Origin of the sequence: Enterobacter sp. BIDMC92, from assembly GCF_001030225.1 — a bacterium.
Classification (GTDB): Bacteria; Pseudomonadota; Gammaproteobacteria; order Enterobacterales; family Enterobacteriaceae; genus Enterobacter; species Enterobacter sichuanensis.
This window is the reverse complement of the sequence record NZ_KQ087598.1, coordinates 2626756-2684426: the sequence shown is the minus strand read 5'-3', so window position 1 is coordinate 2684426 and position 57671 is coordinate 2626756. Positions and strand designations below refer to the sequence as shown.

The 57671-nt window shown below is 54.5% G+C and carries 53 protein-coding genes (2 of these 53 only partly in view); 36 read left to right on the top strand and 17 right to left on the bottom strand.

Annotated elements, in window-relative coordinates; translation table 11 throughout:
* The 3 genes from lapB to yciH all read left to right on the top strand — a co-directional run.
* A protein-coding gene (gene lapB / locus SP99_RS12580; protein ID WP_025756588.1) for a lipopolysaccharide assembly protein LapB crosses the window boundary here: on the top strand, positions 1-572 show its final stretch. It extends 598 nt beyond the left edge of the window; the window shows 572 of its 1170 coding nt (coding positions 599-1170); its start codon lies beyond the left edge, outside the window; its stop codon occupies positions 570-572.
* 186 nt (positions 573-758) lie between these two features.
* Positions 759-1499 (top strand): orotidine-5'-phosphate decarboxylase, encoded by a 741-nt coding sequence (pyrF, locus tag SP99_RS12575; protein ID WP_047959818.1) that lies wholly within the window; start codon positions 759-761, stop codon positions 1497-1499.
* Entirely contained in the window at positions 1496-1822 is a 327-nt protein-coding gene (yciH, locus tag SP99_RS12570; protein ID WP_047958821.1) for a stress response translation initiation inhibitor YciH, read from the top strand. Before pyrF ends, yciH begins: the two co-directional genes overlap by 4 nt.
* Before the next feature lie 105 nt (positions 1823-1927).
* Here the strand turns inward: yciH and osmB are convergent, their stop codons facing one another.
* The 3 genes from osmB to SP99_RS12555 all read right to left on the bottom strand — a co-directional run bounded on the left by osmB (position 1928) and on the right by SP99_RS12555 (position 3388).
* Positions 1928-2146: an osmotically-inducible lipoprotein OsmB gene (gene osmB / locus SP99_RS12565; RefSeq protein WP_008501216.1), complete on the bottom strand. Its 219-nt coding sequence runs from the start codon at positions 2144-2146 to the stop codon at positions 1928-1930.
* A gap of 263 nt (positions 2147-2409) precedes the next feature.
* A complete protein-coding gene (yciT, locus tag SP99_RS12560) occupies positions 2410-3162 on the bottom strand; it encodes a DNA-binding transcriptional regulator YciT (RefSeq protein ID WP_047958820.1) in 753 nt (250 codons plus the stop codon).
* Between the two features lie 43 nt (positions 3163-3205).
* Complete coding sequence (locus SP99_RS12555; protein ID WP_047958819.1) at positions 3206-3388, bottom strand: YciZ family protein; 183 nt, start codon at positions 3386-3388, stop codon at positions 3206-3208.
* A 193-nt stretch (positions 3389-3581) separates the two neighbouring features.
* On the opposite strand from SP99_RS12555, the gene SP99_RS12550 reads away from it, so the two are divergent.
* Complete coding sequence (locus SP99_RS12550) at positions 3582-4451, top strand: crotonase/enoyl-CoA hydratase family protein (RefSeq protein ID WP_025756593.1); 870 nt, start codon at positions 3582-3584, stop codon at positions 4449-4451.
* Here the strand turns inward: SP99_RS12550 and pdeR are convergent.
* From pdeR to pspF, 10 genes are all read right to left on the bottom strand, one after another.
* Positions 4448-6439 carry a cyclic di-GMP phosphodiesterase gene (pdeR, locus tag SP99_RS12545; RefSeq protein ID WP_025756594.1) on the bottom strand — a complete coding sequence of 664 codons (1992 nt, stop codon included), beginning with the start codon at positions 6437-6439 and terminating at the stop codon, positions 4448-4450. The genes SP99_RS12550 and pdeR overlap by 4 nt on opposite strands.
* 323 nt (positions 6440-6762) lie before the next feature.
* Positions 6763-8697: an exoribonuclease II gene (locus SP99_RS12540; RefSeq protein WP_047958818.1), complete on the bottom strand. Its 1935-nt coding sequence runs from the start codon at positions 8695-8697 to the stop codon at positions 6763-6765.
* An 88-nt stretch (positions 8698-8785) separates the two neighbouring features.
* The gene (locus tag SP99_RS12535) at positions 8786-9772 is read right to left on the bottom strand and encodes a CMD domain-containing protein (protein WP_047958817.1); all 987 of its coding nucleotides are present in this window, start codon (positions 9770-9772) and stop codon (positions 8786-8788) included.
* Between the two features lie 154 nt (positions 9773-9926).
* The gene (gene fabI / locus SP99_RS12530; RefSeq protein WP_003856831.1) at positions 9927-10715 is read right to left on the bottom strand and encodes an enoyl-ACP reductase FabI; all 789 of its coding nucleotides are present in this window, start codon (positions 10713-10715) and stop codon (positions 9927-9929) included.
* A 124-nt stretch (positions 10716-10839) separates the two neighbouring features.
* Entirely contained in the window at positions 10840-11646 is an 807-nt protein-coding gene (gene sapF, locus SP99_RS12525) for a peptide ABC transporter ATP-binding protein SapF (protein ID WP_025756604.1), read from the bottom strand.
* Between the two features lies 1 nt (position 11647).
* A complete protein-coding gene (sapD, locus tag SP99_RS12520; RefSeq protein ID WP_047958816.1) occupies positions 11648-12640 on the bottom strand; it encodes a putrescine export ABC transporter ATP-binding protein SapD in 993 nt (330 codons plus the stop codon).
* Positions 12640-13530, bottom strand: coding sequence for a putrescine export ABC transporter permease SapC (sapC, locus tag SP99_RS12515; protein ID WP_047958815.1), 891 nt, complete (start codon positions 13528-13530; stop codon positions 12640-12642). Before sapC ends, sapD begins: the two co-directional genes overlap by 1 nt.
* Complete coding sequence (sapB, locus tag SP99_RS12510) at positions 13517-14482, bottom strand: putrescine export ABC transporter permease SapB (protein ID WP_047958814.1); 966 nt, start codon at positions 14480-14482, stop codon at positions 13517-13519. Before sapB ends, sapC begins: the two co-directional genes overlap by 14 nt.
* Complete coding sequence (gene sapA / locus SP99_RS12505) at positions 14479-16119, bottom strand: ABC transporter substrate-binding protein SapA (RefSeq protein ID WP_047958813.1); 1641 nt, start codon at positions 16117-16119, stop codon at positions 14479-14481. Before sapA ends, sapB begins: the two co-directional genes overlap by 4 nt.
* 88 nt (positions 16120-16207) lie before the next feature.
* Positions 16208-17185, bottom strand: a complete 978-nt coding sequence (gene pspF / locus SP99_RS12500) for a phage shock protein operon transcriptional activator (protein ID WP_047958812.1) — start codon at positions 17183-17185, stop codon at positions 16208-16210.
* Positions 17186-17351: 166 nt separating this feature from the next.
* Between pspF and pspA the strand changes: the two genes are divergently transcribed.
* From pspA to SP99_RS12425, 15 genes are all read left to right on the top strand, one after another.
* Positions 17352-18020: a phage shock protein PspA gene (gene pspA / locus SP99_RS12495; RefSeq protein ID WP_025756610.1), complete on the top strand. Its 669-nt coding sequence runs from the start codon at positions 17352-17354 to the stop codon at positions 18018-18020.
* Between the two features lie 49 nt (positions 18021-18069).
* Positions 18070-18294: an envelope stress response membrane protein PspB gene (gene pspB / locus SP99_RS12490; protein WP_025756611.1), complete on the top strand. Its 225-nt coding sequence runs from the start codon at positions 18070-18072 to the stop codon at positions 18292-18294.
* A complete protein-coding gene (gene pspC, locus SP99_RS12485; RefSeq protein WP_047958811.1) occupies positions 18294-18653 on the top strand; it encodes an envelope stress response membrane protein PspC in 360 nt (119 codons plus the stop codon). The genes pspB and pspC overlap by 1 nt, the downstream gene beginning before the upstream one ends.
* A gap of 12 nt (positions 18654-18665) precedes the next feature.
* Positions 18666-18890, top strand: a complete 225-nt coding sequence (pspD, locus tag SP99_RS12480) for a phage shock protein PspD (protein ID WP_047958810.1) — start codon at positions 18666-18668, stop codon at positions 18888-18890.
* Between the two features lie 195 nt (positions 18891-19085).
* Positions 19086-20783, top strand: coding sequence for a sugar phosphorylase (locus SP99_RS12475; RefSeq protein WP_047958809.1), 1698 nt, complete (start codon positions 19086-19088; stop codon positions 20781-20783).
* 15 nt (positions 20784-20798) lie between these two features.
* Positions 20799-22088 (top strand): ABC transporter substrate-binding protein, encoded by a 1290-nt coding sequence (locus SP99_RS12470; protein ID WP_047958808.1) that lies wholly within the window; start codon positions 20799-20801, stop codon positions 22086-22088.
* A gap of 25 nt (positions 22089-22113) precedes the next feature.
* Positions 22114-22995, top strand: a complete 882-nt coding sequence (locus tag SP99_RS12465; protein ID WP_047958807.1) for a carbohydrate ABC transporter permease — start codon at positions 22114-22116, stop codon at positions 22993-22995.
* A complete protein-coding gene (locus tag SP99_RS12460; RefSeq protein WP_045285087.1) occupies positions 22982-23824 on the top strand; it encodes a carbohydrate ABC transporter permease in 843 nt (280 codons plus the stop codon). Before SP99_RS12465 ends, SP99_RS12460 begins: the two co-directional genes overlap by 14 nt.
* A 31-nt stretch (positions 23825-23855) precedes the next feature.
* Entirely contained in the window at positions 23856-24908 is a 1053-nt protein-coding gene (locus SP99_RS12455; protein WP_047958806.1) for a D-guloside 3-dehydrogenase, read from the top strand.
* 16 nt (positions 24909-24924) lie between these two features.
* On the top strand, positions 24925-25713 hold the full coding sequence (locus tag SP99_RS12450; RefSeq protein ID WP_047958805.1) for a 3-dehydro-D-guloside 4-epimerase: 789 nt from the start codon (positions 24925-24927) through the stop codon (positions 25711-25713).
* Positions 25714-25793: 80 nt separating this feature from the next.
* On the top strand, positions 25794-26783 hold the full coding sequence (locus SP99_RS12445; RefSeq protein WP_231584235.1) for a D-glucoside 3-dehydrogenase: 990 nt from the start codon (positions 25794-25796) through the stop codon (positions 26781-26783).
* Positions 26777-29056, top strand: a complete 2280-nt coding sequence (locus tag SP99_RS12440) for a glycoside hydrolase family 65 protein (protein WP_047958804.1) — start codon at positions 26777-26779, stop codon at positions 29054-29056. Before SP99_RS12445 ends, SP99_RS12440 begins: the two co-directional genes overlap by 7 nt.
* Entirely contained in the window at positions 29046-29711 is a 666-nt protein-coding gene (pgmB, locus tag SP99_RS12435) for a beta-phosphoglucomutase (RefSeq protein ID WP_047958803.1), read from the top strand. The genes SP99_RS12440 and pgmB overlap by 11 nt, the downstream gene beginning before the upstream one ends.
* A gap of 13 nt (positions 29712-29724) precedes the next feature.
* Positions 29725-30807, top strand: coding sequence for an ABC transporter ATP-binding protein (locus SP99_RS12430; RefSeq protein ID WP_047958802.1), 1083 nt, complete (start codon positions 29725-29727; stop codon positions 30805-30807).
* A gap of 64 nt (positions 30808-30871) precedes the next feature.
* Positions 30872-31786, top strand: a complete 915-nt coding sequence (locus SP99_RS12425) for an OmpG family monomeric porin (protein WP_047958801.1) — start codon at positions 30872-30874, stop codon at positions 31784-31786.
* A gap of 34 nt (positions 31787-31820) precedes the next feature.
* Here the strand turns inward: SP99_RS12425 and SP99_RS12420 are convergent, their stop codons facing one another.
* Positions 31821-32831 (bottom strand): LacI family DNA-binding transcriptional regulator, encoded by a 1011-nt coding sequence (locus SP99_RS12420; RefSeq protein WP_047958800.1) that lies wholly within the window; start codon positions 32829-32831, stop codon positions 31821-31823.
* Between the two features lie 155 nt (positions 32832-32986).
* Here SP99_RS12420 and SP99_RS12415 point away from each other — a divergent pair, with 155 nt between their 5' ends.
* The 5 genes from SP99_RS12415 (at position 32987) to SP99_RS24640 (ending at position 39788) form a co-directional block, all read left to right on the top strand.
* The gene (locus SP99_RS12415; RefSeq protein ID WP_047958799.1) at positions 32987-34384 is read left to right on the top strand and encodes a YcjX family GTP-binding protein; all 1398 of its coding nucleotides are present in this window, start codon (positions 32987-32989) and stop codon (positions 34382-34384) included.
* Positions 34381-35433 (top strand): YcjF family protein, encoded by a 1053-nt coding sequence (locus SP99_RS12410; protein ID WP_047958798.1) that lies wholly within the window; start codon positions 34381-34383, stop codon positions 35431-35433. The genes SP99_RS12415 and SP99_RS12410 overlap by 4 nt, the downstream gene beginning before the upstream one ends.
* A gap of 112 nt (positions 35434-35545) precedes the next feature.
* Entirely contained in the window at positions 35546-37087 is a 1542-nt protein-coding gene (tyrR, locus tag SP99_RS12405) for a transcriptional regulator TyrR (protein WP_047958797.1), read from the top strand.
* Between the two features lie 216 nt (positions 37088-37303).
* Positions 37304-39481, top strand: a complete 2178-nt coding sequence (locus SP99_RS12400) for a glycosyl hydrolase family 18 protein (RefSeq protein WP_082137905.1) — start codon at positions 37304-37306, stop codon at positions 39479-39481.
* A gap of 4 nt (positions 39482-39485) precedes the next feature.
* Positions 39486-39788 carry a hypothetical protein gene (locus SP99_RS24640; RefSeq protein ID WP_156167799.1) on the top strand — a complete coding sequence of 101 codons (303 nt, stop codon included), beginning with the start codon at positions 39486-39488 and terminating at the stop codon, positions 39786-39788.
* A 72-nt stretch (positions 39789-39860) separates the two neighbouring features.
* On the opposite strand, the gene SP99_RS12395 is transcribed toward SP99_RS24640, so the two are convergent.
* Positions 39861-41069, bottom strand: coding sequence for an aldose 1-epimerase family protein (locus SP99_RS12395; RefSeq protein WP_047958796.1), 1209 nt, complete (start codon positions 41067-41069; stop codon positions 39861-39863).
* Between the two features lie 274 nt (positions 41070-41343).
* The gene (gene tpx / locus SP99_RS12390) at positions 41344-41850 is read right to left on the bottom strand and encodes a thiol peroxidase (RefSeq protein ID WP_047958795.1); all 507 of its coding nucleotides are present in this window, start codon (positions 41848-41850) and stop codon (positions 41344-41346) included.
* 106 nt (positions 41851-41956) lie between these two features.
* Here tpx and ycjG point away from each other — a divergent pair, with 106 nt between their 5' ends.
* A complete protein-coding gene (gene ycjG / locus SP99_RS12385; protein WP_047958794.1) occupies positions 41957-42922 on the top strand; it encodes an L-Ala-D/L-Glu epimerase in 966 nt (321 codons plus the stop codon).
* Here ycjG and mpaA read toward each other — a convergent pair.
* Positions 42913-43626, bottom strand: coding sequence for a murein tripeptide amidase MpaA (gene mpaA / locus SP99_RS12380; protein ID WP_025756632.1), 714 nt, complete (start codon positions 43624-43626; stop codon positions 42913-42915). The two genes, ycjG and mpaA, sit on opposite strands and share 10 nt — an antisense overlap.
* A 185-nt stretch (positions 43627-43811) precedes the next feature.
* Here mpaA and SP99_RS12375 point away from each other — a divergent pair, with 185 nt between their 5' ends.
* The 11 genes from SP99_RS12375 to SP99_RS12330 form a co-directional block, all read left to right on the top strand.
* The gene (locus SP99_RS12375; protein WP_047958793.1) at positions 43812-45428 is read left to right on the top strand and encodes a peptide ABC transporter substrate-binding protein; all 1617 of its coding nucleotides are present in this window, start codon (positions 43812-43814) and stop codon (positions 45426-45428) included.
* A 547-nt stretch (positions 45429-45975) separates the two neighbouring features.
* Positions 45976-46473: a type VI secretion system contractile sheath small subunit gene (gene tssB / locus SP99_RS12370; protein WP_047958792.1), complete on the top strand. Its 498-nt coding sequence runs from the start codon at positions 45976-45978 to the stop codon at positions 46471-46473.
* Between the two features lie 36 nt (positions 46474-46509).
* Positions 46510-48060, top strand: coding sequence for a type VI secretion system contractile sheath large subunit (gene tssC / locus SP99_RS12365; RefSeq protein ID WP_047958791.1), 1551 nt, complete (start codon positions 46510-46512; stop codon positions 48058-48060).
* A gap of 10 nt (positions 48061-48070) precedes the next feature.
* Positions 48071-49408: a type VI secretion system baseplate subunit TssK gene (gene tssK, locus SP99_RS12360; protein ID WP_047958790.1), complete on the top strand. Its 1338-nt coding sequence runs from the start codon at positions 48071-48073 to the stop codon at positions 49406-49408.
* On the top strand, positions 49405-50058 hold the full coding sequence (gene tssL, locus SP99_RS12355; protein ID WP_047958789.1) for a type VI secretion system protein TssL, short form: 654 nt from the start codon (positions 49405-49407) through the stop codon (positions 50056-50058). Before tssK ends, tssL begins: the two co-directional genes overlap by 4 nt.
* Positions 50059-50061: 3 nt before the next feature.
* Positions 50062-51777, top strand: coding sequence for an OmpA family protein (locus tag SP99_RS12350; protein ID WP_176472216.1), 1716 nt, complete (start codon positions 50062-50064; stop codon positions 51775-51777).
* Positions 51778-51782: 5 nt separating this feature from the next.
* Complete coding sequence (gene hcp / locus SP99_RS12345) at positions 51783-52274, top strand: type VI secretion system effector Hcp (RefSeq protein ID WP_023325816.1); 492 nt, start codon at positions 51783-51785, stop codon at positions 52272-52274.
* 159 nt (positions 52275-52433) lie between these two features.
* Positions 52434-55067 carry a type VI secretion system ATPase TssH gene (gene tssH / locus SP99_RS12340; protein ID WP_047958788.1) on the top strand — a complete coding sequence of 878 codons (2634 nt, stop codon included), beginning with the start codon at positions 52434-52436 and terminating at the stop codon, positions 55065-55067.
* Positions 55060-55614 carry a hypothetical protein gene (locus tag SP99_RS12335; RefSeq protein ID WP_047958787.1) on the top strand — a complete coding sequence of 185 codons (555 nt, stop codon included), beginning with the start codon at positions 55060-55062 and terminating at the stop codon, positions 55612-55614. The genes tssH and SP99_RS12335 overlap by 8 nt, the downstream gene beginning before the upstream one ends.
* The gene (locus tag SP99_RS23765; RefSeq protein WP_231584234.1) at positions 55608-56075 is read left to right on the top strand and encodes a putative T6SS immunity periplasmic lipoprotein; all 468 of its coding nucleotides are present in this window, start codon (positions 55608-55610) and stop codon (positions 56073-56075) included. Before SP99_RS12335 ends, SP99_RS23765 begins: the two co-directional genes overlap by 7 nt.
* Before the next feature lie 267 nt (positions 56076-56342).
* On the top strand, positions 56343-57671 hold the 5' portion of the coding sequence (locus SP99_RS12330; RefSeq protein ID WP_047958786.1) for a type VI secretion system Vgr family protein. Its footprint extends 1212 nt past the window's final position; only the first 1329 of its 2541 coding nucleotides appear in the window; its start codon is at positions 56343-56345; its stop codon lies off the right edge, out of view.

Genomic DNA, 57671 nt, shown 5'->3' with positions numbered 1-57671 from the left:
TGGCGTTGCTGAAGAAAGGGGCCGCCGCAGACCGCAACAGCGCGCGCATCTCCATCATGATGGGGCGTGTCTTTATGGCGAAAGGTGACTACGCCAAAGCCGTTGAAAGCCTGCTGCGGGTGATCGACCAGGACAAAGAGCTGGTCAGTGAAACGCTGGAGATGCTGCAAACCTGTTACCAACAGTTGGGCAAGCAGGAGGAGTGGGTGGCCTTCCTGCGTCGCTGTGTGGAAGAGAATACCGGCGCGACCGCGGAACTGATGCTTTCCGACGTGGTTGAGCAGTATGAGGGGAGTGATACCGCCCAGGTCTATATTACCCGACAGCTGCAGCGTCATCCGACCATGCGGGTTTTCCACAAGCTGATGGATTACCACCTGAACGATGCTGAAGAAGGGCGCGCGAAAGAGAGCCTGATGGTCCTGCGCGACATGGTCGGCGAGCAGGTGCGCAGTAAGCCGCGCTATCGTTGCCAGAAATGTGGTTTCACCGCCTATACGCTCTACTGGCATTGTCCATCATGCCGTGCCTGGTCCACCATTAAGCCTATACGTGGTCTCGACGGACAGTAATTTTTTAAAACGCCTTATTTTAGTTACAACATACTAATGGCTTTAAAACCGCTTCTGGCGCCGTGCGGTTTGTCGGCTTAGCAGAGGGCGCAAATGGATCCTGTCAATTTGCAGCGCCGGCAGGTAGAATGCTCGCCGTTTATCTGTTCCGCGCCGCTGCGCGCCCATAGACGAAAAGGGCTGGTCATGACGTCTGTTACATCCTCCACTTCCCGCGTAATTACCGATTCTCCTGTTGTTGTTGCGCTTGACTACAATAAGCGTGATGCCGCACTGGCGTTTGTCGACGGTATTGACCCTCGCGATTGCCGCCTGAAAGTTGGCAAAGAGATGTTCACGCTGTTTGGACCGCAAATTGTTCGCGATTTGCAACAGCGCGGCTTTGACGTTTTCCTTGACCTCAAATTCCACGATATCCCGAATACCACGGCGCATGCTGTTGCCGCTGCCGCAGAGCTCGGCGTCTGGATGGTCAACGTTCATGCGTCGGGTGGGGCAAGAATGATGACGGCCGCCCGTGAAGCGCTCGTGCCGTTCGGCCAGGATGCACCGTTACTGATTGCGGTGACTGTGCTGACCAGTATGGACGAAAGTGATTTACGCGATCTCGGTGTGACATTGTCACCTGCGGAACAGGCCGAGCGTCTCGCGCGGTTGACGCAACAGTGTGGCCTTGACGGCGTCGTCTGCTCGGCGCAGGAAGCTGTACGTTTCAAGTCTGCACTGGGTCAGGATTTCAAACTCGTCACCCCAGGGATCCGTCCCGCAGGCAGCGACGTTGGCGATCAGCGCCGCATTATGACCCCTGAGCAGGCGCTGGCAGCAGGCGTAGACTACATGGTCATCGGACGTCCGGTTACGCAGTCTGCAAATCCGGCTGAGGCGCTGAAGGCCATCAACGCATCGTTGAAGAAGGGGGCACAATGACCGATTCCAACAGTCGTCTGGTCTACTCAACCGAGAGCGGACGCATAGATGAACCGAAAACGAAAGTGGAGCGTCCGAAGGGGGACGGCATCGTTCGTATCCAACGTCAAACCAGCGGGCGAAAAGGTAAAGGGGTCTGCCTTATCACGGGTATTGACCTGGATGATGCTGCACTGACAACGCTGGCGGCCGAATTGAAAAAGAAATGTGGCTGCGGTGGTGCAGTGAAAGACGGCATTATTGAAATCCAGGGCGATAAGCGCGATCTAATAAAGTCTCTGCTCGAAGCCAAAGGCATGAAAGTCAAACTGGCGGGTGGTTAAAATAAATAAGCCGCGGCAATTGCCGCGGCTCGTTTTATATACGTGCGTAAGTCAGACCTGAAATGCGTTCAAATATCGCAATATCGGGGAAGGCTTATAGAGTAATTATTTGCCAACCTGGTGACCGATAATACCACCGACAGCAGCGCCACCTAATGTACCCAGCGTACTACCATCTGTTAAGACTGCACCACCGAGAGCACCAGCACCGGCACCAATCGCGGTGTTACGGTCACGTTTAGACCAGTTAGAGCATGCGCTCAGGGACATTGCTACAGTGATTGCCAGAACAGCGGCGGCTAATTTTTTGCTGGTTAAGGTCATAATACTTTCTCCTGAATTATCGATTCACGGAAAGATGTACACGTTAAGTATAGACGAATCGAATACTTAAAACCGTTCTCCGTGAAAGCTGGTCGCGCAGGTGTTACGTCATCACGCAGGTGATAGTCACTTCCTGTTATATCGCTAACAGTAATTTTACGACTTTACGCCGGGTTAAACAGGTAAAAACTCTTAAAGCAGGGTTAAGAATCTTCTCAGAGAAAGAACAACATGCGCGCCCGAAATTCGGGCGCGGAGGGAAATCAGGCTGTGGTTTTAATAATATTGACAATGAGACCGTCATCTTCCATTTTATTGCGGTGCGCTTCGCTCAAACGGTCGTCAGTAATAACGCGGCTAAAGCGGGAAACGGGCCCCATGGTGTAAGGGTGAACGGCGCCAAATTTTGAGCTATCCGTGAGCACAATGGCTTCACACTCTTTTTCCAGTACCGCGTTCACGACGTCAGAGCGCATCATATCCCGGCCGGTAAACCCCGTTTCCGGTTGCCAGCCATCAATGCCGATAAAGGCTTTACTGAAATGGACCTGCTGAACGTACTGACGGGTCAGCGGGCCGACCATGCTTTCACTTTTTTTCTGGTAAATACCGCCCAGCAGAATAACCTCGCAGCGCGTCTCTTTAAGCAAATGCGCGATATAGCTACTGACAGTGATAATGGTCACGTCTTTCTGCTCGGCAAGCGTGCGCGCCAGAAGGGCATTACTGCTGCCGTTTTCAATAAAGACAGTCTCGCCATTGTTCACTAACGATGCGGCAAATTCCGCCAGCTCACGTTTCAGCGCGTAGTTATTCATCATACGCGTCTCAACGTCATCGCTGTCCAGCGGGACAGCATACCCGTGCGCGCGACGCAGGTAGCTCTGTTTTTCCAGCAGATTAAGATCCTGACGGATGGTGACTTCAGAAACGCCAGTGGTTTTGGCGAGATCGACTACGCTGACGCGCCCCTGGTCAATGACCATCTGCAAAATGAGTTGTTGTCGGGAATTCATAGCATCCATTTAATAAAGCGAAACGAAGTCGGAAACGGTGGGATTAAACTTCCCACGGCGCTTTGGGCTGGCTGTTTTCGGGCGCAACGTCAGAGCCATTCTGAGCAAGAAGTTCAGACTTCAGGATCTCCAGATTACGAATAGCAGAGTGATAATCGCCCGCCACCAGGATATCCAGCACGGTATCAATACGTTGTGCTACAGCTTGTGCATCAATAGTAGACATAATCTCACCCCAGGCGCGAAAAGTTAATATTTTCAATGATGCAGAAATTAGGATCAAAAGAGAAGGGAAAAAATGCAATAACGAAATCACATAAACGGAAGTGATAAGTTTATTTCCCCTCATAAAGCAGGCCGGGTGAGTGGATTAGTCTAAAACTGCGCGCAAGGCGCTTTTTTATAAGAGGTATTAGACTATGACAGTTATCAATCAGCCAACCTGCACACTGTTCACCGATACTGAACGGTTCACCCAGTTGTCAGGCTATTACGAGGCGGAACGACGCACAGTCTGGATGATGCTGCGAGCCCAGCCACGTCCTTGCTTCAACCATGCGTTAATCGAGGAGATCATGAATTTTTCATGGCTGGTTCGCCAGTCCGGCTTTACGGTTGATTTTTGGGTTACCGGTTCGCTGGTGCCTGAAATGTATAACGTGGGCGGCGATTTACAATTCTTCGTCGAATGCCTGCAGAACGGGCGTCGTGAAGCGTTACGGGCGTATGCCCGCGCCTGCGTTGATTGCGTCCACGCCGCGTCACGGGGGTTTGATACAGGAGCCATCAGCCTGGCAATGGTCGAAGGCAGTGCTCTGGGTGGTGGCTTTGAGGCCGCGCTGGCGCACCATTTTGTCCTGGCACAGCGCGATGCCCGTTTAGGTTTCCCTGAAATCGCCTTTAATTTGTTCCCGGGGATGGGCGGATACTCCCTGGTGGCACGCCGGTCAGGCATGAAGCTGGCGGAGGAACTCATCTACAAAGGAGAGTCTCATACGGCGGAATGGTACGAACAGCACGGGCTGGTGGATGTGCTGTTTGAACCCGGACAAAGCTATGTCTCTGCCAGAACCTTCATCGATACGCTGGCACCAAAACTGAATGGCGTAAGGGCGATGTTGCGCGCTCGTGCGCGTGTTCTGCAGTTGCCTCGCAGTGAACTGATGGATATCACGGAAGACTGGGTTGACGCGGCGTTCTGTCTGGAGCCCAAAGATATCGCCTACATGGAGCGTCTGGTGATGCTGCAAAACCGCCATCACGCGGCGGGTTTGCGTAAAGCCAGTTAACGTTGTTTACGCGCTTGATATCGTTTTAGCCATCGCTCGAATGCGGCAGCGGGCATCGGCTTAGCAAACAGAAAACCCTGCCGTTCGTTGACGCCGTTCTTGGTCAGAAAGGCGTCTTCTTTCGCATTTTCCACCCCTTCGGCAATCACCTGCAGGTTCAACGCCTGCGCCACCGCGACGATGGCGCGCACCAGAGACTGGGAGATTGACTGCTTATGAATGTCTCTGACAAAAGACTGATCGAGTTTTATGGCGTCAATGGGGAAGCGGGCCAGTTGAGAAAGCGACGAGTAGCCGGTACCAAAATCGTCGAGGTGAATTTGTGCCCCGAGTCGGCTGAACTGCTGGATCACCGAAAGCGCCAGCTCTTCGTTCTCAATCAGACAGCTTTCTGTCAATTCAACGTCGACAGGACAGTATTCAAAGTTCAAATCCTTCAGCGCCTGTTTCAGGTCACTAAAAATTGTCTGGTCGGCAAGTTGGCGCGCAGAGACGTTCACGGCCACGCGCAGGTTTATCCCCTTATCGCGCCATTTCGCCACCTGGCGAACCACATCCAGCATGACCCAACGGCCCAGCGGCACGATCAGGCCCGACTCCTCGGCATAAGAGATAAACTCCAGCGGAGGGATCAGACCGCGCTCCGGCGATTGCCAGCGGACCAGCGCTTCCAGACTTCTGATCTCTCCGCGCCAGGTTATTTTAGGCTGGTAGTGGATCAGCAGTTGATCGTTATCCAGCGCTTTACGCAGGTTGGTATCCAGCCAGAGATACTCGAACACGCGCTGGTTCATCTCGGGAGAGAAGACGCAGAACTTGCCGCGGCCGTTCTCTTTCGCGGTATACATGGCGGTATCGGCGTTACGAATGACGCTTTCCCGGTCGTTACCGTGCTGCGGGGCGAGGGCAATCCCCAACGAGCAGCCGGTGTAAACCTCAATCAGACCGATTCTGAACGGCTGGCGCAGGCGAGTCAAAATACGGGACGCCATCGCCTCCAGAGACCCCTGAGAGGTATGGGTGGCCATGACGATAAACTCATCACCGCCAAGCCGGGCCAGCACCTGGCCCTCATCCAGGCAACTCAAAATGGCGAGCGCGACAGCCTGTAACAGCTGATCGCCAAACATATGCCCGTAGGCGTCGTTGACCTTTTTAAAGTTATCCAGATCGAGATACACCACGCCAACCTGCGTATCGCCGCGGGTGGCGATGGCGTCAGAAATCAGTTCGTGAATGGCATTGCGGTTTGGTAAACCGGTGATGGTATCGGTATTGGCCAGCACGCGCAGCCGCTCCTGCGCGCGGCGTTCCTCGGTAATGTCGGTACCGGAACAGATGAGAAAAATTTCATTTTTACCGCTGCCGCTATGAACAAATTTGTTTCTGAACAGAAACAACCGTTGCCCCTTACGCGTTTTGATCCAGCGTTCCACTTCGTAGGAGCTGCCGTTGCGAAAGAAACCGGTAATATTCCGCTTTGAGGCTGCCGCTTCGCTGCGGCTCATAAACAGCTTAAACACGTTCTGGCCAATTACTTCGTGTTCTTTGAGACCGGTGTACTCTTCGCTCAGCCGGTTAAAACGCTGAATATTGCCGTTTTGATCGAGAATAACGATGACGGAGTTGGCCTCTGAAACAACTTGTTCCGCAAAAGAGAGTCCCTGAGCCAGATCGCGGGCCACGGAAGGGGTATCGTTCCAGGCCGACGCGGTGCCTGCCCACTCGTTGCGGGTGATTTTGCGCCCCACAAGATGGACCGGCACCTCTTCCCCGTACAGGGAGAGCGACATGGAAATACTGGAGGTAATCACGGTTAACTGACGGATGAGATCGGCCTGCTCGTCGTCCAGCGCCACCACCTGCGTAACGTCGGCATTTTCGCTGGTGGCCAGGTGCAGAGCATTGCTGTCAGCTGACAGGCGCCACCAGGGGCTGTGCGTCCCCATGTAACGAAACAGCAAATTCTGCTCCAGTTCGTCCATCATGTTTTCTCCCGCAGCTGTTCATTAGCGCACAAATTATTCATTTGCAGTCGACTTTTCCGTTGTGAAACAGCGGCAAAACCGAAGTGAACTTATTGTTTTTCCCTGTTTTCTTATAATAAAACGAGTCAGGTAGAAAAAAATACCGAGCGTATAAAAATTCAGGTAACCGAATATAACAACCCCCTTTTACTGTAGATAATTATGGCGATTTTGGGCGAAGGGAGAGGGGAATTTGTGAGAAAACGTGATGATTTTGTGGCGAGGGTAAAAAGAGAGATTGTCGGCCATTCCTGAGAGGAAATGACCGACAATTGAACAGCTTATCAGGCGACAGGGCGTGCGATAATACTGCGGGTTTCCATGCGGACTTCGGCGATAGTTACGTCGATCACGTCGGTGACTTTGTAAACCGTTTCACCTTTAATTTGCACCGTTCCGTTTTCCTGGCTGCAGACCATTTCGTCACGGACAGCGTGCAGGAACGGAGCAGGAATAAAGGCCACCGCGCCGTTATCGACCAGACGTACGCGCATACCCCCGCGGCTGATATCAATGATCTCTGCCGCAAAACGGGTATCCGTGCCGGCTTTATCCTGCAGGAAGCGCGCGTACAGCCAGTCTCCCACGTCACGCTCCGCCATGCGGTTCAGGCGGCGACGTTCGGCCATCTGCAGCGTGGTCTCCTCCTGAGGACGGGCAATCGTTTCGCCTTTGATGATGGCTTTCAGCAGACGGTGGTTCACCATATCGCCGTATTTACGGATGGGCGATGTCCAGGTGGCGTACGCTTCCAGGCCGAGGCCAAAGTGCGGGCCTGGCTCGGTGCTGATTTCTGCGAAGGACTGGAAGCGACGAATACGGCTGTCCAGGAAACCGGATGGCTGTGCATCCAGCTCACGACGAAGCTTGCAGAACCCCGGCAGCGTAAGTACTTCTTCCGGATCCACATGCACATCGTGATTTTTCAGCAGGGCCGCTAGCGCTTCGGTATTCGCCGGGTCAAACCCGGTATGGACGTTGTAAATACCAAAGCCCAGTTTGTCGCGCAGCACGCGTGCGGCGCAAATGTTAGCGGCAATCATCGCTTCTTCTACGATACGGTTGGCAATGCGACGCGGCTCAGCCACGATATCCAGCACTTCACCTTTTTCACCCAGCACAAAGCGATAATCCGGGCGATCTTTGAACACCAGCGCATGGGTTTGACGCCACTCGCCGCGGTTCAGGCAGATACGATGCAGCAGACGGATTTGCTCGGCAATCGCGTCGGATTCCGGTTTCCAGGTGCCCGTATTTTCAAGCCAGTCGGAGACGTTATCGTAGACCAGCTTGGCTTTCGATTCGATGGTGGCGGCAAAGAACTCAATATCGTCTTCAATGGTACCATCCGCTGCGATGGTCATGCGGCAGGCAAGGACCGGACGTACTTCATCCGGACGCAGCGAGCAGAGATCGTCTGACAATTCGCGCGGCAGCATCGGAATATTGAAGCCTGGCAGGTAGTTGGTGAAGGCACGGATCTTCGCCGCGTCATCCAGCTTGCTGCCTTCGGCAATCCAGGCTGTCGGATCGGCAATGGCAACCGTCAAATGCAGTTTGCCGTCATCGCTCTCTTCAGCGTAGAGCGCGTCATCCATATCTTCTGTGCTGGCGCTGTCGATGGTGACAAACGTCAGGGCGGTGAGATCGTGACGCGTCAAACCTTCGTCCTGCATCTCGGTCGCCACGCCATTTGGCGCTTCTTTTTCAAGATTGTGGCGCGCGAGGGTGACCCACCATGGCACGAAATGGTCAGCGCCAAAGGTGATGAACTGGGTTAACTCGGCATAGAAACCGCGATCGCCTTTCAGCGGATGACGGCGCATTTCGGCCACGGCCCAGTCACCGTCTTTAAAATCATGCTCAACACCACGGGCAGCACGGCACGGAATGGCATCTTTCAGCAGGGGATGATCCGGTACGACAGAGAGACGATCGTCTTTTCTCTGCACCTTGCCCACAAAACGGGTCAGGAACGGTTCAATCAGTTCTTCCGGCTCGGCGGACTCACGTTCCTTCTCGGTATGAATGACGGCCATGACGCGATCGCCATGCATCACTTTCTTCATCTGCGGAGGCGGAATGAAGTAGCTTTTCTGCGCGTCAACTTCAAGGAAGCCAAAGCCCTTTTCCGTGGCTTTTACGACCCCTTCTGCACGCGGCGTCTGGGAATGCAGTTGCTGTTTAAGCTGCGCTAGCAGCGGGTTGTCCTGAAACATAATGTTCTATTTTCGTAGCCATTGAGCGGCTGACAGTTTTACGCGATTCTCACTGTCTCAGCAAGCGGTCTTTGGGTAATTAGTATGGTTATTCCTCTTTACCCAACGCGACTTTCAGACGCGTAAGCCAGCCCTCAAACGCACTTTGAGTCAGCAGCGCGATGGCGTGTTCGGCTGAAAGTCCTTGATCCGTGAGCGGGGTAAACTGTGCGGCACTGAAGCGGTCCGGTGAACGTGTCAGCAACTCAACCGCAGCGGAGAGCGCAGGAGAGGTCAGAGCAATCGTTTCCCGGCTGTGTATCATGATTTCTCCCGTCAGGTCGAGCAGCGACGGCTCATGACAAAGGACCGGAGTCAGCGCTTCAAGCGCGGGCTCTGCCTGCCAGCGGGACAACGACTCAAGCTGATGCGCACTCGCATAGCGCAGTTCGACGACCGGTAACAGCGGCACCCACGCGCTGTGGATCGCGGGCAGGGTGTGCGGCTGAATATGATGACCCGGCAACCAGCGAACAGGGTGTCCCAACAGCGCCTGAAACACCGCGACTACGCGCGCCTGAAAACCGATAAAGCCGATAATCTGGTTAATCACCACGATGTCATATATTGACAGGCCCACCTCATCCAGCTGGTTTTGCGCTTTATCATCAATGACATCAGGGGAGCTGGCGAGCTGGCGGGCATACTGCGTGATTTGCGCCAGGCGTCGGTTGCTTTCGCGAGAGGAGTCCGGGCCGGGAAGCGGGGCGAGGAGGGCGGCGTAGTGGTTACAAAGCCGCTGGACGCCACAGGCCTGTGCGACCGTCAGCGCGGTGCTGAGCCTGTCGTAGGCGCTGAGCGTGTGCAGGCGGTTCACGGGAATCGAGAGCGGAAACAGCAGATGACATAAGGCTCTGGCAGGGGTAAGCCAGCCAGAACAGGCGGCGACAATCTCATCAGGCAAGGCTAAATCGAGCAAAAAACGATCGTCGACGTTAGCGGCTTCGGGCACCAGGGGCAGAACATCCGTCTGCGCGTGGTTTGACTGGGTTTCGTGGTACCAGTGGCCTTTGCCGGAAAAACGGCGTTGTTCCATGTGCGTTCCTTGATCTCAAAATGGCGATCAATATCCTGGCGTAAGGCTGATAAAGGGAAAAATATTGTTAGGTGATAACAAATAGCAGAACGGAATAACGAAGGGGTGACGCGGGGAGAAATACTCTCTTCCCGGGCGGGAAGAGAGTCACAGCTTATTTAATTTCCAGCTCGTTCATTGCAGCGATGTTGAAGCCGCCGTCAACGTGAACCACTTCGCCGGAGATACCCGCGGAAAGGTCAGAGCACAGGAATGCTGCAGAGTTACCCACATCTTCAATGGTAACAGTACGACGAATTGGGGTAACCGCTTCGCAGTGTGCCAGCATTTTACGGAAATCTTTGATGCCGGACGCTGCCAGGGTGCGGATTGGACCTGCAGAGATGGCGTTAACGCGCACGCCTTCAGGGCCCATTGCGTTCGCCATGTAGCGTACGTTGGCTTCCAGCGACGCTTTAGCCAGACCCATTACGTTGTAGTTAGGGATAGCGCGTTCTGCGCCCAGGTAAGACAAGGTCAGCAGGGCTGCGCCCGGGTTCAGCATCGCGCGGCAGGATTTTGCCATCGCCACGAAGCTGTAGGAGCTGATGTCGTGTGCGATTTTGAAGCCATCGCGGGTTACCGCATTCACGTAGTCACCGTCCAGCTGGTCGCCAGGAGCGAAGCCGATGGAGTGAACGAAACCGTCGAATTTCGGCCATGCTTTTGCCAGTTCAGCAAACATGCCGTCGATGCTTTCGTCTTGTGCAACGTCACATTCCAGCACAATGCTGGAACCCAGCTGCGCGGCAAACTCTTCAACACGGCCTTTCAGCTTGTCGTTCTGGTAGGTGAACGCCAGCTCAGCGCCTTCGCGATGCATTGCCTGTGCGATGCCGTATGCGATGGACAGTTTGCTGGCAACGCCAGTTACCAGAATGCGCTTACCGGAAAGAAAACCCATAGCTTTAATCCTTATATTCATTGTTGTGCCGATTGTCATCATATCGGGACAATCGTCGTTAAAACGCGGCGATAATATCACGTGTCGCGTGCTTAGTTAATCCGACCACTCTTTCAATGCGCGCTTATCGGTCTTTTCGCCACGCATCAGCCGTCAATGCTTCACCGAAATGACCGGCAATCAGTCGTTTTGTCAGCTCATGAAGCGGGGAGGCCATCACATCCGCCGTGCTGCCGCGCTCGACCACTTCCCCCTGGTGCATGACCAACACCTGATCGCTGATGTGTTTCATCATCCCCAGATGCTGGGTCACGTAGATATAAGAGATACCCTGTTTTTCCTGCAATTCCAGCATCAGGTTAATCAACTGCGAGCGCATCGACATATCCAGCGAGGCAAGCGCCTCGTCGGCAATAATCACTTTCGGTCGCAAAATCAGCGCACGCGCCAGACCCAGACGCTGTTTCTGGCCGGGAGCCAGCATATGAGGGTAGTAACTTTCGTGATCCGGTAACAGCCCAACCATACGCAGGGTTTCAACGATGCGCTTGCGGCGCGCCTCCGGCTCAAGGTCAGTGTTCAGACGCAGCGGAAAATCGAGGATCTGCGAAATGCGCTGGCGTGGATTGAGCGAGGTCGACGGATCCTGGAAAATCATGCGGATGCGCTGGCTGCGGAAAGAGTAATCGCCGAACGCCAGCGGATGATCGTCAATCAGCACTTCACCGTCGGTCGGTTCGACCATTCCCGCCAGCATTTTTGCCAGCGTGGATTTGCCGGAACCGTTCTCACCGATGATCGCCAGGGTCTGTTTTTCACGCAGGGTAAAGCTCAGGGGTTTTACCGCTTCGACCGTCTGACGATGAAACAGCCCCGTACGATAGCGAAAGGTCTTACTCAGGTTGCGGACTTCCAGCAAGGTTTCGACCATTTCACTCTCTCTCCATGTTCAGCGGGAAATGACAGGCATAAAGATGGTTTTTAGCCCCCGTCAGACGCGGCGTTTCAATGCACTTGCGCTGCGCGTAGGGACATCGCGGCCCCAGACGGCAGCCTATCGGCAAGGATTCCAGCAGCGGAATCGCCCCTGGCAGGGTATTCAGGCGGCTCTTGTGCGGCATGGCACTGCCAAAATCCGGAATCGCGCGGATAAGCGCCTGCGTATACGGATGATGCGGCGCGGTGATCAGGTCTTCACTTGGCGCAGTTTCGACCGTTTGCCCGCAGTACATCACATCAATTTTATCCGCCCATTTGCTGAGCATTTGCAGGTCATGGCTGATCAGCAAAATGGTGGTGTTGTTATTCTGGTTGAGGCGCGACAGCAGGCGGAAGATTTGCGCCTGCGTGGTGGGCTCCATCGCGTTGGTGGGTTCATCCGCAATCAACAGGCGCGGCTGATTGGCCAGCGCGATGGCAATCATCACTTTCTGGCATTCACCGTCGGTCAGTTCATAGGGGAAACTGCGCATTGCGTCTTTATGATCTTTGATCCCGACGCGGTGCAGCAGCTCAATGGCGCGGCGTTTTCGCCAGCCGAAACGCTGCCACCAGCGGCCTTTATAGGTCCAGCCGGGAATGTTCTGCATCAGCTGTTTGCCCACGCGTTCGGACGGGTCGAGACAGGACTGCGGCTCCTGGAAAATCATCGAGACGTTATGCCCGACCAGCTTACGCCGCTCGCGCGGGGAGAGACGCAGCAGGTCGATATCATCAAAGCGCATACGGTCTGCGGTCACGCGCCAGTTATCTTTTGCCACGCCGCAAATGGCTTTGGCAATCAGGCTTTTCCCCGAGCCGGATTCACCCACCAGCCCGCGAATCTCACCCTCAGCAAGGGTAATACTGATACGATCGACGGCTTTAACCCAGCCTTCACCGGTTTTGAATTCGATGGTGAGGTTGCGAATATCAAGAAGCGGCATTATTGCACCCCCGCGTTAATTGCACGGCGAATACCGTCGCCCAGCAGGTTGATCAGCAACACGCTCACCATAATGGCCGCACCCGGCAGCATCACCGTCCACGGCGCAACGTAGATTAATTCCAGCGCGTCCCCGAGCATCGCGCCCCATTCAGGAGACGGCAACTGCGCGCCGAGGTCGAGGAAGCCAAGCGCAGCGATGTCCAGAATCGCCATCGACAGGGCGCGGGTGATTTCGGTGACCAGCCCGGCGGCAATGTTAGGCAAAACGGCAAACCACAGAATATTGAAGGTCGTTGCGCCGTCCAGCCGGGCTGCGACGACATACTCTTTTTCCAGCTCATCATGCACCATGCTGTAAACTGAACGCACGATGCGGGGCAGAATAGCCAGCCAGACGGCGAACATGGCATGCGACAGGTGCGGACCGGCAAAGGCAACCACAATGATCGCCAGCAGCAGAGAGGGAATCGAGAGCAGCGTATCGAGAATGTGGTTAAGCACCGCCGAACGCAGACCATGGGTAGAGCCCGCAAAAATACCCAGCGCCAGCCCACAGATCGTTGCCGCAAATGTCACCACAAACGCCCCGCCCACGGTAGGCGCAGCACCGCTCAGCAGGCGGCTGAGCACGTCACGTCCGAGATCGTCCGTTCCCAGGAAGAAGGAGACTTCACCGTAGCGCGACCAGGAAGGCGGCAGCAGCTGATAGCCCAGGAACTGCTGATCAATACCATAAGGCGCAAACCACGAACCAAAAATGCAAAGCACCACCAGACCGGCGCAGCCATAAAGGCCGATCATCGCCGTGGTGTCGCCGTAGAATTTACGCCACACGGTACGCAGCACACCGGGTGTGCGCTTTTCACTGTATACGCTATCGTAAGGCATACCATTCCTTATGCTTCAATGGGTTGGCCATAGCACCCAGAATATCGGACAACACGTTCACAATGATCACCAGCGAACCAATCACCATCACTCCAGCCGAAATCGCCGCGTAGTCCTGCTGGCGGATAGCGTTAATCAGCCACCGTCCCAGCCCGGGCCAGCTAAAGACCATCTCGGTGATCATGGCCAGCGTGAGCATGGTGGAAAACTGTAATCCCAGACGTGGGATTACCGGCGGCAGGGCGTTATGCAGGACGTTGCGACGCAGGATGGTCAGGCGCGACAACCCGCGCGTCGCGGCGGCTTTAACATAGTTCTGGTCAAACACCTCAATGGTACTCAGACGCATCAGACGGATCACTTCGGTCGTCGGTGCCACCGCCAGGGTCAGCACCGGCAATACCATATGGCGCAGGGCGCTCACGATCATCTCATCGCGCCACACGGAATCGGAGAGCCATGCGTCAACGATCGCAAAGCCCGTCACCGTTTTCACCGTGTAAAGCAGGTCAAAACGGCCTGAGACCGGCAACCAGCCCATTGTCAGCGAGAAGAAAAGCGTCAGCAGCAGCGCCAGCCAAAAGACCGGGATGGAGAAGCCGAGCAGGGCCAGCGCACTGATCAACTTATCCTGCCATTTGTTGCGATAAATGCCGGCCAACATCCCCACGGGAATGCCAACCATCAGGGCAAAGCCGAAGGCCAGAATGCACAGTTCCATCGTGGCCGGGAAGACCTCTTTTAACTGCTCGGAAATCAGCTGTCCGTTAATGCTGGACACGCCAAAATCCCAGTGCAGCAGCCCGTTAAACCAGAAGAGCCAGGCATCCCACAGGGAAGAGCCCTGGAGCGGGGCATGCGGCGTAAAATAGCTCAGGCTGAAGCCGACAAAGTTCAGGAAAAAGAGCGTCACCAGCAGCAACAGGAGCCGACGTAAGGTAAAAATAATCATGGTTTTTTCACCTCTTGTTCTTTTTCACGCGACACACCGGCGAACGAGGCGTTGCCGAAAGGACTCAGCACCAGGCCTTTAATATCATAACGATAGGCCTGCAGACGCAGGGAGGAGGCCAGCGGCAACACCGGCAGCTCCTGCGCGAGGATCTTCTGCGCTTCATCATAGGCGTCGATGCGGGAAGCCAGCTGTTGGGAAGCCAGCGCTTTTTGCAGCACGGCGTCAAACTCCCGGTGACACCAGTGGGCGTAGTTGGTCTGCGAGTTTATCGCCGCGCAGCTTAGCAACGGACGGAAGAAGCTGTCCGGATCGTTACTGTCGGTGGCCCAGCCGGTCAGGGTTAAATCATGATTCATGTCCATCAGGCGCGCCTCCTGGAAACGGCCCTCTACCGGTAAGATGATCACCTTCACGCCGACCTGCGCCATATCCGCCTGCAGCAGCTCGGCGGTCTTGAGCGGGCTCGGGTTCCACGCCTGGGAACTGGTAGGCACCCAAAGTTGCAGCGTGAGGTTTTCCGCGCCCAGAGCCTTCAACTGTTCGCGCGCTTTTGCCGGATTGTATTCCGTAATTTTAGCCTCACCGTCGTAGGCCCACGAGGCGCGCGGTAAAATTGAGGCGGCGGTTTCAGCTGTGCCGTAGTAGATCGACTGCATCAGGCGCTGGTTGTTGATCGCCAGCGCCAGCGCATGACGAACGGCAGGGTTATTCAACGGCGGCTTATCGGTGTTGAAGGCCAGATAAGCGATGTTCATGCCGGGACGTAACGTCAGACGCAGGCGCGGGTCGTCGCGCAAAATGGTGAGCTGGCTGGCAGCAGGCCAGGCGAGCACATCACACTCACCGGTGAGCAGTTTTGACAGACGCCCCGTCCCGCCGGAACCCAGATCGACCACCACCTGCGGCATCAGCGGCGTGCCGCGCCAGAAATGTTCGTGGCGCTGCAGACGAATATATTGCCCGGCGCGGTATTCGGCCAGCTGGAATGGACCGGTGCCGACTGGCTGACGATCGAGCAGCTCCTGACGATCTTTTTTCGTCAGCTTCGCCGCGTATTCGGCCGACATAACGGACGCATAGTGAGTCGCCAGATGCCAGAGGAAGGAGGCATCCGGTCGGGTCAGCGTAAATTCAACCGTCCGGTTATCCAGCTTGCGCACGCTCTTAACGGTGTCGGCAAACTGCAGGCTGTCGAAATAGGGGAAGTTGCTGCCGTTGACGTTATGCCACGGGTGATTGCGGTTGAAGATACGCTGGAACGTAAAGACCACATCGTCCGCGTTCAGCTTGCGCGTGGGGGTAAACCACGGCGTGCGCTGAAACGCCACATCATCACGAAGATGAAAACGGTAGGTTGCGCCGTTATCCAATACTTCCCAGCTCTCCGCCAGCTCGGGGACCAGACGGTAGGTGTAAGGATCGACATCAAGCAGCCGATCGTAAAGCTGGGCGGCGAGGGTATCCACAATCAGGCCGCTGCCCGCTTTTTGCGGGTTGAAGGTGTCCACCTGGCCGCTGACGCAATAGACGAAGCCGCTGTCTCGAATGTCAGGCTGCGGCGTTTGCCCGGGCGCAGCAAAGGCCAGGCTGCTGAACAGACCGAGTGCAAAAAAGGACGATAAAACCAGACGCATAATTTTTAAGGTTTTTAGGTTCGATCTGCAAAGTGTATCGCACTTACGCCTGCTTCGTAAAAATGTCTGCGGGTAAGTGCTGATATTGTCAGCGCATTTGATGCTTTTTGAGCAATGCCCTTAACTGATGGTAGGTCAGACCCAGCAGTTCAGCTGCCCGTTTCTGGTTATATTTTGCTGCCTTCAGGCTTTGTTCCAGCAGCTGTTGCTCCTGGTCGTGCTGGAACTGACGTAAATCCAGGGGAAGGGTGGGCGCATCGGCCGACAACGACGGAGCGGATATCGGGGGGGCGCTACGCTGAAAAGGATCGATAATAATGTTGTCCAGCTCCGTCTCGCTGCTGGCGTGGCGATAGACGGAACGCTCGACGACGTTTTTCAGCTCGCGGATATTTCCCGGCCAGTGATAAGCAAGCAGCGTCTCCCGGGCATAGTCGCTAAAGCCGGGGAAGAGCGGCAGACCCAGTTCACGGCACATCTGGATAGCAAACTGTTCTGCCAGCAGCATGATGTCGCTTCGCCGCTCGCGCAACGGGGGAAGCTGAACGACGTCAAAAGCCAGCCGGTCAAGCAGATCGGCACGGAATTTTTCCTCCGCGACCCTTTCCGGCAGGTTGGCGTTGGTGGCGCAGACCAGGCGCACATTGACCTGCAGCGGCTGGCTGCCGCCGACACGCTCCAGCTCGCCGTACTCAATCACGCGCAGCAGTTTTTCCTGCACCAGCATCGGCGCGGTGGCCAGTTCGTCGAGAAACAGCGTGCCGCCGTCGGCGCGCTCAAAGCGTCCGGGATGGCGCTTCTGGGCGCCGGTAAACGCGCCCGCTTCATGGCCGAAGAGCTCGCTGTCGAGCAAATTTTCATTGAGCGCCGCGCAGTTAAGGGAAATGAAGGGGCCATCCCAGCGCCCGGACAAATAATGCAGACGATTGGCTATCAGCTCCTTTCCGGTTCCGCGTTCACCGATGATGAGCACCGGTTTATTGAGCGGCGCAAGGCGGGAGACCTGTTCCAGCACTTCCAGAAAACTGTTGGCTTCACCGAGTAGATTGTCTTTGTATCCAGGCATGATGAAATTAACCACTCCTTAGCGATATTCACCAGGTAAGCATAGTTGCGCGTTGCCTGAAAAGCAATCAGGCTCATGAAAATCAATAAGATAAAAAACTGGCACGGGTTTTGTATTATCTGTACAGCAGGGCATCGCCCGATAACAGAACTAAGAGGATTCGATTATGGGTATTTTTTCTCGTTTTGCCGACATCGTGAACGCCAACATCAACTCGCTGCTTGAGAAAGCGGAAGATCCGCAGAAACTGGTACGCCTGATGATTCAGGAGATGGAAGACACGCTGGTTGAAGTGCGTTCTACCTCTGCCCGTGCGCTGGCGGAGAAAAAACAGCTTACGCGTCGTATTGAGCAGGCTACCGCTCAGCTGAACGAATGGCAGGAGAAAGCGGAGCTCGCGCTGCGTAAGGACAAAGAAGATCTGGCCCGTGCGGCGTTGATTGAAAAACAGAAGCTGGCAGAGCTGGTGGCGACTCTTGAGCATGAAGTGACGCTGGTGGATGACACGCTCAGCCGAATGAAGAAAGAGATCGGTGAGCTTGAAAACAAACTGAGCGAAACGCGGGCGCGTCAGCAGGCGCTGACTTTGCGTCACCAGGCCGCGAGCTCTTCCCGCGACGTGCGTCGTCAACTGGACAGCGGCAAGCTGGATGAGGCGATGGCGCGTTTTGAATCGTTTGAGCGTCGTATCGACCAGATGGAAGCGGAAGCCGAAAGTCACAGCATCGGCAAGCAGAAGTCGCTGGATCAACAGTTCGCCGATCTGAAAGCCGATGATGAAATCAGCGAGCAACTGGCGGCACTGAAAGCCAAAATGAAGCAAGATAACCAATAATAATGCCTGCGGCACCTGAGTGTGCCGCCTCGTAAGACAAGGAGTACACATGAGCGCGCTTTTTCTGGCCATTCCCCTGACTATTTTCGTGCTGTTCGTATTGCCGATATGGCTCTGGCTGCACTACAGCAACCGTTCTTCACGGGGCGAACTTTCCCAGAGTGAACAACAGCGTCTGGCACAGCTCTCCGAGGAGGCGAACAGAATGCGCGAACGCATTCAGGCGCTGGAAGCCATTCTCGATGCCGAACACCCAAACTGGAGGGATCGTTAATGTCTGAACTGAATCTGAACAAAAAGTTGTGGCGTATTCCGCAGCAGGGCATGGTGCGAGGCGTTTGTGCCGGGCTGGCGCATTATCTTGATGTCCCGGTAAAACTGGTCCGCGTGGTCACCGTGCTGTCGATCTTCTTCGGTCTGGCATTTATTACCCTGGTGGCGTACATCATTCTGTCGTTTGTCCTTGACCCGATGCCGGAAGGGGAACTGGCTGCGGAAGGGGCTCCCACCAGCAGCGATCTCCTCAATGCTGTGGATGAGCAACTCGCCGCCGGTGAGAGGCGGTTACGGGAAATGGAACGTTATGTCACATCCGATACCTTTACGCTGAGAAGTCGTTTCCGTCAGCTTTAAGAGAGAAAAGAGATGAAACAACACTGGCAACAGGCCGGTCAAAAGGTAAAACCCGGCCTGAAAATCGCAGGTAAGCTGGTCCTGATGACCGCGTTACGTTACGGTCCGGCTGGGGTAGCGGGGTGGGCGATTAAATCGGTTGCCCGCAAGCCGGTCAGAATGGTGCTGGCCGTGGCACTCGAACCGCTGTTGCAAAACGTTGCAAAACGGCTTTCACGCCGTTATTTCACCCGGTAATGTCCCCTCGCGTTGGCCTTTCTCTTTCGTGAGCAGGGCTGGCGACAGTTAACGCTATTTTCGCTTTTCCCCATTCTTTCTTTGCGGCAGCTCACAATACTGCGTTGAGCTGCTTTGCAATGCCCTTTTTCTGCCTCCCGGTCCGTTGACAGATATTTTCCATGGGAGTAGATTGCCATCCGTGGGACCGCTACCATGGAAAATAAAGTGAACGCAAAAATTAAAGAACTTATTAATCGTATTTACGGGGAAATGTTTTCTGATGCCCAGCTCAATGCGCTACTGGAAAATATCGGAAAGGCCGCTTCTGTTATTACGGAAACGCGTAAAACGGATTGGGATGAAAATGATGTTGTTCTGATTACCTATGCCGATCAGTTTTCGGCAGAAGGGGAGAAGGCCCTTCCTGTTTTTACACGTTTTTATAATAAATGGCTTTCTGCTTCTTTTTCTCATGTCCATCTCTTACCTTTTTACCCATGGTCTTCGGACGACGGTTTTTCTGTCATTGATTATCATCAAGTTGCACCTGAAACAGGAACATGGCGAGACGTTGCCGAATTAAAACAGTCAACCAGTTTGATGTTTGATTTTGTCTGTAACCACATGTCAGCCAAAAGCAAATGGTTTGCTAATTATCTTAAACAAACCCCAGGGTACGACGATTTCTTTATTGCTGTCGATCCTCAAACTGACCTCTCCGCCGTAACGCGTCCGCGCGCATTACCGCTTCTTACACCTTTCACGCTTCATGATGGCAGCGTACGCCACCTGTGGACCACCTTCAGTGACGACCAGGTCGATCTCAATTTCGCCTCGCCACAGGTGCTGATTGCGATGGTTGACGTGCTGCTGCATTACTTGATTGAAGGGGCGCGTTACATCCGTCTGGATGCCGTTGGGTTTATGTGGAAAACGCCCGGAACATGCTGCATCCACCTTGAACAAACGCATCTCCTCATTCAGCTCTTCCGCGCCATTACCGACGTCGTTGCACCTGGCACGGTGATCATCACGGAGACCAACGTTCCGCATCAAGACAACATCTCTTACTTTGGCAACGGTGAAAATGAAGCGCAGATGGTTTACCAGTTCTCGCTGCCTCCGCTGGTACTGCATGCGGTGCATAGCCAGGATGTTCGTGTTCTCAGTGAGTGGGCTGCGTCGCTCACGCTGCCCTCAACGAACACCACCTGGTTCAACTTCCTGGCCTCGCATGACGGGATTGGCCTTAATCCGTTACGGGGAATTTTACCCGAATCAGAGATCCTCTCCCTGGTTGAAAAACTTCAGCACGAAGGGGCGCTGGTTAACTGGAAAAATAACCCGGATGGTACCCGAAGTCCTTATGAAATTAACGTAACCTATCTGGATGCATTAAGTACACGTGATTGTGATGATAATCAACGCGTGGCCCGTTTTATTCTGGCGCACGCCGTGCTGTTAAGTTTTCCGGGTGTGCCTGCGGTTTATATTCAGAGTGTTCTGGGGTCGCGTAATGATTATGAAGGGGTTAAGCGCCTGGGATACAACCGTGCGATTAATCGAGAGAAATACGTTGCAGGCAAAATTGATGATGCGTTGGAAAATAAAAACAGTTTGCGATATCAGGTCTATTCCGCGTTAAGCCGGTTAATTGCGCTGCGACGGATGGAAAAAGCATTCCATCCTGACAGTGAAGCGTATTTTAGTACATCAGGAAACGCTATTTTAAAAATTACTCGCGTTGCGGTTTCGGGTGAAAAAATAACCGCAATATTTAATTTCAGCGAACGTACCCAAACGGTGCAATCCGATATTTCAGTTGGCAGGGATTTGATCGCCGGAAATGCTATTACCGATACAACGCTAACCCTTACTCCATGGCAGGTGTTGTGGATTAAAGAAAACTAAAAAAGGACCTTAAACATGAAAATGCCCCGAATTGTGCTGATCTCAGCACTGGTTTCGTGCGCCTTGTTATCAGGGTGCAAGGATGACAAACCGTCTGCTGTCACCATCGAGTTTATGCATTCGTCGGTTGAGCAGGAGCGTCAGGCGGTTATTACGAAACTGATCGAAAAATTCGAGAAAGAGAACCCTGGCATTACCGTAAAACAGGTGCCGGTAGAAGAAGATGCCTATAACACCAAAGTGATTACGCTGGCCAGAACCGGCGCACTGCCTGAGGTGATTGAAGTCAGCCACGACTACGCGAAGGTGATGGACAAGGAACAACTGCTGGATCGCAAGGCGATCGGCGAAGCCATCAAGGCGGTCGGTGAAAACACCTTCTATGACGGCATCTTGCGCGTTGTTCGTACGGAAGACGGTTCTGCCTGGACGGGGGTGCCGATCAGCGCCTGGTTGTCCGGTGTCTGGTACCACAAAGATGTGCTTGCCGCGGCGGGTATTGACGAGCCGCATAACTGGAAACAGCTGCTTAACGCCAGCCAGCGCCTGAACGACCCGGCCAGGAAACATTACGGCATTGCGCTGCCAACCGCAGAAAGCGTGATGACCGAGCAGGCATTCTCTCAGTTTGCACTTTCCGGTGGCGCGAACGTTTTTGATGCAAAAGGGAATATTAATATCGATACCCCTGAAATGGCGGGTGCTCTGGCGTTTTATAAAGCGCTGGCCGCGAACACCATGCCTGGCTCAAACGATGTCATGGAGATCAAAGATGCCTTCATGAACGGTTCTGCCCCCATGGCCGTTTACTCCACCTACATCCTGCCGGCGGTCTTTAAAGACGGAAACCCGGCCAACCTCGGCTTTGTTGTGCCAACAGAAAAATCGTCTGCCGTCTACGGCATGGTCACCTCCCTGACGATCACCGCCGGTCAGACTGAAGACGAAACGAAAGCCGCAGAGAAGTTTGTCACCTGGATGGAACAGGCTCAACAGGCAACGGACTGGGTAATGATGTCGCCCGGCGCGGCATTGCCGGTGAACAAACTGGTCGTCGGCACCGATACCTGGAAAAACAATGATGTGATTAAAGCCTTTGGGCAACTGCCTTACGAACTGATCGCGCAGTTCCCGAATGTCCAGGTGTTTGGCGCAGTGGGGGACAAAAACTTCACTCGCATGGGGGATGTGACGGGGTCCGGGATTATCAGTTCCATGGTGCATAACGTCACGGTGGGGCAACACGATCTCCGCGCGACGTTGAGTAGCAGCCAGAAGCAACTGACTGACCTGATGTCACAATGATAGGAGCGCTTTGCGGAAGGAAATTATGAAGACGTTGTTTTCTGGTCGTTCAGATATGCCTTTCGCCATGCTGCTGTTGGCCCCCAGCCTGATTTTGCTGGGGGGCCTGGTGGCCTGGCCGATGATTTCCAACATTGAAATCAGCTTTTTACGTTTGCCGCTTAACCCGCGCATCAGCGCCGTGTTTGTCGGGCTGGACAATTACATTCGCATTCTCAGTGATGCCGCTTTCTGGCATTCGCTGTGGATGACGTTCTGGTACACCGCACTGGTTGTGATGGGGAGTACGGTGCTGGGGCTGGCCGTTGCCCTTTTCTTTAACCGCGAGTTTCGCCTGCGCAAAACAGCCCGTTCGCTGGTGATTTTGTCCTATGTCACCCCGTCCATATCACTGGTGTTTGCCTGGAAATACATGTTCAACAACGGCTACGGGATTGTGAACTATCTGGGTGTTGATCTGCTGCATCTGTATGACCAGGCGCCGCTGTGGTTCGACAATCCAGGCAGCAGCTTTGTGCTGGTGGTGTTGTTCGCCATCTGGCGTTACTTCCCGTACGCGTTCATTTCGTTTCTCGCGATTTTACAGACCATTGATAAATCGCTGTATGAAGCTGCGGAAATGGACGGTGCGAATGCCTGGCAGCGTTTTCGTATCGTCACGCTGCCCGCGATTATGCCGGTGCTGGCGACGGTGGTCACGCTTCGCACTATCTGGATGTTCTACATGTTCGCGGATGTCTACCTGCTGACGACCAAGGTCGATATTTTGGGCGTCTATCTCTACAAAACGGCTTTCGCTTTCAATGATTTGGGTAAAGCAGCCGCGATCTCTGTCGTGCTGTTCGTGATCATCTTCGCGGTGATCCTGCTGACCAGAAAAAGGGTAAACCTCAATGGCAACAAATAAACGCGTACTGGGCCGTATTGGTTTTTATCTGGGGCTGCTGCTGTTTCTTGTCATCACACTGTTCCCGTTTTTTGTGATGTTGATGACGTCGTTCAAAAGCGCAAAAGAGGCGATATCCCTGCACCCGACCATATTGCCGCAGGAGTGGACGTTGCAGCATTACGTCGACATTTTCAACCCGCTGATTTTCCCGTTTGTGGACTACTTCAGAAACAGCATGGTGGTGTCATTGATCTCATCGGTGATTGCCGTATTTCTCGGTACGCTCGGGGCTTACGCCTTGTCCAAACTGCGTTTTAAAGGACGCGCGACGATCAATGCGAGCTTCTACACCGTCTACATGTTCTCCGGGATTTTGCTGGTCGTACCGTTGTTCAAAATCATCACCGCGCTCGGCATTTATGACACAGAACTGGCGCTGATCGTCACCATGGTGACCCAGACGTTGCCCACTGCCGTCTTCATGCTGCGCAGCTATTTCGACACCATTCCGGACGAAATAGAAGAGGCGGCGATGATGGACGGTCTGAATCGCCTGCAGATCATCTTTCGCATCACCGTGCCGCTGGCGATTTCCGGTCTCGTGTCGGTCTTTGTCTACTGCTTCATGGTGGCGTGGAACGACTACCTGTTTGCCTCCATTTTCCTCTCGAGTGCCAGCAATTTCACTCTGCCGGTCGGGCTGAACACCCTCTTTAGCACGCCAGATTATATCTGGGGTCGCATGATGGCGGCATCGCTGGTGACGGCACTTCCGGTGGTCATCATGTACGCATTATCAGAACGTTTTATTAAAAGTGGTTTGACCGCCGGCGGCGTTAAGGGCTGAGGCGGCCAGTATTTTTTCCCAGGAGCAAGTCATGAAAAAGTTAGTTGCAACGGCGCCTCGTGTGGCGGCGCTGGTGGAGTATGAAGATCGTCCGGTTGCTGTCCATGAAGTGAAAATTCGTGCCCGCTTTGGCGCACCGAAACACGGAACCGAAGTTGTGGATTTCCGCGCGGCAAGCCCGTTTATTGATGAAGAGTTCAACGCGGAGTGGCAGATGTTCACACCGCGTGAAGCCGGTGCAGCCCGCGGGATCGAATTCGGTAAGTTCCAGCTGGGCAATATGATTGTTGGCGACATTATTGAATGTGGTGCTGACGTGACGGAATACCAGCCAGGCGACAGCGTATGCTGCTATGGGCCGCTGCAGGAGACGGTCATTGTTAACGCGGTCAATAACTACAAGCTGCGTAAAATGCCGCAGGGCGCGTCCTGGAAAAACGCCGTTTGCTACGATCCGGCACAGTTCGCCATGAGCGGCGTGCGCGATGCCAACGTACGGGTCGGGGATTTTGTGGTCGTGGTCGGGCTTGGGGCCATTGGCCAGATTGCGATCCAGCTGGCGAAAAAAGCCGGTGCGTCAATTGTCATCGGTGTCGATCCTATCGCCCACCGTTGCGAGATTGCCCGCCGTCATGGGGCAGACCACTGCCTTAATCCAGTCGGTACGGACGTCGGCCTGGAGATCAAAAAACTGACCGGGAAGCAGGGTGCGGATGTGATCATCGAAACCAGCGGCTTTGCTGATGCACTGCAGTCTGCGCTACGCGGACTCGCCTACGGCGGCACTATCTCCTACGTCGCCTTCGCGAAACCGTTCGCAGAAGGCTTCAACCTCGGTCGCGAAGCACATTTCAATAACGCGAAGATCGTCTTTTCGCGCGCCTGCAGCGAACCCAATCCGGATTACCCGCGCTGGAACCGCAAACGCATTGAGGAGACCTGCTGGGAGCTGCTGATGAACGGTTATCTCAACTGCGAGGACCTGATCGACCCGGTTGTCACCTTTACCACCAGCGCTGAAAGCTACATGCAGTATGTCGATCAGCACCCTGAGCTGAGCATCAAAATGGGCGTCACTTTTTAAGCTAAGGAGAGCACCAATGAAAATCGCAACCCAAAACCAGGCCTTTTTCCCGACCCCGATTCTGGAGAAGTTCAAGTACATCAAAGCGATGGGTTTTGATGGCTATGAAATTGACGGCAAACTGCTGGTAGAAAACCTTGATGAGGTAAAAGCCGCGATCAACGCCACTGGCCTGCCGGTGACGACTGCATGTGGGGGATACGATGGCTGGATTGGCGACTTCATCGAAGAGCGTCGGCTGAACGGGTTAACACAGATTGAACGTATTCTGGAGGCCCTGGCAGAGGTAGGGGGCAAGGGCATTATCGTACCTGCAGCCTGGGGAATGTTTACCTTCCGCCTGCCACCGATGACCTCCCCACGCAGCCTCGAAGGCGACCGCAACGCGGTGAGTGCTTCGCTGCGCAGGCTGGGTGAGGTGGCGGGGCGTACCGGAACGACGATTTACCTGGAACCCCTGAACCGCTATCAGGATCACATGATCAATACCCTGGCGGACGCGCGTCGTTATATCGAAGAGAACGCGCTGAAACACGTACAGATCATCGGCGATTTCTACCATATGAATATCGAAGAAGATTCGCTGACGGAGGCGCTGCATCGCAACCGCGATCTGCTTGGTCACGTCCATATTGCCGATAATCATCGTTATCAGCCGGGAAGCGGTAGCCTCGATTTTGCCAGCCTGTTCGATCAGCTGCGTGCGGATAATTATCAGGGCTATGTGGTGTATGAATGCCGTGTTCGTGCCGACGACCCGGTTCAGGCGTACCAGGACTCACTCACTTATTTGCGTGAATGCTAAGGATGACGAGCGTGATGAGTCCCTCTACACCTTCGTGCCTGCGCGTCGCCATTATTGGCGCCGGGTAGGTCGCGGAAAAAGTGCATGCCTCGTATTACGCCACACGCAGTGATGTTCAGATGGTGGCTGTGATGGATAATCACCCTGAACAGGCACAGGCGTTTGCGGAACGTCATGCCATCCCCTCTGTCTGGCAGGATGTGAGGGAGATGCTCGAAGCGGTTAAGCCGGATGTGGTGAGCGTCTGTTCGCCTAACCGGTTTCACTTTGAACACGTGATGGCCGCGCTGGAAGCCGGCTGCCATGTGATGTGCGAGAAACCGCCAGCCATGACGCCACAAGAGGCCGACCAGATGCGCATCGCTGCGCGTAAGGCGGGAAAAGTACTGGCGTATGATTTTCACCATCGTTTCGCACTGGATACGCAACAGGTGCGTGAGGCCGTGATGAACGGCGCATTGGGTGAAATTTATTTCACCACGGCGCAGGCGCTGCGGCGCTGTGGGGTGCCGGGCTGGGGCGTCTTTACCAACAAATCGCTACAGGGCGGTGGACCGCTGATTGATATTGGTATCCATATGCTGGATGCCGCGATGTACGTGCTGGGGTTCCCGGCGGTTAAACGGGTGACAGCGCACAGCTTCCAGAGGCTGGGAAACCGCAAAAGCAGCGGCCAGTTTGGCACGTGGGATCCCGCTCAGTTTACCGTTGAAGATGCCCTGTTCGGCACCATTGAGTTTTGCAACGGCGGCATTCTGCGTCTCGACACCTCGTTTGCGCTGAATATCCGTGAGCAGTCGATCATGAACGTCACATTCTGCGGTGAGAAGGCAGGGGCCACGCTTTTCCCGGCCCACATTTATCACGACGACGCCGGTGTTTTACACACCCTCACACAGCGTGAAGAGGCGGACGATCGGCGCCATTTACGCAGTATGGATGCCTTTGTCCGTCATGTGCTGGGGGAACCTGTAACGATCGCCGATGCAGAACAGGGGCTGGTTATCCAGCAGCTTGTCGCCGCGCTGTATGAGTCGGCAGAAACAGGGGAAAGCGTCTCATTATGCTAAACGTCTCTGTCTTAACCGATCCGGGCTTTTGTCCCCACAGCCTGAATAAATACGCCTCCATCATGGCCTGCGGTAATGGCTACATGGGGATCCGCGCGACGCATGAAGAAGAGTACACCCGGCAAACCAGAGGCATGTATCTTGCCGGGCTTTATCATCAGGCGGGTCGTCACGAGACCACGGAACTGATCAACCTGCCAGATATCACCGGTATGGATATTGAACTGGATGGGGTGAATTTTACGCTGCTTTCAGGCGAGATCCTCGCGTGGCAACGCGAGCTGGCGTTTGCCAATGGCGAACTCCGGCGCAGCGTCGTCTGGCGCTCGCCCAACGGAAAACGCTACCGTCTGGAGAGCCGCCGTTTCGTCTCGCTGGATCAGTTGCCGTTAGCGGCGATGCAATTCTCGATTACGCCGCTTGATGCCGACTCGCAGGTCGTGCTGAACACCGGCATTGATGCGACGCAAACCAACAGCGGAAGACAGCATCTGGATGAAGCGTCGGTCAGAGTGTTTGACCAGCATTACCTGCAGGGTATCTATGAAACGCAGGACCGGGGCTCTGAGGTTGTCATCTCGGCGTTTTGTCAGCTGTCAGCAAACAGCGATAGCTGCTTCACCGCCAAAAACCGTCGGCTGCTGGCGCACTATTCACTGATGGTTGCTCAGGGTGACACTGTCACGCTGGATAAACTCGTCTGGGTTGCTCACCGCAGCGATAAAGCCCTGTCGCAGGCGTCGTTTGCACGCAGCGCGCTGGCGGATCTCAAAGTGTGTGCGGCGAGGGGTTATGCCGCGTTGCTGGAAAGCTCTGCGTGTGTCTGGGAAGAGGTCTGGCGCGACGCCCGGGTAGAGGTGGACTCGTCGGAAAGTGAGGATCAGATGGCGCTGGACTATGCCGTCTGGCATCTGACCGCCATGACCCCCGCTCATGATGAGCGAAGCAGCATTGCCGCAAAAGGGTTGACGGGAGAGGGGTATAAAGGCCACGTCTTCTGGGATACGGAAATTTTCCTGCTGCCTTTCCATCTTTTTACCCGTCCGCAGATCGCCCGGAGCCTGCTGCGCTATCGATGGCTTAACCTGGCCGGCGCCCGGGAAAAAGCCCGTCGCAACGGCTGGCCGGGCGCGCTGTTCCCCTGGGAGAGTGCGGTAAGTGGTCAGGAAGAGACGCCGGAGTTTGCCGCCATCAACATCCGAACGGGCACGCGCCAGAAGGTGGCCTCCGCGCTGGCTGAACACCATATCGTGGCGGATATTGCCTGGGCCGTGGTCGCTTACTGGCAGGCAACGCAGGATGATGCCTTTATGCGCAAAGAAGGTCTGACGTTGCTGATGGAAACCGCCGCATTCTGGATGGGGCGTGCAACGGAAGTGAAGGGGCGTCTGGAAATCCATGACGTGATCGGACCGGACGAATACACGGAACACGTGAACAATAACGCCTACACCAACTATCTTGCCTGGCACAATGTCGCCAGTGCATGCCGGTTTATGACCATGTTTGGGCGTGAAGATACGCGTTTTATGGAGAATGCCACCCGGTTCCTGGCGAGATTATGGCTACCGGAAGCCGATGCAGACGGTGTGATCCCACAGGATGACACCTTCATGGCGAAACCGGCTATCGATTTGAGCCGTTATAAAGCGAAAGCGGGGAAGCAGACCATTCTGCTCGATTACTCCCGCGCGGAAGTGAATGAGATGCAGATCCTTAAGCAGGCCGATGTTGTGATGCTTAACTACCTGTTGCCCGAACGGTTTACGCCGCAGCAATGTGCCGCCAACCTGGCGTTCTACGAGCCCCGTACGATCCATGACTCTTCGCTGAGCAAGGCCATTCACGGCATTGTGACGGCTCGTTGCGGCGATACGGAAGGAGCCTATGCTTTCTGGCGTGCTGGTGTCGCCATTGACCTGGGAGAGGATCCCCACAGCAGCGACGACGGCATTCACGCTGCCGCCACCGGCGCAATCTGGTCCGGCGTGATTCAGGGATTTGCCGGTATGCAGATTGTAGAAGGGGAACTGCATCTTGCGCCGAAGCTGCCCGCTCACTGGCGCAAACTTGCTTTTCCGCTGCGCTGGCGGAACGCGCGAATGCGCTTCGCGTTTGAAAATGACGTGCTAACTATTGATACCACCGCACCCGTCACGTTAACCCTCTGGGGAAAAACGCTGTGCGTCACGGAGCGGCAGGCACTGCCCTTACGGGATTTTCTTACGCCTGGTAATGGGACCGCTACCACGGAGGCCAGCCATGAAGCCTGAAGCTGTTGTTTTCGATCTTGACGGTGTCATCACCGATACCGCGCATCTGCACTTCCTCGCCTGGCGTTCGGTCGCGCAGGAGATCGGCATCACTATTGATGAGGTGTTTAACGAGGAATTGAAGGGAATTAGCCGCATGGAATCCCTGCAGCGGATCCTGCGACACGGTTCAAAAGAAGGGGCGTTTGACGACAAACAGTGCATGGCGCTGGCGGGTAAGAAAAATGCGCTCTACGTCGCGTCTCTGGCGTCGTTGACCGAGGCGTCGCTGCTGCCGGGCATCCGCGAGGTGCTGGCGGACATTCGGGCGGCGAAGGTCAAAATTGGGCTCGCCTCCGTTTCCCTGAATGCGCCCCGCATACTGGCGGCGCTCGGCATTGAGGACGCCTTTGATTTTTGTGCCGACGCCTCCCTCATTGTCTGTTCGAAACCTGACCCGGAGATCTTCCTCGCCGCCTGCGCTGGTCTGGGGGTTCGTCCTGAATCGGCCATCGGTATTGAAGATGCCCCCGCAGGCGTTGAGGCGATCAACGCCGCGGGAATGCTATCGGTTGGGATTGGATCGGGCCTGCACCATGCGGGATTACAACTTCATTCAACGCGGGAACTGACCTGGAAATGCCTGACCGATTTCTGGGCATCCCGGACGTATTGATAAGGAATTAACAATGGCGCAATTGTCTCTGAAACATATCCAGAAAATCTATGATAACCAGGTTCATGTGGTAAAGGATTTCAATCTCGACATAGAGGACAAAGAGTTTATCGTTTTCGTCGGTCCGTCAGGTTGCGGCAAGTCGACGACGCTGCGCATGATTGCGGGACTGGAAGAGATCTCCGCCGGGGAACTGGTAATTGATGGCGTTTGCATGAACGACGTGCCGGCCAAATCCCGCGATATTGCCATGGTTTTCCAGAACTATGCGTTGTATCCGCATATGACGGTCTACGACAACATGGCGTTTGGCCTGAAAATGCAAAAAATCGCCCCTGCGATCATTGAGGAGCGGGTTAACTGGGCGGCTCAAATATTGGGGTTGCGTGAATACCTGAATCGTAAACCAGGCGCATTGTCGGGGGGACAGCGCCAGCGCGTGGCGTTAGGCAGGGCGATTGTGCGTGAAGCGGGTGTCTTCCTGATGGATGAGCCGTTATCCAACCTCGATGCCAAGCTTCGCGTGCAGATGCGAGCGGAAATCAGCAAGCTGCATCAGAAGCTCAACACCACGATGATTTACGTGACCCACGATCAGACGGAAGCGATGACGATGGCCACCCGCATCGTCATCCTGAAGGACGGCATTATTCAGCAGGTGGGGGCACCAAAGCAGGTTTATAACGAACCGGCGAATATGTTTGTTGCAGGTTTCATTGGCTCGCCTGCCATGAATTTTATTCGCGGCGCGGTAGACGATCGTTATTTCGTCACGGAAACCCTGCGCCTGGAAATCCCGCAGGAGATGCTTGCGGCTCTGAATAACGCGGGGTATCAGCGTAAAGCGGTGGTGTTTGGCATTCGCCCGGAAGATATCCTGACCCTGCAGAACCGTGATGACGACATAGCGGCGAAAGTCAGCGTGGCTGAACTCACTGGCGCGGAATTTATGCTCTATGCCACCGTCGGCGGACATGAGCTGGTTGTCCGAGCAGGAGCCGCGAATGATTATGCCGCAGGGGATAATATCGGTATTCAGTTCGATATGAATAAGTGCCATTTCTTCGACGCGGAAACCGAAGCGGCTATTAGATAAAAAGTGTTTGCCGGAAATTGACGTTTCCGGTTTTTTTGTTTGTTAATTATAAAGGGAATATTACATGAGTACTCTACTAAGAAGTGCTGCGCTCGTTCTGTGCGCAGGGGTTAGCTGTGCGCAGGCAACTGAAAACGCGACGCAGTGGGAATTTAATATTGGCGCGATGTATGAAATTGAAAACGTCGAAGGGCAGGGCGAGGATAAAGACGGCTTATATGAACCGTCTGTTTGGTTTAATGCCACCTGGGACGCATGGACAATTTCGCTGGCCATGTATCAGGAAGGGCCGGTTGATTACAGCAGTATGACCCGCGGCACCTATTTTGATCGCCCGGAATTTGAATTACGTTATCGTTTTATCGGAACCGATGATTTTACCCTCGGCCTGACCGGTGGTTTCCGTAATTACGGCTACCACTTCAAAGATGAGCACGGGGCGAAAGACGGTAGCGCGAATATGCAGCGCTATAAAATCCAGCCTGACTGGGATATTAAATTAACCGACGACTGGCGTTTTGGCGGCTGGTTTGCCATGTATCAGTTTGCCAACGATCTGGAAAAAACCGGCTATGCTGACAGCCGCGTTGAAACAGAAACCGGCTTTACCTGGACCCTTAACGAAACCTTTGCGGCAAAAGTGAATTACTATTTGGAGCGTGGTTTTAATATGGACGGTTCTCGTAATAACGGCGAATTTTCCACGCAGGAAATTCGTGCCTATCTGCCCATTTCATTAGGACAGACCACGCTCACGCCGTATACCCGCCTGGGGCTCGATCGCTGGTCAAACTGGGACTGGCAGGACGATCCTGAGCGTGAAGGACATGATTTCAACCGACTCGGTATGCTCTACGCGTATGACTTTAATAATGGTTTGTCCATGACGCTGGAATACGCTTATGAGTGGGAAAACCACGATGAGGGCGAAAGCGACCGCTTCCACTATGCGGGGGTTGGCGTAAACTACGCGTTCTGACCGACAGCACGCCAGGGGTAGCCAGCCCCTGGTGTTAGCGCAGGGAGGCGGCCAGCAAAAAATGGGTATCGACAAGCACTTTCTGTGGGGCGGGACGACCGGCAATTCGCCTGAAGAGAAGATCGCAACTCTCTTCACCGAGTTTGCGGGTGGGAATATCAAAGCCACCAGGCGCGGGCGTTAAAATAAGCGACAGCATCGGGTCGCTGTATCCGGCTATCACCACCTGCTCCGGGATCATCAGGTTTAACTCATCCGCCGCGCGATAGAGGCTCAGCAACTTCATGCTGTCGGTGGCAAAAACGGCATCAGGTGGCGTGGGTAAGGACAGCAATTCAAGCGCCGCCGTTAGCGCGCTCTCATGGGTGTAACCGCCATCCATGATCCAGTCCGGATTAAGCGCAATATTGTGCTTCTCCAGGCTAGCTTTATACCCTGCAAGGCGATCAATCGACACGTGATAATCAAGTGGCGCATGCAAACAGGCAATGTGGCGGCGGCCATTCTTAATAAATGCTTCCGTCAGCGTGGCGCTGTCATGAAAATTATCCGTATCAACGGAATAGATATTCTGATAATCCCCTTCCACTTTGCCAATCACCACAACCGGGACGCCATAGGCATCCAGCGTGGTAAAAAAGGATTCATTAGCGGGTGAGCTCAGCATAATGATCCCTTTGATCATCTTCTGTTTTATTTTATTCACGCATTTCAACAGGTCGTCTTCACTGCTTTTTGACGTTTGCAAAATGACGTCAAAACCTTCTTCTTCCGCTTTTGCCGTAATCGCGTGAAGGATATCGGAGAAAAAAGGGTTACCGGCGGTGGTTTTGGTTGAGCGGGTAGAAATAACCATAATGGCGTCGAAACCTGAAGAGGTCAGGGCACGGGCCAGTTTATTGGGCTGATAATTTAATTCGTCAATCGCCTTCAGCACTTTGTCCCGCGCTTCGGGAGAAATATTGGTTTGTTTATTCAGAACGCGGGAAACGGTTGATTTCGATACGCCCGCAACCCGTGCGATATCATAGATGGTGGGTGACATACACCTTACTCACTCAGGACTGACAGCAATACCGTTCATCTTACTGGAGAGAAAACGGCAATAGCAATAAATAAGAATTGATAATCAACGATCTGCCCCCATTTATTGTATTCTGAAGCAAGGTATTTATGGCTTCCGGGCAACGAAGGATGGCGATGAAGCGACTTAAAAACGAACTCAATTCACTGGTCAACCGCGGCGTTGACCGTCATCTGCGTCTGGCGGTGACCGGGCTAAGCCGCAGTGGTAAAACGGCGTTTATCACCGCGATGGTAAACCAGCTCCTGAACCTGCACGCAGGTGCGCGCCTGCCGTTGCTTGGTGCGGTTCGGGAAGAGCGTCTGCTGGGCGTTAAGCGTGTCCCGCAACGCGATTTTGGTATTCCCCGGTTCACCTATGACGAAGGACTGGCGCAGCTCTATGGCGATCCGCCCAGCTGGCCGACGCCGACACGAGGGGTTAGTGAAATTCGCCTTGCGCTGCGTTTCCGCTCGAATGAATCCCTGATGCGCCACTTTAAGGACACCTCTACGCTGTACCTCGAAATCGTCGATTACCCCGGCGAATGGCTGCTCGACTTGCCGATGCTGGCGCAGGATTACCTCACCTGGTCCCGGCAGATGACGGGGCTGATGCAGGGGCAACGTGCAGAGTGGTCGTCGACGTGGCGACAGCTGTGCGAAGGGCTGGATCCGCTGGCACCAGCAGATGAAAACCGTCTGGCGGCTATTGCTGAGGCCTGGACAGCGTATCTGCATCAGTGTAAGCAGGAAGGGTTGCACTTTATCCAGCCAGGGCGGTTTGTCCTGCCGGGGGATTTAGCGGGGGCACCCGCGCTGCAGTTCTTCCCGTGGCCGGATGTGGACGGTACCGGAGAGGCGAAGCTGGCGCAGGCCGACAAGCACACCAACGCAGGTATGCTGCGGGAACGTTACAATTACTACTGTGAAAAAGTGGTCAAAGGTTTCTATAAAAACCATTTTTTACGCTTCGACCGTCAGATCGTGCTGGTGGATTGTCTGCAGCCGCTTAACAGCGGGCCGCAGGCCTTCAACGATATGCGCCTCGCGCTGACGCAGTTGATGCAAAGTTTTCACTACGGGCAGCGGACGTTATTTCGCCGTCTGTTCTCACCGGTGATCGATAAGCTGCTGTTTGCGGCGACTAAAGCCGATCACGTGACGGTCGATCAGCATGCCAATATGGTATCGCTGCTGCAGCAACTGGTGCAGGATGCCTGGCAAAACGCAGCGTTTGAAGGTATCAGCATGGATTGCCTGGGGCTTGCGTCCGTGCAGGCGACGCAAAGCGGGTTGATTGACCTCAACGGCGAGAAAATTCCGGCCTTACGCGGGAATCGCCTCAGCGACGGCGAACCGCTTACTGTCTATCCGGGCGAAGTGCCCGCGCGCCTGCCGGGCCAGGCCTTCTGGCAGAGCCAGGGCTTCCAGTTTGAAGCCTTCCGCCCTCAGGCCATGAGCGTCGACACCCCGTTGCCCCACATCCGTCTGGATGCGGCGCTGGAGTTTTTGATTGGAGATAAATTGCGATGACGGAACCGTTAAAACCGCGCATAGACTTTACCGGAACGCTTGAGCAGGCGCAGCAGGAGGCGTTTAAAACGGCGCAGACGTTCAGCGGCGCGCAGGCAGATAATTTTGCCCCGGCGCTCGCGGAGGAGCCGGGCGTTGAGGAAGGACCTGCGGAGGCGGCCGTGGAAGCCGCGTTGCGTCCGAAACGCAGCCTGTGGCGTAAAATGGTGACCGCGGGTCTGACGCTGTTTGGCGTAAGCGTGATCGGGCAGGGTGTACAGTGGACGATGAATGCCTGGCAAACCCAGGATTGGGTTGCGCTCGGCGGGTGTGCCGCGGGCGCGCTGATTGTCGGGGCGGGCGTTGGATCGGTTGCCACCGAGTGGCGTCGGCTCTGGCGTCTGCGACAGCGCGCGCACGAGCGTGATGAGGCCCGGGATTTGCTGCACAGTCACGGCACCGGTAAAGGCCGCGTGTTCTGTGAAAAGCTGGCCAGTCAGGCTGGAATCGATCAGTCGCACCCGGCACTCCAGCGCTGGTATGCCGCCATTCACGAAACCCAGAACGATCGGGAAGTGGTGACGCTCTATTCCCATATGGTTCAGCCGGTGCTGGACGCTCAGGCGCGGCGTGAAATCAGCCGCTCTGCGGCGGAATCCACGCTGATGATTGCCGTCAGCCCGCTGGCGCTGGTTGATATGGCTTTTATCGCCTGGCGTAACCTGCGCCTGATCAACCGTATCGCGAACCTTTACGGCATAGAGCTGGGTTACTACAGTCGGATCAGACTGTTTAAGCTGGTCCTGCTCAATATCGCCTTTGCCGGGGCGAGTGAACTGGTCCGCGAAGTGGGCATGGACTGGATGTCGCAGGATCTTGCAGCGCGTCTTTCAGCTCGCGCAGCCCAGGGCATCGGCGCAGGCCTCCTGACGGCACGCCTGGGTATTAAAGCGATGGAAGTCTGCCGTCCGCTCCCGTGGATTGACGGTGATAAGCCCCGGCTGGGGGATTTCAGGCGTGAGTTGATCGGCCAGCTCAAAGAGACGCTCAATAAAAAACCGGCTCCGTGAGGTTTTGTTCACTAAGCGTGCGGGCTGTCAATATTTCTTGACAGCCATCTTCCGGTTCACCGTGTTCTGACATATCATTTTAATGTTATTGGCTTAAAACGGTGAATTTCCCATGCGTCTTGAAGTCTTCTGTGAAGACCGTCTCGGTCTGACCCGCGAATTACTCGATCTTCTTGTTTTACGTAGCATTGATTTACGTGGCATTGAGATCGATCCTGTCGGGCGAATTTACCTCAATTTTGCCGAAATTGAATTTAATACATTCAGCAGTCTGATGGCTGAAATCCGCCGTATCGCTGGCGTTACGGATGTACGCACCATTCCCTGGATGCCATCCGAGCGTGAGCACCTTGCACTGAGCGCGCTACTGGAAGCGATGCCGGAGCCGTTCCTCTCCCTGGATTTGAAAAGTAAAGTTGAACGCGTTAACCACGCGAGCTGCCAGCTTTTCGCCCAGAGCCAGGAGAAGCTCAGCAATCATAACGCCGCACAACTGATCCCCGGCTTCAACTTCCAGCGCTGGCTGGACAGTAATCCGCAGAACACGCACAGCGAGCATGTGGTGATTAACGGGCAGAACTTCCTGATGGAGATCACGCCGGTTTACCTGAAAGGGGAAGGGAATGCACGTGTGTTAACCGGAGCGGTGATCATGCTGCGATCGACGTTACGCATGGGCCGTCAGTTGCAAAACCTCTCCAGTCAGGATGTCGGTGCCTTCAGCCAGATTATTGCCGTCAGCCCGAAAATGCGCCATGTGGTTGACCAGGCGCGCAAGCTCGCAAGCCTGACCGCACCGCTGCTGATTACCGGCGATACCGGTACCGGGAAAGATCTGCTGGCGCACGCTGTGCACCTGGCGAGCCCGCGTGCGGCAAAACCGTATCTGGCGCTGAACTGTGCCTCTATCCCGGAAGATGCCGTTGAAAGCGAGCTGTTTGGTCATGCGCCGGAAGGGAAGAAAGGCTTCTTCGAGCAGGCTAACGGCGGTTCCGTGCTGCTGGATGAGATTGGTGAGATGTCGCCTCGTATGCAGGCCAAACTGCTGCGTTTCCTGAACGACGGCACGTTCCGCCGCGTCGGCGAAGATCACGAAGTACATGTGGACGTACGCGTCATCTGTGCCACCCAGAAAAACCTGGTCGAACTGGTGCAAAAAGGGATCTTCCGCGAAGATCTCTATTACCGTCTCAACGTCCTGACGCTGAATATTCCCCCGCTGCGCGATTGTCCGCAGGACATCATGCCGTTGACCGAGCTGTTTGTGGCCCGTTTCGCCGACGAGCAGGGGGTTCCGCGGCCGAAGCTCTCTTCCGACCTCGGTACGGTGTTGATGCGCTACGGCTGGCCGGGAAATATTCGTCAGCTCAAAAACGCCGTTTATCGGGCGCTGACGCAGCTGGAAGGCTATGAACTGCGACCGCAGGATATCCTGCTGCCGGATTACGACGCCGGAACGGTGTCAGTGGGTGAAGAGGCAATGGAAGGCTCACTGGATGAAATTACCAGCCGCTTTGAACGTTCGGTGTTGACGCAGCTTTATCGCAGTTATCCCAGTACCCGCAAACTGGCAAAACGTCTTGGCGTCTCACATACCGCGATTGCAAATAAATTACGTGAATATGGCCTGAACAATAAGAAGGGTGACGATTAATTCTTTATGCCAACTCTTCACCGGGTTGGCACTCTTAAATTTCATCTGATTGATATGTTTTCTTAGTGATATTTTGTCTGTGAATAAAATCCGCTCTGACCAGCGGGTTTTATTCTTAATTAAAGGTCGTTTTTCCGGCTTTTATTTTGCAGCACTCTTTTATGCCCTTACAGTTAGTCGCGATTTAATAATGTGATTGATATATAAGGGATGATTATGAAATTAAATATATTTGCCAGGACAATAATTGGCATGGGTGCGCTATGCGTAACTGCCCCGGTATTAGCTGTCGAGGCCTGGAGCGGTCAGGAAGGAACCGGGCCTTATGAGGTTATTTATAACAGCGGTGTCTATACGAATGCATGGTGGGTGGCAAAAACTGACTGTCCGGGGAATGAGACCGACACTAATCCGTGGAAATATGAACGTGCCGCGACGAGCGCTGAAATAAGCCAGTATGGCAACCCCACAACCTGCGAGTCCAGCGGTGGTGACGTCAGCTACCCTGAATACAACAGCGCAAACAGCTATAACGCCAATGATGTCGTCACTTATAACGGCGCAACATGGAAAACGTCAGCGGCACAAAGTCCGTATGGCTTTAAGCCGGGTGAAGGTAACCCGTGGGAGTTGTACGCTGAAGTGCCGCAGTGGTCAGCAGCAACGACATATAATAAAGGCGACAAAGTTCAGAAGGGCGGACAGGAATATGAGGCCTTGTTCTATACCGTCGGTGATGACCCGTCTAATTCCGCCAACCAAAACCCTACCGGCACCAACGGTCGTCCCTGGAAGCCCCTGGGGCAGGTCGTAAGCTACACGACGGAACAATTAAATAATGCGCCTCAATTTAATGCCTCGACGCTTTATGACAGCGGGACATTAATTCGCTATAACGGCGGCAATTACGTTTCCCAGGCAAAAGTGCAGAAAGTCTCCCCGTCCGATTCTAACCCATGGTCTGTGTATATTGACTGGTCTGGCACCAAAGCGATGGTGGGTACACCTTCTGCGCCGTGGCCAGCACATGTGTATGCGCCGTATGTCGACTATACCCTGAACTCGCTGCCTGACCTGGCAAGCCTGGCGAAAAACCAGAAGGTCACCCACTTCACCATGGCCTTTGTCGTGGCTAAGGATGCCGATACCTGTCTGCCAACGTGGGGAACGGCATACAACATCAATGACTATGCACAATACAGTAAAATTAAAGCCTTGCGTGAAGCGGGCGGCGACGTGATGGTGTCCATTGGCGGCGCCAACAACTCACCGCTGGCGGCATCCTGTAAGAACGTGTCCGATCTGCAGAAACACTATTACGACATCGTTGAAAATCTGAATCTGACGGTGCTGGATTTCGATATCGAAGGCACCTGGGTTGCCGATCATGATTCCATTAACCGCCGCAACGAAGCGGTCAAGGCCGTACAGTCCCAGTGGAAAGCCGAGGGGCGTAGCGTGGGGATCTGGTATACCCTGCCGATTCTGCCGACAGGTCTGACGGCGGAAGGGCTGTACGTACTGGAAGATGCGAAAGCCAAAGGTGTTGAACTGGCCGGTGTCAACGTGATGGCAATGGACTACGGCAACAGCATTTGCCAGTCTGATGGTACCGAAGGCCAGAACATTCACGGTAAGTGCGCCACCTCCGCAATTGAAAACCTGTTCAGCCAGCTGAAGCAAATCTTTACCGATAAGAGTGACGCTGACATTAACGCCATGATGGGCGTGACGCCGATGAACGGCTACAACGATGTTCAGGGGGAAGTGTTCTATCTCTCTGATGCCAGGCTGGTGATGGATGATGCCAAAGCCCGCAATCTGGGCATGATCGGCATGTGGTCGATGATGCGTGACCAGCCAGGCGTTGCCGGACAGGTTTCTCCGGAACACAGTGGCCTGACTGAATCGCAGGCACCGCAGTATGCCTTCAGTGACGTGTTCGCACCATTTACGCACACTGAATCGTCTGTTGATACGGAAATTAAAGACATCAGTATGGATAAATCCTCTATTTATCCGAAGGTTCAGTGGCTGCAAAATACAGCTAGCTTGTCACAGTCAGCGTTTACAGTCACATCTCAGTGGGATAAAGACACTGAGGAAAAAACGATTAATTCGTATGGTTTCAATGCCCCAAAAGGTAACGCAACGATCACCGATCAGGGTAATGGTTATTCTTTGGTAAAAATACCAACTAATATAGGGATGGTTGCTGGAAATGTAATTAACGTCAGGGATGACAACAATAATAAAGTAATGACCTATACATTTGTTATTGATGACTTCATGACAGGAACAGAAAAAAAATGTAGCGTCAACATCATACGATATCCCTACACCTCCAACTGGAACAACGCCAAGGATAAATTATACTGTCAAAACCAGTACTAATTTTATGCTGAGCAGTCAATATGTCAATTTTTACATCGATCGTAAAAATACGAAAACAGATGATGTAACTCGCGATTATCGTTGCTCATTTTACCGTGCTGCGCTTGCAGGAGGGGCATCTGGTTATACACAATGTACATTTAATTTGAGTAAATCTTCTTATATGATTAGTGACTATCTCAGTGATCTTCATGTCGGAGATAAGCTAATTCTAGCAGTTGCAGATGGTGGAAATAAAAATGCGAACGTTCATTCTATTATGTCAAGCTTGACCATAACTGAAGATATGATGAAAAGTGGAAAGTAATATTACTTATTAAGTATAATGAGATTATTACTTAATTCAAAGCCGTAACAGTGGTGTTACGGCTTTTTGGTCTTATTCTTTCGCTAACGGTGTCGAGTCGATAGCGACCTTTGTCTCTCCCTGAATCGACGCAATCCTGTTTTCGACCTCTTTCACCTGCTGCGGGCTGTGAAGCAGGGTATAAGTCAGATCAAACTGCGCGCTGGCACCAGGCTGCAGCTGCTTAACCCGCTTCTGCTCGCGTTCAATGGTAACGGGGTAGGCGTAGCTGGTCCCCGGCTCAATCCCCGTGACGTAACCCTGTTTCAGCGTATCGGTATTTTTCCATAAGGTCAGTACGGGGAGCTGGCGGGTATCAAACTGTATTGACGCGCCTTTATCTCCGGCTTTATTGACCACGGCCGCGAGCGTTTCATGGTTATTATCCGCAAGTGGTTTGATGTTAAAGACCATCTCATCAAAACCTTTTGTCGGCCCGGAATAGGTTTGCCAGTCGTTAACACCCGCTTTGGCGTAATCATTGAATGGGCTCACGCTGGCTACCGGGGCAAGGAAACGTGCGCCTTCATCAAGGACTGGCGTGCCGAAGTTGCTGTGATAGATGATCTGATAGTCGTGAGGATAATCGGCATGGTTGGTCAGCACATCATGCAGGCTAAACTGGTTGGTGCCCGGCACGTACCGCAGTTCTGTCAGGGTTTGCAGATCCGCTTTTTTAAAGGTGCTCTCTTTGATCAAACCCCGGACGCGAATTTCATGCGGTGCAGCATCCGCGATTTCCACCTCAACCTGTGATGCTGGCGTATTTCCTGCCTTGCCGTGCAGCGTATAAATCTGACCGTCAGCCGTCACTGGATGGCCTGTCCACTCATAGCCACAGCGGACCATCATTTCATTGAATCCTTCCAGCCAACCGAGACCGTTGCGACTCTCCAGATTGATATAAGCCGGGTTCACCACCTCTTTGACGGGGGAGTTCCACCCCAGTCGGGTACCAAAGCCTTCAACATGCAGAAGGTTCATGCCACGCGTCGGGCTTAAGGCGATGGTCAGGCCATCTTTGCTGCTAATAATGATAACTTTGCTGCCTTCCTGCTTACCGCCATGCAAGACTTTTTGCTCGATGCTGAACGTTTGATTTTTAACGTTCAGCTCATTGCTGGAAATCTTCCAGTTTCCTTTTTCTACGCTGCTTTCAGCGCTTGTCAGCACCCAGGTTTTCGCCGCGGCATGACCTGAAACCAGTACCGCAAGAAGCGTTAAAGCCAGTTTTATCTTCATATTTGTCCCTTTTGCTGAAACGATTATTTGATTTCGTAAGCAAATCTAATGTTTTGCCGAAAAGGGAAATGTGATGTGTCTCACTGCGGAAGAAAAGGTAATAACAGAACAAATTTTATGTGGGGTTAATCGCTAAATGATGAATTTACAAAATATTCTTGCACTAAAAATGTGAAGTGCGACAAGATTAGATTTAACGATTCAGCTAAAAAATAAATAAAAAACCCCGCCGTGGCGAGGTTGAGAATACGTTGTATAGAATACTAAGGACTTATTATGCTTTCAGCACGTCCAGCGCGGCAGTGTAATCCGGCTCGGTGGTGATTTCGTTAACCAGTTCGCTAAAGACAACAGTGTCGTTTTCATCAAGAACCAGTACAGCACGTGCAGCCAGACCTTTCAGTGGGCCTTCCGCGATGCTGACGCCGTAGTTCTCCAGGAAATCCGCGCTGCGCAGCGTGGAGAGGGTAACGACGTTGCTCAGACCTTCAGCACCGCAGAAACGAGACTGGGCAAACGGCAGGTCAGCGGAAATGCACAGCACAACGGTGTTGTCCATTTCAGTCGCCAGCTGGTTGAATTTACGCACGGATGCGGCACAAACGCCGGTATCAATGCTTGGGAAAATGTTCAGCACTTTGCGTTTACCCGCAAACTGAGCCAGTGTGACGTCAGACAGATCTTTAGCCACCAGAGTAAAAGCCTGCGCTTTGCTGCCAGCCTGTGGAATGGAACCTGCTACAGCAACCGGGTTGCCCTGGAAATGAACGAGTTGTGACATAGATATCTTCCTGTTTACATATAGTTAACGTCGGGGCTAGTGTATGCCATCAGCGGATAACACGGCAAACCAATTTTTCGCCTTTACGGGCCGCAAGGAGTCAGTGATGAGAAGCGTTAAGGTCTATGAAGAAGCCTGGCCATTGCATACCCCGTTCGTAATTTCACGCGGCAGTAGAAGTGAAGCCAGCGTGGTGGTGGTTGAAATTGAAGAAGAGGGGGTTAAAGGTGTCGGGGAATGTACGCCTTACCCGCGCTATGGGGAAAGTCTGGCATCCGTGATGGCACAGATCATGACACTGGTCCCTGATCTGCAAAAAGGGCTCACGCGTGAGGCATTACAGGCGCGTTTACCCGCCGGTGCGGCGCGCAACGCCATTGATTGTGCGCTATGGAATCTCGAAGCCGCAACGCGGCAAAAATCGCTGCCGTCTTTGCTGGGTGTGGCATTACCGACATCCGTCATTACCGCGCAAACGGTGGTGATTGGTGAGCCGGAACAGATGGCAGCCAGCGCAAAAGCGCTTTTTGACGCCGGGGCCACGCTGTTAAAAGTGAAGCTCGACGATCGTCTGATTAGCGAGAGAATGGTCGCCATTCGTTCGGCGGTTCCCGCAGCCACGCTGATTGTTGATGCCAACGAGTCATGGCATCCCGAAGGACTTGCCGCACGATGCCAGCTGCTGGCTGACCTGGGCGTGGCCATGCTGGAGCAACCACTGCCGGCGAAGGATGATGCCGCACTGAAGAATTTTATCCATCCGCTGCCAGTTTGTGCGGATGAAAGCTGCCATACCCGCGAGAATTTGCGCGAGCTTGAAGGCTGCTACGACATGGTCAACATTAAACTCGACAAGACCGGTGGGCTGACAGAAGCGCTGGCACTGGCGGCAGAAGCCCGGGCGCAGGGCTTCGGATTGATGCTTGGCTGTATGCTCTGCACCTCCCGGGCGATTAGCGCGGCGCTGCCGCTGGCCACGCAGGTGCGTTTTGCCGATCTGGATGGCCCGACATGGCTCGCTGTTGACGTCTCACCGGCGCTCCATTTTACCAGCGGCGTGCTTCATCTCTGAGGCTGCCAGCACAGCAGCTGCATCATGGCTTTTAGGTATTTTTCGCTGGCTTCGTCGGAGGAGATCGCCGGGAATTCTGCGGTGATGCAGGGCAAGCTCAAATCGGCGCACCAGCTACCGAATGAACCGGGTGTTTCATAGCCCACGCTGGAGACGAGTGGCAGGGCGAACGCCTGTGCCAGCCACTCGCCCAGGCTGGAGTGGCGCGGATCTTCAATACAGGCCAGCGGATCGTGAAAGGAGACAACCCAGGCTGGTTGGATCTTATGGATAAGCTGGCACAACGCTTGCGTTTCTGGCTCCGAGCCCGGTTTGTCCCCCGTCAGTAACACCACATCCCGCTCCTCGGCGGTACTGTTCCAGCGATAAACGGTTTCCCCGGCACGCCAGTTTGCCGCGGGAAAATTACGGTTCAGATCGACGCCCCTCGCATTCGCCCGCAATCCAAGCTGGCAGCCATCAGGGTTCACGGCAAGGATCACGTGATGACGTCGTAAAGAAGGGGTCAGCGTTCGCAGTGCACATGAGAGCGTGACAATGGATGAGTTCTCATCCCCGTGCGTGCCGGCAATGATCAATCCGCTGTCGCGATCGGCATTGGGGGCGGGGAACCAGATCAGCGATGCGCCTAAGAATGAGCGGCCATATTGCTCTGCGCCCGGCGGAAAGGCGCCGCGTTCCGCTCGTGGTCGGGTGGTTGCCATACGAAATCCTGATAAAGAAGTCTCTACTGGCAGTGTTGTGCAAAACCCGCGGTTAATCAAATAGTTTCCGCAACGGTTGAGAATTGCCTTAAATCACTATTCCTGACGAAGGTATTTGCATTTCTTATTGTCGAAACAAATAATTACGCATCTGCTTGTTACCTGCCTTTATTAAAGGGGATCTTATGAAGCATCCTGTTTCGCGTCTTTTCACCGCACTGTGCCTGTGCGGACTTTCTACACTCTCGTACGCTGCTGATGTGCCACAGGGCACGGTACTGGCGCAAAAACAGGAGCTGGTCAGACACATTAAAGACGAACCGGCTTCGCTCGATCCGGCAAAAGCGGTTGGGTTGCCAGAGATTCAGGTGATTCGCGATCTGTTCGAAGGCCTGGTGAATCAGAACGAGAAAGGGGAACTGACCCCGGGTGTGGCGACGCGCTGGCAGAGCAACGATAACCGTATCTGGACGTTCACCTTGCGCGATAATGCGAAATGGTCTGACGGTTCGCCTGTCACCGCACAGGATTTTGTCTACAGCTGGCAGCGTCTGGTCGATCCAAAAACAACTTCTCCGTTTGCCTGGTTTGCGGCCCTGGCGGGGATCAGCAACGCGCAGGCGATAATTGACGGCAAAGCGGCGCCTGATACCCTGGGCGTGACGGCAGTGGATGCCCGAACGTTACGCGTTCAGCTGGATAAACCGCTGCCGTGGTTTAGCAACCTGACAGCAAACTTTGCCTTCTATCCGGTGCACAAAGCGAACGTTGAAAGTGGTAAAGAGTGGACGCGCCCGGGCGCGCTGGTCGGGAATGGCGCATACGTCCTGAACGATCGCGTGGTGAATGAAAAACTGGTTGTCGTGCCGAATACCCACTACTGGGACAACGCCAAAACTGTCCTGCAAAAAGTTACGTTCATTCCGATTAATCAGGAATCCGCGGCCACGAAACGCTATCTGGCCGGGGATATCGATATTACCGAGTCGTTCCCGAAAAACATGTATCAGAAGCTCCTGAAGGACATTCCGGGACAAGTTTATACGCCACCGCAGCTCGGAACTTATTACTATGCGTTTAACACGCAAAAGGGCCCGACGGCCGATGCCCGGGTCCGTCTTGCGCTGAGTATGACTATCGATCGCCGCCTGATGGCGGAAAAGGTATTGGGGACCGGCGAGAAGCCGGCCTGGCATTTCACCCCTGACGTGACGGCGGGCTTCACGCCTGAGCCTTCACCGTTTGAGCAAATGTCGCAGCAGGAGCTGAATGCGCAGGCGAAAACCTTGCTGCAGGCCGCAGGTTACGGTCCTCAGCGCCCGCTGAAGCTGAACCTGCTGTACAACACCTCGGAAAACCATCAGAAAATCGCCATCGCGGTGGCGTCCATGTGGAAGAAAAACCTTGGCGTGGATGTCAAATTGCAAAACCAGGAGTGGAAAACCTATATCGACAGCCGCAATACCGGCAATTTTGATGTGATCCGCGCGTCATGGGTGGGGGATTACAATGAGCCCTCTACCTTCTTGTCCCTGTTGACCTCAACCCACAGCGGCAATATCTCGCGTTTCAACGATCCGGCTTACGATAAGACGATCCATCAGGCGACGCTGGAAACCACGGCGAAAGCGCGTAACACCGACTACAACATGGCGGAGAAAATCCTAATGGAGAAGGCGCCTATCGCGCCCATCTACCAGTACACCAATGGTCGTCTTATCAAGCCATGGGTGAAAGGATATCCGATTAATAACCCGGAAGACGTGGCGTACAGCCGGACGATGTATATTGAGAAGCACTGAGATGTACTGTCCTCTGGCTAACGGCAGATTATCATCATTAAACCCTGATCTGGCGCGGCTTGTCGCGCCAGTTTCTCCTTCTGAACATTTCCCGCCACAGCAGAAGTATCTCTTTTCTGATATTGCGCTGAATAACGTTTCCTGAATACACGTTCTATGCATCCAGTGGATGATTGTCTTAAATCCGATACACCAGATATATTAAATAGTCTCTCTGGTTATCCCGAGTTTTATTCATAAGTCCACTGTTGGACATTTTCAGGGCTTTTCAGTATTAAGGGCTATCCTGTAATATCATCCGGGATAAGTCTTAATTTGTGGCCATTTTTATTGCAGGTTGGCCGAGTGGTCTGTCGGTTTGGCGCTCATGTCCATCCGGGCGCGGTAGTTAATTCAGATTTAAATGTACATTAAGTTGTACTGAAATTAATTTTTATATTAGCCGTTTTGTCTTAACGCAAGTTACTGGTTAAAATAAAACGCCCTTGCATTTATGTGGCGATATTCAACCCAACAAGGGATTAATTTATTCAGGAGATAAATAACCATGTCTGAATCATTTCAGAACGAGATACCTCGCGCACGTGTAAATATAAAACTGGATTTGGTCACGGGTGGCGCCCGGAAGAAAGTTGAGCTGCCGCTGAAGCTGCTGACTGTGGCTGACTACAGCAATGGCAGAGCGGAAGGGACCCTTTCAGAACGCGAAAAAATCAACATCAATAAAAATAATTTCAACAGCGTTCTCGCTGATGTTCATCCCGAAGTGAATATCACCGTTAAAAATACCCTGGCGAACGATGGCTCTGAAGAAAACGTGAAGCTGGCATTTCAGAATATGAAAGATTTTGAGCCGGAAGCGGTGGCGCGCCAAATTCCACAGCTTCGTGCAATGCTCGCCATGCGTAATTTACTGCGGGATTTGAAATCCAATCTTCTGGATAACGTCACTTTCAGGAAAGAACTGGAAACTATTTTAAAGGACCCGGCGCTCACTGATGAACTGCGCCGCGAACTGAACGCGCTTGCCCCGGTCCAGGGTTAATTACCGGAACATGTTAACGGAACAATAACGAGTAAAATGCTTATGTCAGTCAATAATGAATTCCAGAGTCAGACAGGCGGCGCGACAATTGAAAAGACGCTGCCACATAATGGCGTTTATGCGTCCCTGTTCAACAAAATTAATTTAACGCCGGTTGCTGAAATTGGTGACCTGAATGGTTTTGAAGACAATACCATAATGGCGGAAACGTCCGCTGATGCGCGCGTTACGGCAGCCGTCCAGGTCTTCATGCAGTGCCTGCAGAAGTCTGGCCAGAAAGTTGAGAAGCTGGATAAAACATTACTGGATCACCACATCGCGGAACTGGATTTCCAGATTAGCCGCCAGCTTGATGAAGTGATGCACAGCGATGAATTCCAGAAAGTTGAATCCGTATGGCGCGGTCTTAAGTCGCTGGTGGATAAGACGGATTTTCGTCAGAACGTAAAAATCGAGATTCTGGACCTTTCCAAAGACGAACTGCGTCAGGATTTCGAGGACTCACCGGAGATTATCCAGAGTGGCCTGTACCGTCAGACGTACACGATGGAGTACGACACGCCCGGCGGCGAACCGATTGCTGCGGTGATTTCCGCGTATGAGTTTGATGCGTCTGCGCAGGACGTGGCGCTGATGCGCAATATTTCAAAAGTGTCTGCGGCTGCCCACATGCCGTTTATTGGCTCCGCGGGTCCGGCGTTCTTTATGAAGTCCTCAATGGAAGAAGTGGCAGCCATCAAAGACATCGGCAACTACTTTGACCGCGCCGAGTACATCAAATGGAAAAGCTTCCGCGAGACGGATGACTCCCGCTATCTCGGTCTGGTGATGCCGCGCGTGCTTGGGCGCCTGCCGTACGGACCTGACACCGTCCCGGTACGCAGCTTCAACTACGTTGAGCAGGTCAAAGGCCCTGACCACGACAAATACCTGTGGACCAACGCCTCGTTCGCCTTTGCGGCCAACATGTTGAAGAGCTTCATCAACAACGGCTGGTGCGTGCAAATTCGTGGCCCGCAGGCGGGTGGTGCGGTTCAGGATCTGCCGATCCACCTGTACGACCTTGGTACCGGCAATCAGGTAAAAATCCCGTCGGAGGTGATGATCCCGGAAACCCGCGAGTTTGAGTTTGCGAATCTCGGCTTTATCCCGCTGTCGTACTACAAGAACCGTGACTACGCGTGCTTCTTCTCGGCGAACTCCGCCCAGAAGCCCGCGCTGTACGACACGGCTGATGCGACCGCCAACAGCCGTATCAACGCGCGCCTGCCGTATATCTTCCTGCTGTCGCGTATCGCGCACTACCTGAAGCTTATCCAGCGCGAAAACATCGGGACCACCAAAGACCGTCGTCTGCTGGAGCTTGAGCTCAACACCTGGGTGCGCACTCTGGTGACGGAAATGACCGATCCGGGCGACGAACTGCAGGCCTCACACCCGTTGCGTGACGCAAAAGTGGTGGTGGAAGACATCGAAGACAACCCGGGCTTCTTCCGCGTGAAGCTGTACGCCGTGCCGCACTTCCAGGTGGAAGGGATGGACGTCAACCTGTCGCTGGTTTCCCGGATGCCGAAGGCTAAAGCATAAGGCGGCAGGGATGAAAATTTACCGCCCACTGTGGGAGGATGGGGCCGTTCTGGCCCCGCAACAGTTCCAGCAGCAGGCCCGCTGGAACGCCTATATTGCCGACACCGTTGCCGGGATGGGGATTTCCCACCCCTGGGGTGTGGTTGCGGCAGAATTTGATGATGCGGCGCTCGCACTCTCGCGCCTGAATGCCACCCGTCTGGTGGTTCGTTTTCAGGACGGCACGATTGTTGATACTGAGCTGGCAGATAACCTTCCTCCGGTCTGTGATTTATCCGCTGCAAAGGGCAGTGAAGCCGTTGATGTCGTGGCGGCACTGCCGCTGCTGAGCGCGAATGGCGGAAATCTGGATAACGGGCAGGACAGCGAACGCCCGCGCCGCTGGAAAGCCGAGCGCGTGGTGGTGCAGGAGCTTGCCGGGCATGAAAGTGGTGAACTGGCCGTGCTGCGTCATGCCATCACGCTGCGCTTGTCCACGCAGGAAAACAGTGCTTACCTGACCTGTCCGGTGGCTCGTCTGGTGCCTAATGTGAAGGGGCAGTGGAGCCGTGATCTGTCCTTTATCCCGCCGATGCTCTCGGTTGCGGCAAGCCCGGTGCTTGTGACCGAACTGGGCGATTTGCTGGTTCGCCTGCAGGCACGACGCAAGCGTCTGATGGCGATGCGGCGTGAAAGCAACGAGCGTCTGGCGGATTTTGCTGTGGCCGATGTTTCCCTGTTCTGGCTGCTCAATGCCCTGAACAGCGCCGAGCCTGTGCTGACCGAACTGCTGCAGACCCCGGGACGTCACCCTGAGTTGATCTACCGCGAGCTGACCCGTCTTGCGGGCAGCCTGCTGACGTTTTCACTTGAGCACGATGCCGGGGACATTCCCGTTTACCGGCATGATGCGCCTGAACGTGTATTCCCGCCATTACTGACGCTGCTGGATAAACTGCTGGAAGCCAGTCTTCCCTCCCGGGTTATCAGTATTCAACTGGAGCATGTCGATCAGATCTGGAAAGGCCCGCTGCATGATGCCCGCCTGCGTGAAGGGGCCGACTTCTACCTCTCCGTACGCGCTTCCATGCCGAACCACGAACTGCAGACGAAATTCCCGCAGTTGTGTAAAGCCGGCAGTTTTGAGGATGTCTCGGATGTGGTGAACGTGGCGCTGAGCGGCATGGTTATCAAACCACTCAGCCATGTTCCGGCGGCGATCCCTCTGCGCCTTGAAAACCAGTACTTCTCTCTGGACCTGAGTACCGATGCGGCGAGGGCGATGCTGGAAGCGGAAAGCTGTACCTTCTACACCCCGCGCTCGCTGGGGGATGTGAAACTTGAACTATTTGCGGTGCTGCGCACATGAATACATCCAGTCTCAGTCAGACAGAACGTATTTTCTACCCGGGCTGGCTGATGGCCAGCCAGTTACGGGGTGGACAGGAAGTCCGGGACGGGGAGGGACTCTATCGCCGGGCCTGCAGTCTGGTTCAGGAGGCCCGCAGTGCACTGACGGACTCCGGTTTCAGTGATCTCAGCCGCGACCATATGCTGTATGCCCTGTGCGCCCTGCTTGATGAAAGCGTAATGAACAGGGGAACGACCGATGAGGGTTATCTGACCTGGCGCCGGGACCCGCTTCAGGCCCGTTTCTTCGGTACCCTGAATGCGGGTGAGGAGCTGTGGGAGCGTATCCGCAACCTGTTGAAAGAGCCTGCACCGGACACAGCGGTGCTGACCTGCATGTACCGCACCCTGCAGCTGGGGTTTGTTGGCCAGTACCGGGCGCAGGATGATGAGCACCGTGAAGACGTGGTACGTGCGCTGGGCGAGCGGGTGCCTGCCTTTGCGCTTTCGCAGGATGCGCCGGTTGTCGTCAGGGCATCCCGCCTACGCAGTGGCCGCCGGCTGTACTGGTTGTCCTGGATTATCGGTGCAGCGGCTCTGGCGGCACTGTGGTTCGTCCTCTCTTCCTCCCTCACCGAACTGGTGAGCCAGACGATCAGGCCGGGGTAAGCCATGCGTGATGTTTACCGGAGTCTGTTAACCGTGCTGGCGGGCGTACTGGCGCTGTGGCTTGTCCTCGGCTTCTGGCCGCTGTCGGCCGGGAGTCGCGTGGCGCTCAGCCTGCTGGTCATTCTGGTGTGCGGGGGGATGCTGTGGTGTCAGCACCGGACATCCCGGATGCAGGCGCAGGCGTGCAGGGACATTGCGGACGAGAGTCTGCCCCCGGAAGATTTTCAGGGCGCAATCATTCTGACGTGTGGCGATAACCGCGCGCTTTTCGCTGAGGGTACACCGTACCGTGAGACCCGTCAGGGCTGGTATCTGCGCGTGAAGAATGCAGAGCAGTTGCCCATGTTTGCGCAGCACCTGAGTCTGGTGCGCCCGGCACTGGTGTCGCAAATCTCCGTCATGCTGGCGGTGGTACCTGAGCATCACACCTCTTGTGATGATTTTACCCAGTCCCTGCGGGGCTGGCAGCGTGCTGTCGTACAGTGCCGTGCGGCATTCGGCACGATCCCCCCTCTGTGGAGTGTGGCCTGGATATCACCCCCAGCAGCCTGCGCAGGCACAGAGCCCGTCTGGTTTATCACGGGAAGGCAACGGGCCGGTATTCAGGTATATCAGCCGGGGCTGGGTAATCTGTCGCTGGCAGACTGGATCCGCGAAACGGCTGCGGGTGAGCGACTTTCCCGCCTGAGCCTGGGGTTGTGGCTTGACAGTGGGCTCGCCTGGCTGGACCGCGCTGTCACCAGTTTGCTGTCGGTGCGTCAGGGGGAACTACCGGTCCTGAAACCCTGTGTACAGGGGCTGTGTATGGTGCCGGTGAACAGTGTTGCCGGTAATCTCTGGCAACAGCACATTGCCTCCGTTACCGCCCTGCCGCCGGATGCGGCTGAGTGTGGTGAGCCTTTGCCGTTGCCTGAATGGCTGTTGTCGGGGCTGCCGCGCCGTCGGGGCGTCAGCCGCCGGATGGTGTTCTGGCGTTACGTCGGACTACTTGGCGGGATTTTTCTCGCGCTGGCCATGCTGGCGTCCTGGATGAACAACCAGCGCCTGATCCGTAATGTCGGTGACCATCTTGCCCTGTACCACCACCTCACCGGTACACCGGTGGCGCCGAAACTGCGGGCACAGCAGCGGCTGCGGGCCGACGGCGCACTGCTGGACGACTGGCTGCGTCGGGGTGAACCCCTGCGTTACCGCCTCGGGTTGTATCAGGGGCTGCGTCTGGTGCCTCCTTTAGAGGCTGCCATCAATGACTGGGCGCCACCGCCCCCGGTTATCAAAAATATTGTCCAGGGACCGGAGACTGTGCGCCTCGACAGCATGTCGCTGTTCGATACCGGCAGATACGACCTTAAACCTGGCTCGACGAAGCTGTTGGTGAACTCCCTCGTGGGCATCAAAGCGAAGCCTGGCTGGCTGATTGTGGTGGCGGGCCACACCGACAGTACCGGCGATGAACAGGTCAACCAGGCGCTGTCGCTGAAGCGTGCGGAGTCCGTGCGCAACTGGATGCGTGATACCGGCGACGTGCCGGAAAGCTGTTTTGCGGTGCAGGGCTATGGCGAAAGCCGTCCTGTCGCCTCTAACGACACGGCACATGGGCGTGCCCTTAACCGCCGTGTCGAAATCAGTCTGGTACCGCAGGCCAGTGCCTGTCAGATACCCGGCAAAAACCCGGCGCCATCGCAGGATGATGGCGTCCCAGAAAATAAAACGGAGTAATTAACATGGCAATTCCTGTTTATCTTTGGCTGAAAGACGACGGCGGCGCGGACATTAAAGGGTCTGTGGACGTTCAGGATCGTGAAGGCAGTATCGAAGTGGTGGCACAGGAGCACAACCTGTACATCCCGACCGATAATAACACCGGCAAGCTGACCGGCACGCGTATCCACACGCCGTTCCTGTTCACCAAGGAAATCGACTCCTCCAGCCCGTATCTGTACAAGGCGGTGACCACCGGTCAGACCCTCAAGTCTGCTGAATTCAAGTGGTACAAAATCAACGACGCGGGTCAGGAAGTGGAGTACTTCAACACCAAACTTGAGAACGTGAAAGTGGTGAAAGTGAATCCTGAAATGTACGACATCAAGGATCCTTCCAAAGAGAAACACAACCATCTTGAGCGCGTGGAACTGCGCTACGAAAAAATCACCTGGACCTACAAGGACGGCAACATCATTCATTCCGATTCCTGGAACGAACGCGCCACCGCGTAATCCTGATGCGGGCAGGGCTTTCCTGTCCGCAGTTTTTTGCTGAGCGCCTGAGACGCGGGCGTTCAGCAAAGAAAAACACAATTGCCTGCCTGACCTTATGCGCTTTGGTGAACAGCGAGGGGCGGTAGCGTGTCCAGGAACCGACAAAGAGAGAATCTCATGGAAAATCCAGCCAGCCTGTTACGTCGTCTGAACCCTTACTGCGCCCGCGCGATGGAAGGCGCCGCCTCCCTGTGCCAGACCCGCGCCCACGCGGAAATCCTGCCTGAACACTGGCTGCTGAAACTGCTGGAGCAGGGCGAGGGTGACCTGACGGTGCTGGCCCGTCGTTACGAGTGGGATATGGACAGCCTGTGGAAGGATTTGCTTGGCTGGCTGGACAAACAACCTCGCTCGGTACGCCACCGGCCACAACTCTCCGGGAACATCCGGACGCTGATGCAGGACGCCTGGATGATTGCCTCGCTCAGTGGTGAAGAGCAGATCCGCAGTGTTCACCTGCTGATGGCGCTGGTTGAAAAACAGAGTCTGATTCGCTGCGATGGTCTGTGGCCGCTGCTGACGCTCGCCCGGAGTCAGCTGGAGCGCCTGCGTCCGTTGCTGGACGCGCAGTCCGATGAGCGACCGGACGTACAGCTGGAGGCGGAGCTGGCCAGTGTCGGGGAAGTTGAATTTGTCGGGCGTCCTGCTGGTGCAGAACCGAAAGTGGGTGAGCTGAACCCGGCGCTGCAGAGTGCGCTTGATAAATTCACCGTCGACGTCACCGCCCGCGCCCGTGAGGGTAATATCGACCCGGTGTTTGGCCGTGACAATGAAATCCGCCAGATGGTGGATATCCTGTCGCGTCGCCGCAAGAACAACCCGATTCTGGTCGGCGAGCCGGGTGTCGGCAAGACGGCCCTCGTGGAAGGGCTGGCGCTGCGCATTGCGGAGGGCAACGTCCCGGACGCGCTGAAACCCGTCTCCGTGCGCACCCTTGACCTCGGCCTGCTGCAGGCGGGGGCGGGCGTGAAGGGCGAATTCGAACAGCGGCTGAAGAACATTATTGAGGCGGTACAGCAGTCCCCGCTGCCGGTGCTGCTGTTTATTGACGAGGCTCACACAATCATTGGCGCGGGCAACCAGGCGGGCGGGGCGGATGCGGCCAACCTGCTGAAACCGGCGCTGGCCCGCGGGGAACTGCGCACCATTGCCGCCACCACCTGGAGCGAGTACAAGCAGTACTTCGAGCGCGATGCCGCGCTGGAACGCCGCTTCCAGATGGTGAAAGTGGATGAGCCGGACGACGACACGGCGTGTCTGATGCTGCGTGGCCTGAAATCCCGCTACGCTGAGCACCATGGGGTGCACATTAGTGACGATGCGGTGCGCGCCGCCGTCACGCTCTCCCGCCGCTACCTGACAGGCCGCCAGCTGCCGGATAAGGCGGTGGACCTGCTGGACACCGCCTCCGCCCGCATCCGCATGAGTCTTGATACGGTGCCGGAGCCGCTGACCCGCCTGAAGGCGCAGCTCACTGCCCTGGATATGGAGAAGCAGGCGCTGCTGGAAGATAGTGCACTGGGCAACAGCAACCACGGCGAACGCCTTGCCGCCATCGAACAGGACGAAGTCCGTATTATCCTGCAGCTTGACCAGCTGGAAACGCAGTACGGCCAGGAGCTGAAGCTGACGGAAGCGCTTCTTGCCTGCCGCACAGATATCTCGCGCCAGGCAGAAACGGCGGATTTGCAGAACCAGCTCACGGCTGTTCAGCAGCACACCCCGCTGCTGGGCCTGGATGTGGATGTCCGCACCGTTGCCACGGTGATTGCAGACTGGACCGGCGTGCCGCTTTCTTCGCTGATGAAGGATGAGCAGACGGAACTGCTGAGCCTGGAAGCGAGCCTCGGTAAACGCGTGGTGGGCCAGGACGCGGCGCTGAACGCCATCGCACAGCGCCTGCGCGCCAGTAAAACGGGCCTGGCGCCGGAGAACGGTCCGCAGGGTGTGTTCCTGCTGACCGGGCCGAGCGGCACTGGCAAGACCGAAACGGCGCTGGCCCTGGCGGACGAACTGTTTGGCGGCGAGAAATCCCTGATTACCATTAACCTCTCCGAGTACCAGGAGCCGCACACCGTATCCCAGCTGAAGGGCTCGCCGCCGGGGTATATCGGTTACGGTCAGGGCGGCATCCTCACTGAAGCCGTAAGAAAGCGCCCGTACAGCGTGGTGCTGCTCGACGAAGTGGAGAAGGCACACCGGGACGTGATGAACCTTTTCTACCAGGTCTTTGACCGCGGCTTTATGCGCGACGGTGAAGGCCGGGAAATCGACTTCCGTAACACCGTTATCCTGATGACCTCGAACCTCGGCAGCGACCACATCATGAAGCGGCTGGAGGAACAGCCGGAGGCCACCGAATCCGACCTGCATGAACTGCTGCGCCCGCTGCTGCGCGACCACTTCCAGCCCGCGCTGCTGGCCCGCTTCCAGACGGTGATTTACCGGCCGCTCTGCGAGGATGCCATGCGCACCATCGTGGAAATGAAGCTCGGGCAGGTCAGCCAGCGTCTGTACCGTCACTACGGCCTGACCACACAGACTGATGAGAGCCTGTATAACGCGCTGACGGCTGCCTGCCTGCTGCCGGATACCGGTGCGCGCAACGTCGACAGCCTGCTCAATCAACAAATTCTGCCTGTGCTGAGCCAGCAGTTATTAAGCCATATGGCGGCGAAGCAAAAACCAAACTCTTTGATGCTCGGATGGGATAAGGGAGAGGGCATTATGATGGAGTTTATTCATGACTGAGAAAAAACAGGATAAGGAGAATTTAAAGGAAGGCGGTCTCAGATTGCTGACGACAGGGGAAATAAAACTGGCACAGTCGGTATTTGCGTCTACTATCGAGTATCCAAAAGTCTGGATCCATAAAGCCAGTTATCTTCCTTTTAACCTGCAAAATGAAAATACGGCGATGACACCGAACGGTGAGCTCTATTTTCGGAACCAGTACCATGATGACTTTTCGCAGTCGACCGATGATATGCAGCATCTGTTTATTCATGAAATGAGCCATGTCTGGCAACGGACGAAAGGAATGAATGTCATTGGCAGGGGCCTGGTAAGCTGGTTGGTCAGCTATCGTTATACCCTTGATGGTCGCCTGTTAAGTGAATATCCCATGGAACAACAGGCGCAGATTATTGCGGATGATTTTACGTTACAAACACAGGGATATAAGGTGTGGCATCGATTGTGGGGAGGTAAAAACCCAACAATCACGCTTGATGGCGATACGACTGAGTCAGTAATACGTAAACAATACAAAATTGCATTACGAGGGTTCCCATGGTAAAAGTGCCTGGTTTTAGTCTATTTTTTCCTGTTGTACTTTCTGGCATGTGCCTGTTGATATTAACGGGATGCCCAGGACCGGGTGACAGGTTTATCCCCAATGAAACCACCTCTGTTAGCAAACAAGGGGAAAACGTCTGTTTTAGCATTGCCGATGCCCAGGACTATCAGCCCGCTGATATAGGAATAAACCCACGTGGGACACCCTCGAAGGAAAAAGATTTTAATTTTTCCCCTGGCCTGACCATCGCTGATGGAAAATTATGTATCCCTCCTTCTTTTTATCATTTTCCTGATGAGGGACAGTTTGTTGTTGAATATTTATTAATATCAAAAAAATATGATGATGCGCCACGGAAATTTGTTGTCGGTGTCGGGGTGGGACATGGAAAAGTTTATAATTTCCCCTTGACGGATCGTGAGATTGCAAGGCCTTATGGTTCGATTCAGGTTTCCGAATAGTAATGGAGAATACCATTCACTTGTAATTTAAAAAAACACTTTAATATTTTTTAAACTGGTTAATTCCCATCGGTATCGATGCGAAATATTTGATGAGTAATGTTAAAATAACTGTATTACAGATTAAAGCTCTCGTAAATTTTATCAGGACTTGATTTGTAATCATTCTTTCCGTACTCACTGAGTACTCCCCCTGATTAAAACTGTGCTTTGCCTGTAGGCATATAACGAGTTATGGATAACAGGGTGTTTCAGGAGCCAATCATCATGAGTCTGACAGATACGCTGAATAAAACATTATCCGCCGTTACGGATGCGGGGTTGAATCGCTATCGCCTGGATATTCCTTCATGTACCTCATCACTGGATGTGGAAGAGTTCAGCGGTAAAGAATTTTTGAGTGAGTTGTATTACTACAACGTTCGCTTCACCAGTAGCGATTTGAACATTGACGCCACGCAGTTGTTGAATAAACTGGCCACGCTAACCATGGTGACGGGGCCACTGATGGCGCTGACAGGACAGAAGATTGTCCATGGCGTGGTCACGCATTTTAAGCGCATCAGTGGCTCACGTGACCAGGCTACCTATCAGATTATTATTGAACCGTTTCTGGCGCTGCTGGGTAACCAGTTCCGCACCCATCGCTTTTTCGTCAACAAATCGGTTCCTGAAGTGGTGACCGAAGTCCTTCAGGAGCATGGTCTCAGGGGCTGGGAGTATGAGTTCACCCTCAGGGCCGACTATCCGAAACGCGAGCAGATTAACCAGTACCAGGAAAACGACCTTGAGTTTATTGAACGCCTGCTGGCCGAGGTGGGGATTTTTTACTTCTTTACCCTGCAGCCCGACACCCTGACAGAAGTGGTGCATTTTGCAGACAAGCAGAGTGCCTGGACGTTCGGTAAAAAACTGCCGCTGAACAGCCCGTCAGGGGCGAATGACAACGGCGCTGATTCGGTGTGGGGGGTGAATGTCCGGCATAACGTGGTGGCGCGCTCGGTGACGGCCAGCGACTATAACCACCGTGAAGCGCAGAACATCCTGACCTCGGTGCCGGCGGACATGACCCGCGGTGACGGCGAGGGAAACACCTACGGCGACGTGTACCATTACCGCCCGCGTCACCTTGAGCGTGGCGACAAGATAAACCCGGCGGCGGAAACCGGCAATTTCTGGGCGCGTCTGGAGCATGAGCGTTTTCTGTCGAATCAGACCACCATAACCGGCAGTAGCACCGACCACACCCTCGGCCCGGCGCAGGTGCTGACCATCACCGAAACAGCCATACCCCCGACGCTGCCCCGGGAAACGGAAAACGGCGTCGTGATTATCAGCGCAGGCTACACCGCCAGCCGCAGGAACGCGCTGAAGGTGGACTGGGTGGCCATGCCGTATTACGAGAACCGCTGCTGGCGACCGGAAGCGAAAAAGCGCCCGGTGGTGAGTGGGACGCTGATGGCCCGCGTCACCAGCGCCAGGGACAACGATATCTACGCCTGGCAGGATGCATCGGGCATGTACCGGGTGAAATTCGATGCCGACCGCGACGATAAACGTCAGGGCATGGAAAGTATGCCGGTGCGTTTTGCCAAA

Excerpts from the sequence above, each read along its gene's own strand:
- tssC (WP_047958791.1), top strand. The coding sequence starts at position 46,510 with ATGCTTATGTCAGTCAATAATGAATTCCAGAGTCAGACAGGCGGCGCG.
- SP99_RS12550 (WP_025756593.1), top strand. The coding sequence starts at position 3,582 with ATGACAGTTATCAATCAGCCAACCTGCACACTGTTCACCGATACTGAA.
- SP99_RS12335 (WP_047958787.1), top strand. The coding sequence starts at position 55,060 with ATGACTGAGAAAAAACAGGATAAGGAGAATTTAAAGGAAGGCGGTCTC.
- ycjG (WP_047958794.1), top strand. The coding sequence starts at position 41,957 with ATGAGAAGCGTTAAGGTCTATGAAGAAGCCTGGCCATTGCATACCCCG.
- SP99_RS12420 (WP_047958800.1), bottom strand. The coding sequence starts at position 32,831 with ATGTCACCCACCATCTATGATATCGCACGGGTTGCGGGCGTATCGAAA.
- pspB (WP_025756611.1), top strand. The coding sequence starts at position 18,070 with ATGAGCGCGCTTTTTCTGGCCATTCCCCTGACTATTTTCGTGCTGTTC.
- SP99_RS12535 (WP_047958817.1), bottom strand. The coding sequence starts at position 9,772 with ATGGAACAACGCCGTTTTTCCGGCAAAGGCCACTGGTACCACGAAACC.
- pspC (WP_047958811.1), top strand. The coding sequence starts at position 18,294 with ATGTCTGAACTGAATCTGAACAAAAAGTTGTGGCGTATTCCGCAGCAG.
- sapA (WP_047958813.1), bottom strand. The coding sequence starts at position 16,119 with ATGCGTCTGGTTTTATCGTCCTTTTTTGCACTCGGTCTGTTCAGCAGC.
- tyrR (WP_047958797.1), top strand. The coding sequence starts at position 35,546 with ATGCGTCTTGAAGTCTTCTGTGAAGACCGTCTCGGTCTGACCCGCGAA.
- pspA (WP_025756610.1), top strand. The coding sequence starts at position 17,352 with ATGGGTATTTTTTCTCGTTTTGCCGACATCGTGAACGCCAACATCAAC.
- SP99_RS12395 (WP_047958796.1), bottom strand. The coding sequence starts at position 41,069 with ATGAAGATAAAACTGGCTTTAACGCTTCTTGCGGTACTGGTTTCAGGT.
- SP99_RS12455 (WP_047958806.1), top strand. The coding sequence starts at position 23,856 with ATGAAAAAGTTAGTTGCAACGGCGCCTCGTGTGGCGGCGCTGGTGGAG.
- sapD (WP_047958816.1), bottom strand. The coding sequence starts at position 12,640 with ATGCCGCTTCTTGATATTCGCAACCTCACCATCGAATTCAAAACCGGT.
- SP99_RS12415 (WP_047958799.1), top strand. The coding sequence starts at position 32,987 with ATGAAGCGACTTAAAAACGAACTCAATTCACTGGTCAACCGCGGCGTT.
- sapF (WP_025756604.1), bottom strand. The coding sequence starts at position 11,646 with ATGGTCGAAACCTTGCTGGAAGTCCGCAACCTGAGTAAGACCTTTCGC.
- pspD (WP_047958810.1), top strand. The coding sequence starts at position 18,666 with ATGAAACAACACTGGCAACAGGCCGGTCAAAAGGTAAAACCCGGCCTG.
- pspF (WP_047958812.1), bottom strand. The coding sequence starts at position 17,185 with ATGCCTGGATACAAAGACAATCTACTCGGTGAAGCCAACAGTTTTCTG.
- tpx (WP_047958795.1), bottom strand. The coding sequence starts at position 41,850 with ATGTCACAACTCGTTCATTTCCAGGGCAACCCGGTTGCTGTAGCAGGT.
- tssB (WP_047958792.1), top strand. The coding sequence starts at position 45,976 with ATGTCTGAATCATTTCAGAACGAGATACCTCGCGCACGTGTAAATATA.
- tssH (WP_047958788.1), top strand. The coding sequence starts at position 52,434 with ATGGAAAATCCAGCCAGCCTGTTACGTCGTCTGAACCCTTACTGCGCC.
- SP99_RS12450 (WP_047958805.1), top strand. The coding sequence starts at position 24,925 with ATGAAAATCGCAACCCAAAACCAGGCCTTTTTCCCGACCCCGATTCTG.
- SP99_RS12475 (WP_047958809.1), top strand. The coding sequence starts at position 19,086 with ATGGAAAATAAAGTGAACGCAAAAATTAAAGAACTTATTAATCGTATT.
- SP99_RS12375 (WP_047958793.1), top strand. The coding sequence starts at position 43,812 with ATGAAGCATCCTGTTTCGCGTCTTTTCACCGCACTGTGCCTGTGCGGA.
- yciH (WP_047958821.1), top strand. The coding sequence starts at position 1,496 with ATGACCGATTCCAACAGTCGTCTGGTCTACTCAACCGAGAGCGGACGC.
- pdeR (WP_025756594.1), bottom strand. The coding sequence starts at position 6,439 with ATGATGGACGAACTGGAGCAGAATTTGCTGTTTCGTTACATGGGGACG.
- SP99_RS12470 (WP_047958808.1), top strand. The coding sequence starts at position 20,799 with ATGAAAATGCCCCGAATTGTGCTGATCTCAGCACTGGTTTCGTGCGCC.
- SP99_RS12440 (WP_047958804.1), top strand. The coding sequence starts at position 26,777 with ATGCTAAACGTCTCTGTCTTAACCGATCCGGGCTTTTGTCCCCACAGC.
- sapC (WP_047958815.1), bottom strand. The coding sequence starts at position 13,530 with ATGCCTTACGATAGCGTATACAGTGAAAAGCGCACACCCGGTGTGCTG.
- SP99_RS12460 (WP_045285087.1), top strand. The coding sequence starts at position 22,982 with ATGGCAACAAATAAACGCGTACTGGGCCGTATTGGTTTTTATCTGGGG.
- SP99_RS12400 (WP_082137905.1), top strand. The coding sequence starts at position 37,304 with ATGAAATTAAATATATTTGCCAGGACAATAATTGGCATGGGTGCGCTA.
- pgmB (WP_047958803.1), top strand. The coding sequence starts at position 29,046 with ATGAAGCCTGAAGCTGTTGTTTTCGATCTTGACGGTGTCATCACCGAT.
- SP99_RS24640 (WP_156167799.1), top strand. The coding sequence starts at position 39,486 with ATGCTGAGCAGTCAATATGTCAATTTTTACATCGATCGTAAAAATACG.
- osmB (WP_008501216.1), bottom strand. The coding sequence starts at position 2,146 with ATGACCTTAACCAGCAAAAAATTAGCCGCCGCTGTTCTGGCAATCACT.
- tssK (WP_047958790.1), top strand. The coding sequence starts at position 48,071 with ATGAAAATTTACCGCCCACTGTGGGAGGATGGGGCCGTTCTGGCCCCG.
- SP99_RS12410 (WP_047958798.1), top strand. The coding sequence starts at position 34,381 with ATGACGGAACCGTTAAAACCGCGCATAGACTTTACCGGAACGCTTGAG.
- hcp (WP_023325816.1), top strand. The coding sequence starts at position 51,783 with ATGGCAATTCCTGTTTATCTTTGGCTGAAAGACGACGGCGGCGCGGAC.
- SP99_RS12425 (WP_047958801.1), top strand. The coding sequence starts at position 30,872 with ATGAGTACTCTACTAAGAAGTGCTGCGCTCGTTCTGTGCGCAGGGGTT.
- sapB (WP_047958814.1), bottom strand. The coding sequence starts at position 14,482 with ATGATTATTTTTACCTTACGTCGGCTCCTGTTGCTGCTGGTGACGCTC.
- SP99_RS12350 (WP_176472216.1), top strand. The coding sequence starts at position 50,062 with ATGCGTGATGTTTACCGGAGTCTGTTAACCGTGCTGGCGGGCGTACTG.
- SP99_RS12465 (WP_047958807.1), top strand. The coding sequence starts at position 22,114 with ATGAAGACGTTGTTTTCTGGTCGTTCAGATATGCCTTTCGCCATGCTG.
- SP99_RS12555 (WP_047958819.1), bottom strand. The coding sequence starts at position 3,388 with ATGTCTACTATTGATGCACAAGCTGTAGCACAACGTATTGATACCGTG.
- SP99_RS12430 (WP_047958802.1), top strand. The coding sequence starts at position 29,725 with ATGGCGCAATTGTCTCTGAAACATATCCAGAAAATCTATGATAACCAG.
- SP99_RS12540 (WP_047958818.1), bottom strand. The coding sequence starts at position 8,697 with ATGTTTCAGGACAACCCGCTGCTAGCGCAGCTTAAACAGCAACTGCAT.
- pyrF (WP_047959818.1), top strand. The coding sequence starts at position 759 with ATGACGTCTGTTACATCCTCCACTTCCCGCGTAATTACCGATTCTCCT.
- tssL (WP_047958789.1), top strand. The coding sequence starts at position 49,405 with ATGAATACATCCAGTCTCAGTCAGACAGAACGTATTTTCTACCCGGGC.
- mpaA (WP_025756632.1), bottom strand. The coding sequence starts at position 43,626 with ATGGCAACCACCCGACCACGAGCGGAACGCGGCGCCTTTCCGCCGGGC.
- yciT (WP_047958820.1), bottom strand. The coding sequence starts at position 3,162 with ATGAATTCCCGACAACAACTCATTTTGCAGATGGTCATTGACCAGGGG.
- SP99_RS23765 (WP_231584234.1), top strand. The coding sequence starts at position 55,608 with ATGGTAAAAGTGCCTGGTTTTAGTCTATTTTTTCCTGTTGTACTTTCT.
- fabI (WP_003856831.1), bottom strand. The coding sequence starts at position 10,715 with ATGGGTTTTCTTTCCGGTAAGCGCATTCTGGTAACTGGCGTTGCCAGC.